Origin of the sequence: Amycolatopsis jejuensis (assembly GCF_000717335.1) — a bacterium.
GTDB lineage: Bacteria > Actinomycetota > Actinomycetes > Mycobacteriales > Pseudonocardiaceae > Amycolatopsis > Amycolatopsis jejuensis.
In genome coordinates this window covers 115,344-171,111 of sequence record NZ_JNYZ01000009.1, presented here as the reverse complement: position 1 = coordinate 171,111, position 55,768 = coordinate 115,344, and the positions used below count along the sequence as shown (strand labels likewise).

Annotated in this window: 53 protein-coding genes and 1 pseudogene (2 of these 54 only partly in view); 27 read left to right on the top strand and 27 right to left on the bottom strand. The window is 68.8% G+C overall.

Features of this window, described 5'->3' with window-relative positions; genetic code table 11:
* Both OO71_RS13330 and OO71_RS13325 read right to left on the bottom strand, forming a co-directional pair.
* On the bottom strand, positions 1–602 hold the 5' portion of the coding sequence (locus OO71_RS13330; protein WP_033290062.1) for a hypothetical protein. Its footprint begins 88 nt before the window's first position; only the first 602 of its 690 coding nucleotides appear in the window; the start codon lies at positions 600–602; its stop codon lies off the left edge, out of view.
* Positions 595–1,104, bottom strand: coding sequence for a SigE family RNA polymerase sigma factor (locus OO71_RS13325; protein ID WP_033290061.1), 510 nt, complete (start codon positions 1,102–1,104; stop codon positions 595–597). Before OO71_RS13325 ends, OO71_RS13330 begins: the two co-directional genes overlap by 8 nt.
* Before the next feature lie 128 nt (positions 1,105–1,232).
* Between OO71_RS13325 and OO71_RS13320 the strand changes: the two genes are divergently transcribed.
* Together OO71_RS13320 and OO71_RS13315 are read left to right on the top strand one after the other, a co-directional pair.
* Complete coding sequence (locus OO71_RS13320; protein ID WP_033290060.1) at positions 1,233–2,255, top strand: threonine aldolase family protein; 1,023 nt, start codon at positions 1,233–1,235, stop codon at positions 2,253–2,255.
* 70 nt (positions 2,256–2,325) lie between these two features.
* The gene (locus OO71_RS13315) at positions 2,326–2,853 is read left to right on the top strand and encodes an HAD family hydrolase (protein ID WP_425388673.1); all 528 of its coding nucleotides are present in this window, start codon (positions 2,326–2,328) and stop codon (positions 2,851–2,853) included.
* 125 nt (positions 2,854–2,978) lie between these two features.
* Here OO71_RS13315 and OO71_RS13310 read toward each other — a convergent pair whose 3' ends face one another.
* The 10 genes from OO71_RS13310 to purD all read right to left on the bottom strand — a co-directional run bounded on the left by OO71_RS13310 (position 2,979) and on the right by purD (position 12,485).
* On the bottom strand, positions 2,979–3,317 hold the full coding sequence (locus tag OO71_RS13310; protein WP_033290058.1) for a beta/gamma crystallin domain-containing protein: 339 nt from the start codon (positions 3,315–3,317) through the stop codon (positions 2,979–2,981).
* A 606-nt stretch (positions 3,318–3,923) separates the two neighbouring features.
* Positions 3,924–4,109 (bottom strand): hypothetical protein, encoded by a 186-nt coding sequence (locus tag OO71_RS13300; protein ID WP_033290056.1) that lies wholly within the window; start codon positions 4,107–4,109, stop codon positions 3,924–3,926.
* Between the two features lie 124 nt (positions 4,110–4,233).
* Positions 4,234–5,400, bottom strand: coding sequence for a pyridoxal phosphate-dependent aminotransferase (locus OO71_RS13295; protein WP_033290055.1), 1,167 nt, complete (start codon positions 5,398–5,400; stop codon positions 4,234–4,236).
* 692 nt (positions 5,401–6,092) lie between these two features.
* On the bottom strand, positions 6,093–7,205 hold the full coding sequence (locus tag OO71_RS13290) for a transglycosylase SLT domain-containing protein (protein ID WP_033290054.1): 1,113 nt from the start codon (positions 7,203–7,205) through the stop codon (positions 6,093–6,095).
* A 28-nt stretch (positions 7,206–7,233) separates the two neighbouring features.
* Positions 7,234–7,545 (bottom strand): hypothetical protein, encoded by a 312-nt coding sequence (locus OO71_RS13285; RefSeq protein WP_033290053.1) that lies wholly within the window; start codon positions 7,543–7,545, stop codon positions 7,234–7,236.
* A gap of 158 nt (positions 7,546–7,703) precedes the next feature.
* The gene (locus OO71_RS13280) at positions 7,704–8,462 is read right to left on the bottom strand and encodes an ESX secretion-associated protein EspG (RefSeq protein ID WP_033290052.1); all 759 of its coding nucleotides are present in this window, start codon (positions 8,460–8,462) and stop codon (positions 7,704–7,706) included.
* A complete protein-coding gene (locus OO71_RS52925) occupies positions 8,459–10,162 on the bottom strand; it encodes a RodZ family helix-turn-helix domain-containing protein (protein WP_033290051.1) in 1,704 nt (567 codons plus the stop codon). The genes OO71_RS13280 and OO71_RS52925 overlap by 4 nt, the downstream gene beginning before the upstream one ends.
* Before the next feature lie 9 nt (positions 10,163–10,171).
* A complete protein-coding gene (locus OO71_RS13270; RefSeq protein WP_033290131.1) occupies positions 10,172–10,735 on the bottom strand; it encodes a DUF3558 family protein in 564 nt (187 codons plus the stop codon).
* A gap of 19 nt (positions 10,736–10,754) precedes the next feature.
* Positions 10,755–11,144, bottom strand: coding sequence for a PE domain-containing protein (locus OO71_RS13265; RefSeq protein WP_033290050.1), 390 nt, complete (start codon positions 11,142–11,144; stop codon positions 10,755–10,757).
* A gap of 87 nt (positions 11,145–11,231) precedes the next feature.
* On the bottom strand, positions 11,232–12,485 hold the full coding sequence (purD, locus tag OO71_RS13260; RefSeq protein ID WP_033290130.1) for a phosphoribosylamine--glycine ligase: 1,254 nt from the start codon (positions 12,483–12,485) through the stop codon (positions 11,232–11,234).
* Positions 12,486–12,692: 207 nt separating this feature from the next.
* On the opposite strand from purD, the gene OO71_RS13255 reads away from it, so the two are divergent.
* The 4 genes from OO71_RS13255 (at position 12,693) to OO71_RS13240 (ending at position 18,826) form a co-directional block, all read left to right on the top strand.
* Entirely contained in the window at positions 12,693–13,820 is a 1,128-nt protein-coding gene (locus OO71_RS13255; protein WP_033290049.1) for a glycerophosphodiester phosphodiesterase, read from the top strand.
* A gap of 95 nt (positions 13,821–13,915) precedes the next feature.
* Complete coding sequence (locus OO71_RS13250; protein ID WP_033290048.1) at positions 13,916–14,899, top strand: serine hydrolase domain-containing protein; 984 nt, start codon at positions 13,916–13,918, stop codon at positions 14,897–14,899.
* Positions 14,900–14,974: 75 nt separating this feature from the next.
* On the top strand, positions 14,975–16,519 hold the full coding sequence (locus OO71_RS13245; protein ID WP_033290047.1) for an amino acid permease: 1,545 nt from the start codon (positions 14,975–14,977) through the stop codon (positions 16,517–16,519).
* A gap of 669 nt (positions 16,520–17,188) precedes the next feature.
* Positions 17,189–18,826, top strand: coding sequence for a Na+/H+ antiporter (locus tag OO71_RS13240; RefSeq protein ID WP_033290046.1), 1,638 nt, complete (start codon positions 17,189–17,191; stop codon positions 18,824–18,826).
* A gap of 467 nt (positions 18,827–19,293) precedes the next feature.
* On the opposite strand, the gene OO71_RS13235 is transcribed toward OO71_RS13240, so the two are convergent.
* Positions 19,294–20,196: a TIGR03564 family F420-dependent LLM class oxidoreductase gene (locus OO71_RS13235; RefSeq protein WP_033290045.1), complete on the bottom strand. Its 903-nt coding sequence runs from the start codon at positions 20,194–20,196 to the stop codon at positions 19,294–19,296.
* A 139-nt stretch (positions 20,197–20,335) separates the two neighbouring features.
* Here OO71_RS13235 and OO71_RS13230 point away from each other — a divergent pair, with 139 nt between their 5' ends.
* Positions 20,336–20,833 (top strand): OsmC family protein, encoded by a 498-nt coding sequence (locus OO71_RS13230; RefSeq protein ID WP_033290044.1) that lies wholly within the window; start codon positions 20,336–20,338, stop codon positions 20,831–20,833.
* Positions 20,834–20,873: 40 nt separating this feature from the next.
* Here the strand turns inward: OO71_RS13230 and OO71_RS13225 are convergent, their stop codons facing one another.
* Complete coding sequence (locus tag OO71_RS13225; protein ID WP_033290043.1) at positions 20,874–22,160, bottom strand: adenylosuccinate synthase; 1,287 nt, start codon at positions 22,158–22,160, stop codon at positions 20,874–20,876.
* A gap of 76 nt (positions 22,161–22,236) precedes the next feature.
* On the opposite strand from OO71_RS13225, the gene OO71_RS13220 reads away from it, so the two are divergent.
* From OO71_RS13220 to OO71_RS13210, 3 genes are all read left to right on the top strand, one after another.
* Positions 22,237–22,908, top strand: a complete 672-nt coding sequence (locus OO71_RS13220; protein ID WP_245633655.1) for a hypothetical protein — start codon at positions 22,237–22,239, stop codon at positions 22,906–22,908.
* A 141-nt stretch (positions 22,909–23,049) separates the two neighbouring features.
* Positions 23,050–23,688, top strand: a complete 639-nt coding sequence (locus OO71_RS13215; protein WP_033290041.1) for an HNH endonuclease family protein — start codon at positions 23,050–23,052, stop codon at positions 23,686–23,688.
* A gap of 49 nt (positions 23,689–23,737) precedes the next feature.
* Positions 23,738–24,631 (top strand): glycosyl hydrolase family 18 protein, encoded by an 894-nt coding sequence (locus tag OO71_RS13210; RefSeq protein ID WP_033290040.1) that lies wholly within the window; start codon positions 23,738–23,740, stop codon positions 24,629–24,631.
* Here OO71_RS13210 and OO71_RS13205 read toward each other — a convergent pair.
* Positions 24,621–26,498 carry an FAD/NAD(P)-binding protein gene (locus OO71_RS13205; RefSeq protein ID WP_033290039.1) on the bottom strand — a complete coding sequence of 626 codons (1,878 nt, stop codon included), beginning with the start codon at positions 26,496–26,498 and terminating at the stop codon, positions 24,621–24,623. The two genes, OO71_RS13210 and OO71_RS13205, sit on opposite strands and share 11 nt — an antisense overlap.
* A 317-nt stretch (positions 26,499–26,815) precedes the next feature.
* Between OO71_RS13205 and OO71_RS13200 the strand changes: the two genes are divergently transcribed.
* Together OO71_RS13200 and OO71_RS13195 are read left to right on the top strand one after the other, a co-directional pair.
* On the top strand, positions 26,816–28,066 hold the full coding sequence (locus OO71_RS13200; protein ID WP_033290038.1) for an MFS transporter: 1,251 nt from the start codon (positions 26,816–26,818) through the stop codon (positions 28,064–28,066).
* Positions 28,067–28,379: 313 nt separating this feature from the next.
* Entirely contained in the window at positions 28,380–29,561 is a 1,182-nt protein-coding gene (locus OO71_RS13195; RefSeq protein WP_033290037.1) for a GGDEF domain-containing protein, read from the top strand.
* Positions 29,562–29,815: 254 nt separating this feature from the next.
* On the opposite strand, the gene OO71_RS13190 is transcribed toward OO71_RS13195, so the two are convergent.
* Both OO71_RS13190 and OO71_RS13185 read right to left on the bottom strand, forming a co-directional pair.
* On the bottom strand, positions 29,816–30,700 hold the full coding sequence (locus OO71_RS13190) for a Scr1 family TA system antitoxin-like transcriptional regulator (protein WP_033290036.1): 885 nt from the start codon (positions 30,698–30,700) through the stop codon (positions 29,816–29,818).
* Between the two features lie 124 nt (positions 30,701–30,824).
* Positions 30,825–31,235 (bottom strand): DUF3151 domain-containing protein, encoded by a 411-nt coding sequence (locus tag OO71_RS13185; protein WP_033290035.1) that lies wholly within the window; start codon positions 31,233–31,235, stop codon positions 30,825–30,827.
* Between the two features lie 233 nt (positions 31,236–31,468).
* On the opposite strand from OO71_RS13185, the gene OO71_RS13180 reads away from it, so the two are divergent.
* The 3 genes from OO71_RS13180 to OO71_RS13170 are packed head-to-tail and all read left to right on the top strand — an operon-like array spanning position 31,469 to position 33,253.
* Entirely contained in the window at positions 31,469–32,623 is a 1,155-nt protein-coding gene (locus OO71_RS13180; RefSeq protein ID WP_425388670.1) for a hypothetical protein, read from the top strand.
* Entirely contained in the window at positions 32,566–32,868 is a 303-nt protein-coding gene (locus OO71_RS13175; protein ID WP_281178410.1) for a type II toxin-antitoxin system Phd/YefM family antitoxin, read from the top strand. The genes OO71_RS13180 and OO71_RS13175 overlap by 58 nt, the downstream gene beginning before the upstream one ends.
* Positions 32,861–33,253 carry a type II toxin-antitoxin system VapC family toxin gene (locus OO71_RS13170; protein ID WP_033290033.1) on the top strand — a complete coding sequence of 131 codons (393 nt, stop codon included), beginning with the start codon at positions 32,861–32,863 and terminating at the stop codon, positions 33,251–33,253. Before OO71_RS13175 ends, OO71_RS13170 begins: the two co-directional genes overlap by 8 nt.
* Here the strand turns inward: OO71_RS13170 and OO71_RS51600 are convergent.
* The 3 genes from OO71_RS51600 to OO71_RS13160 form a co-directional block, all read right to left on the bottom strand.
* Positions 33,213–33,437 (bottom strand): DUF4143 domain-containing protein, encoded by a 225-nt coding sequence (locus tag OO71_RS51600; RefSeq protein WP_425388672.1) that lies wholly within the window; start codon positions 33,435–33,437, stop codon positions 33,213–33,215. The genes OO71_RS13170 and OO71_RS51600 overlap by 41 nt on opposite strands.
* Positions 33,438–33,751: 314 nt before the next feature.
* Positions 33,752–34,783, bottom strand: coding sequence for a class II fructose-bisphosphate aldolase (gene fbaA, locus OO71_RS13165; RefSeq protein ID WP_033290032.1), 1,032 nt, complete (start codon positions 34,781–34,783; stop codon positions 33,752–33,754).
* 102 nt (positions 34,784–34,885) lie between these two features.
* Positions 34,886–35,707, bottom strand: a complete 822-nt coding sequence (locus tag OO71_RS13160) for an LLM class F420-dependent oxidoreductase (protein WP_033290031.1) — start codon at positions 35,705–35,707, stop codon at positions 34,886–34,888.
* Between the two features lie 63 nt (positions 35,708–35,770).
* Here OO71_RS13160 and OO71_RS13155 point away from each other — a divergent pair, with 63 nt between their 5' ends.
* The 3 genes from OO71_RS13155 (at position 35,771) to OO71_RS13145 (ending at position 38,125) form a co-directional block, all read left to right on the top strand.
* Positions 35,771–36,691, top strand: a complete 921-nt coding sequence (locus tag OO71_RS13155) for an aldo/keto reductase (RefSeq protein ID WP_033290030.1) — start codon at positions 35,771–35,773, stop codon at positions 36,689–36,691.
* A 63-nt stretch (positions 36,692–36,754) separates the two neighbouring features.
* Entirely contained in the window at positions 36,755–37,654 is a 900-nt protein-coding gene (locus tag OO71_RS13150; RefSeq protein WP_033290029.1) for an SDR family oxidoreductase, read from the top strand.
* A 9-nt stretch (positions 37,655–37,663) separates the two neighbouring features.
* Positions 37,664–38,125 carry a pyridoxamine 5'-phosphate oxidase family protein gene (locus OO71_RS13145; RefSeq protein ID WP_033290028.1) on the top strand — a complete coding sequence of 154 codons (462 nt, stop codon included), beginning with the start codon at positions 37,664–37,666 and terminating at the stop codon, positions 38,123–38,125.
* Between the two features lie 93 nt (positions 38,126–38,218).
* On the opposite strand, the gene OO71_RS13140 is transcribed toward OO71_RS13145, so the two are convergent.
* Positions 38,219–39,457 (bottom strand): helix-turn-helix transcriptional regulator, encoded by a 1,239-nt coding sequence (locus tag OO71_RS13140; RefSeq protein WP_033290027.1) that lies wholly within the window; start codon positions 39,455–39,457, stop codon positions 38,219–38,221.
* Positions 39,458–39,542: 85 nt separating this feature from the next.
* On the opposite strand from OO71_RS13140, the gene OO71_RS13135 reads away from it, so the two are divergent.
* The 4 genes from OO71_RS13135 (at position 39,543) to OO71_RS13120 (ending at position 43,737) form a co-directional block, all read left to right on the top strand.
* Positions 39,543–40,343 (top strand): nuclear transport factor 2 family protein, encoded by an 801-nt coding sequence (locus OO71_RS13135; protein ID WP_051791512.1) that lies wholly within the window; start codon positions 39,543–39,545, stop codon positions 40,341–40,343.
* 81 nt (positions 40,344–40,424) lie between these two features.
* A complete protein-coding gene (locus tag OO71_RS13130; protein WP_033290026.1) occupies positions 40,425–41,894 on the top strand; it encodes a flavin-containing monooxygenase in 1,470 nt (489 codons plus the stop codon).
* Complete coding sequence (locus OO71_RS13125; protein ID WP_033290025.1) at positions 41,891–42,751, top strand: metal-dependent hydrolase; 861 nt, start codon at positions 41,891–41,893, stop codon at positions 42,749–42,751. The genes OO71_RS13130 and OO71_RS13125 overlap by 4 nt, the downstream gene beginning before the upstream one ends.
* Complete coding sequence (locus OO71_RS13120; RefSeq protein WP_033290024.1) at positions 42,748–43,737, top strand: PDR/VanB family oxidoreductase; 990 nt, start codon at positions 42,748–42,750, stop codon at positions 43,735–43,737. The genes OO71_RS13125 and OO71_RS13120 overlap by 4 nt, the downstream gene beginning before the upstream one ends.
* Positions 43,738–43,740: 3 nt before the next feature.
* Here the strand turns inward: OO71_RS13120 and OO71_RS13115 are convergent, their stop codons facing one another.
* Positions 43,741–44,016, bottom strand: coding sequence for a YciI family protein (locus tag OO71_RS13115; protein WP_033290023.1), 276 nt, complete (start codon positions 44,014–44,016; stop codon positions 43,741–43,743).
* Between the two features lie 197 nt (positions 44,017–44,213).
* Here OO71_RS13115 and OO71_RS13110 point away from each other — a divergent pair, with 197 nt between their 5' ends.
* The 4 genes and pseudogenes from OO71_RS13110 (at position 44,214) to OO71_RS13095 (ending at position 48,444) form a co-directional block, all read left to right on the top strand.
* On the top strand, positions 44,214–44,789 hold the full coding sequence (locus OO71_RS13110; RefSeq protein WP_033290022.1) for a SigE family RNA polymerase sigma factor: 576 nt from the start codon (positions 44,214–44,216) through the stop codon (positions 44,787–44,789).
* 52 nt (positions 44,790–44,841) lie between these two features.
* Entirely contained in the window at positions 44,842–46,023 is a 1,182-nt protein-coding gene (gene nagA / locus OO71_RS13105; protein ID WP_033290021.1) for an N-acetylglucosamine-6-phosphate deacetylase, read from the top strand.
* A gap of 910 nt (positions 46,024–46,933) precedes the next feature.
* Positions 46,934–47,194, top strand: a pseudogene (locus OO71_RS50050) (hypothetical protein); the annotation flags it as partial.
* Positions 47,195–47,745: 551 nt separating this feature from the next.
* The gene (locus OO71_RS13095) at positions 47,746–48,444 is read left to right on the top strand and encodes a DedA family protein (protein ID WP_033290020.1); all 699 of its coding nucleotides are present in this window, start codon (positions 47,746–47,748) and stop codon (positions 48,442–48,444) included.
* A 38-nt stretch (positions 48,445–48,482) separates the two neighbouring features.
* Here OO71_RS13095 and OO71_RS13090 read toward each other — a convergent pair whose 3' ends face one another.
* From OO71_RS13090 to OO71_RS13075, 4 genes are all read right to left on the bottom strand, one after another.
* Positions 48,483–49,877: an FAD-binding oxidoreductase gene (locus OO71_RS13090; RefSeq protein ID WP_033290019.1), complete on the bottom strand. Its 1,395-nt coding sequence runs from the start codon at positions 49,875–49,877 to the stop codon at positions 48,483–48,485.
* Between the two features lie 37 nt (positions 49,878–49,914).
* On the bottom strand, positions 49,915–50,544 hold the full coding sequence (locus OO71_RS13085) for a class I SAM-dependent methyltransferase (RefSeq protein WP_033290018.1): 630 nt from the start codon (positions 50,542–50,544) through the stop codon (positions 49,915–49,917).
* 16 nt (positions 50,545–50,560) lie between these two features.
* Positions 50,561–51,508, bottom strand: a complete 948-nt coding sequence (locus OO71_RS13080; protein ID WP_211260510.1) for an NAD(P)/FAD-dependent oxidoreductase — start codon at positions 51,506–51,508, stop codon at positions 50,561–50,563.
* Positions 51,509–52,439: 931 nt separating this feature from the next.
* Positions 52,440–53,951, bottom strand: a complete 1,512-nt coding sequence (locus tag OO71_RS13075; protein WP_033290016.1) for an MFS transporter — start codon at positions 53,949–53,951, stop codon at positions 52,440–52,442.
* 89 nt (positions 53,952–54,040) lie between these two features.
* Between OO71_RS13075 and OO71_RS13070 the strand changes: the two genes are divergently transcribed.
* Complete coding sequence (locus tag OO71_RS13070; protein WP_051791511.1) at positions 54,041–54,619, top strand: TetR/AcrR family transcriptional regulator; 579 nt, start codon at positions 54,041–54,043, stop codon at positions 54,617–54,619.
* A 757-nt stretch (positions 54,620–55,376) separates the two neighbouring features.
* Here the strand turns inward: OO71_RS13070 and OO71_RS13065 are convergent.
* Positions 55,377–55,768, bottom strand: partial view of a PPOX class F420-dependent oxidoreductase gene (locus OO71_RS13065; RefSeq protein ID WP_033290015.1) — the 3' portion only. Its footprint extends 31 nt past the window's final position; only the last 392 of its 423 coding nucleotides appear in the window; its start codon lies off the right edge, out of view — the gene reads right to left on this strand; the stop codon is at positions 55,377–55,379.

Here is a 55,768-nt window from a genome sequence, read left to right as displayed (position 1 = left end):
AGTACGAGAGTCCCCCCGGTACCGGTTTCGCGACGCACCGTGACTGCCCCGGCGGGCTGGGCGGGAACGGCGACGGCACCCCGCGGGAACACGGCCGCGCCGATCATGCCGTCCGGAAGCGGGAACCCGGCGCCGCGCGCCCCTGGCGCGCAAACGCTGCCCGGGGACGCCTGCGCCGCGGTCAAGTGGCCTGGGAGCTCGCCAGCGAGGGCGGTGGCGAGCTCCCAGTCCACCTGTCCGCACCCGGAGGTGCCTTCGGCCCGGGGGCCGGTCCTCCCGTCCCCGCTGTCTCCCTGCCGAGACGGCTGAGCCGGGAAGTTCTCCCCATCAGTACCCAGAGGACGTCCGGCTGATGCACCGGGTTGCGCGGGTGCCGCGGCGGAATTCGCCATGGAATCGGACTTTTCCCCCGAGAGGCCCACAATCCCCCAGACGCCGAACCCGGCCAGCACGAGCACCGCCGCGGCGCCCGCGGTGACCCGGTTGCGCCGCCGCAGCGTCTCGCGCTTCGAGCGGCGGACGACGTCGTCCACCGAGAAGGTCGCGGGCGGCACCTCGCCGGGCGCGCCGGAGAACAACGTCTCGGCCTCGCGCTCATCCATTGGTCTCCACCTCCCGGTTCAGCACCTGACGCAGGTTCGCGAGCCCGCGCGCCGTCTGGCTCTTCACGTTCCCCTCGCTGCAGTTCAGCACCTGCGCCGCGGCGCCGACGTCCAGCCCGTCGAAGAACCGCAGCACCAGCACCGCCCGCTGCTTGGGCGGTACCTCCTTCAACGCCGCGAGCAGGTCTTCGCGGGTCGCGACGCGGTCGGCGAGCCCGGGTCCGTCGGCTACGGGTTCCGGCAGCACCTCGGTCTGCCGCTCGCGCCGCCACGGCCGGCGGGACTCGTCGATCACCGCACGCACCAGCGTCTTGCGCACGTACGCGTCGGTCGCCGCGCGGTCTCTGATCTTCTTCCACCTCCGGTGCAGTGCGACGAACGCCGTCTGGGCCAGGTCGTCGGCCTTGTGCCAATCGCCGCAGAGGAGGTACGCAGTCCGGCGCACGGCGTCCCGCTTCGCGGCGAAGTACTCCGCGAACTCCTGTTCGTCGCGCTGGTCCACACAGCTCCGCTCTGGCCATGTCCGCTCGGGGGACGGATCCGGGGGCGTCCACGGTTGCACGAGTCCCCGGATCCGTTCCACCCCCCGCCGCATTGATGCGGCGGGTACCAGTGTGATGTGATCGGACCGTGACCAGGACTGGACCGCAGATCGACTTCCGCTCCGACACCGTCACCCGTCCGGACGCGGTCATGCGGCGGGCCATGGCCGAGGCCGAGGTCGACGACAACGTCATCGGCACCGACCCCACGATCGCCGAGCTGGAACGCCGGGCCGCGCAGGTACTGGGCATGCCGGCCGCGCTGTGGACGCCGAGCGGCACGATGGCGAACCTGATCGCGCTCAGCGTGCACCTGCAGCGCGGCGACCGCTTCCTCGCCATGCGCGGTGCCCACGTGCTCAACAACGAGCTCGGTTCGGCCGCGTGGCTGGCCGGCGGGATGCCGGACATCCTCGACCACGACGCAGGTCCAGGGCGCTGCACGCCGGAAACGCTGGCCGCCGCAACCGGCACCAGCGGCCCGTACTACTCGCTGCGCACCACGTTGTTGTGCCTGGAGAACACGCACAATGCGGCGGGCGGAGCAGTCACGCCGCCCGACGAGCACGCGCAGCTGCTGTCGGTCGCGAAGCAGGCCGGGCTCACCGTGCACCTCGACGGCGCGCGGATCTGGCACGCGGCGGTCGCACTGCAGGTACCGCCCGCCGCGCTCACGGTCGGCGTCGATAGCGTGTCGGCGTGCTTCAGCAAAGGCCTCGGCGCGCCGGTCGGCTCGGTCGTCGCGGGCAGTGTGGAGTTCGTCGAGCGGGCTCGCCGGATGCGGCAGATGCTCGGCGGCGGGGTGCGGCAGGGCGGCGTGCTCGCGGCCGCCTGCCTCGTCGCGCTCGGCCGCGTGGACGAGCTCGCCGAATCGCACGAGTTCGCGAAACGCCTGGCCGGCGGGCTCGCCGAGCACGGCTGGGACGTCTCGGCGCCGGACACCAACATCGTGCTCGCCGGCGTCCCGGACATCCCGACCGCCCTGCACTGGCTGGGCTCACTCGGCATCCTGGCCGTGCCGATGGCGGGCAAGGTCCGGTTCGTCACCCACCGAGACCTGTCGTCCGCCGACATCGACGAAGCACTGCGCCGGATCAAGACCGGCGCCTGATTTGGGGGAAATGCTCGTGACCAACTGGATCGTGTTCGACTACGGCGAGGTGCTCAGCACCCGCAGCTCCATGACGCCGAAGCTGGCCGCCACCATGGGCGTCGAGCCGGAGACGTTCGAACCCGTGTACTGGGCCTTGCGGGACGCGTACGACCGCGGCGGCACCGACCTCGAGTACTGGACGTCGATCGGCGATCGGGTGGGCGCGGAGGTCGACGAGGCGATGTCGGCAGAGCTGACCGCGCTCGACGTCGCCGGCTGGAGCCAGCTCGCCCCCGGGTCGCTCGACCTGCTGGAATCGCTGGCCGAAGCCGGGGTAGCGCTCGCGCTGCTGTCGAACGCACCCGCAGCGTTCGGCGCCTGGGTACGCGAGCAGGAGTGGGCGAAGCTGTTCCGCCACACGCTGTTCTCCGGTGACCTGAAGGTCGCAAAGCCGGACGCGACGATCTACCAGCTGCTGTTGAAGACCCTCAGCGCGGAACCGGGCGACTGCCTGTTCTTCGACGACCGCGAGTCCAATGTGGTGGCTGCGCGAGCAGCCGGGATCCGCGCGCACGTATGGGATGGCACCGAAGCTGCCCGAGCCGCGTTGGGCTGACCGGGGCAGCAGGCTCTTCCTGCTGCCCCGGCGCCTTCGGGTGCGCAAACCTGACCGGATCGTGGTTCACGATGCCGAGCAGAACCCGGCTCTCCCGCGTGGATTTCCGCCTGGCGAGCCCCGGGTCAAACGATCTCGATCCAGTCCATGTTCACGGTTTTAGGAAACTTCTTGTCCGTCCATTTCGGATAAGTGATCAAGGCACCGTTGTGGTCTCGGTACCTGATGTTGTTGTTTCCGGTGTGAATTTCCTTTACCCACCTGTTGATATTGGTCCGTCCACCGTTCGCATAGCACGCCCAGCTGGCGCCCTTACCACTGTCATACTCGTACACCAGGTGGAGGTACTCCTTGCTATTGCACTGCACCCAATCAATAGCGGAGGCGTTCCCCATCGGAACGGCGAGGGTGAAAGCCAGCGCCGCCCCCGTTGCCGCTGCGAGTGTCTTGCCCTTCGAAAACATCGATCTCCCCGGTGAGTTCCCCACGAAATGGTGCGTGGTCGGATTCTTGCCAACTGCCAGTCGACACTACTACTCCGATCCCGCCCAGCCATAGGGCACTTGAGTGCAGCAACTCAGGGTACTCAGGTGCAAAACATCCTTCCCCGAAAAGCCTTTCGGGTAATTGTTCGGTGCTTGTGGCCGTGCTGTCAGCGCAAGATTCAACCCGAAAGTTTTTCTCATTTCGACCCGGGAAACCTTTCCGGGCTGAGCTCATTCGGTGTCGCGATGCTCACGAAATGGTGGCGAGTCCGTACTCCGGTGAAGTCTTCTCGCATTGTCGCCGGTTTGCACATCGCAGAAACCAGCGAAGCACCCGAGCAGATCCGGGCCGACGTTCGGGTTGACCGTCGTTCGTCCGGCGGCGTGGACGCCGCTTTCGGACGCGTCGGATTCAACGGCTTCCGGTAACAGCGCCGGAATGCTGCTGCCTTCTAGACCCGGTGGGACATGCCGATTCGCCGTGCGCGCCCGTTGGGACAGCCGACCTGATCCGAGTGCGCCGTGGCGCTGAGCTGCGACGGCTCCTGGGTTGCAGGAGCCGTCGCCAGGTCGTCCCCAGCTGCGTCAGCGGGAAATCCGCTTGGACGCCTTCTTCCCGGTGATCGCGCCGTACGCCGCCGTGCCGAGGAACAGCACGCCGCCGATGATGCCGATCCACAGCACGGCCTTGAACACGAAGCCGATCACCGAGCCGAGCACCATGAAGGCGATCCAGGCCACGATGAGCGCTCCGACGATCTTCCAGAACATGGCTCCTCCGATGCCGTTCCCGCGCCACGTCGGCCCGGTGCCCTCCAGCGTGCCATCCGCGGCGCGGAAACTCTCTCCATCCGGCCAACGTTCAGGGGTATCTCCGGGTTCCCCTGACCGGCTTTCACCCGAGCCAGGCCCCCAATCGGCGGACGCCCTCGGTCACGTCCTCGGTGGCACCGGCGAAGGAAAACCGCACGTAGCGGCCACCGTCGACCGGGTCGAAGTCGATGCCGGGGGTGATTGCGAGGCCGGTGTCGGCGAGGAGGCGCTGGCACCAGCCGAGGCTGTCGGTGGTGTGGTCGGAGACGTCGGCGTAGGCGTAGAAGGCGCCGTCGGCGGGGGCGAGCTTGTCGAGGCCGATGTCGCGCAGGCCGGTGAACAGCAGGTCACGGTTGCGCCGGTAGTGCTCGACGTGCGCGTCGGCCTCGGCGTACGACTCCGGCGTGAACGCCGCGACCGCCGCGTACTGCGACAACGCGGGCGGGCAGATGGTGAAGTTGCCGGTGAGGACGTCGACGGAGCGATGCAGCCGCTGCGGGACGATCATCCAGCCGAGCCGCCAGCCGGTCATCGCGAAGTATTTGGAGAACGACCCGAGCACGAGCGCCTCGCGGCTGTATTGCCACGCACACTCGAGGGGTTTGCCGTAGGAGATGCCGTGGTAGATCTCGTCGCTGATGAGCTGCACCCCGCGCGACGCACACCAGCCGGCGATCGCCGCCAGCTCACCCGGCGGCAGCACGGTCCCGGTGGGGTTGGACGGGCTCGCGACGATGAGCCCGTCGAGCGGCCCGAGCCGGTCGAGCTGGTCGACGGTCGGCTGGAAATTGGTCTCGACGGTGGTGGCGAACTCGACGACCTCGCAGCCGAGCACCTTCAGCAGGTTCCGGTACGCGGGATAGCCCGGCCGGGCCATCGCAACGCGCGCCCCGGGGTCGAACGCGCTGAGAAAGGACAGCAGAAAGCCCCCGGAAGACCCAGTGGTGAGCACAACGTCCTGCGCAGCGACCTCAAGGCCATAGGTACGCAGATAATGCCCGGCGACGGCCTCCCGCAGCTCAGGAATGCCGAGCTGCTCGGTGTAACCGAGGGTATGCCGGTCGACCGCCTCGCGCGCCGCACGGAGAACAGCCTTGGGCGCCCCCGCCGACGGCTGCCCAGCAGCAAGCGACACAAGGTCCCCATGACTACGCTGCCGAGCCTGCGCGGCAGACAACACGTCCATCACGTGAAAAGGAGGCACGCCGGCCCGCAGAGCAGGCCCGCCGAAAGCACCGATGTCGACCATGCGGCCAGGCTAACGGGCACCCCCGCCACCTGGCGGACGTCTGTGGCCCGCACTACGTCCGGCGATCATGACATCACAGCCCGCGGTCCCACTCCACGGTCGACCCACCGCGCCGCGGCGCCGGGCCGTTCCCCGGCCGGGCCGCTCCCCTTGCCGGGCCGTTCCCCGGCCGGGCCGTTCCCCGGCCGGGCCGCTCTCCGGCCGGGCCGCTCTCCGGCCGGGCCGCTCTCCGGCCAGGCCGCTCTCCGGCCAGGCCGCTCTCCGGCCAGGCCGCTCCCTTGCCGGGCATGGCCGGTACCTCGCCGCTCGCAGGCCGGGCCACTCCCGACCTCGCCGGTACCTCGCCGCTCCCTGCCGGGTCGCTCGTGGCCTCGCTGATCCCCTCCGGGCCGCTCGCTGGTCTAGCCGGTACCTACAATCCCGCGCCCGCGCATGACCCGCGCTGTCGTCGGCGCCACCGTCCGCGACCTCACGCGCTCGTCACACCCTTCGATCCGCGCCGCCTTCGGCCGCCACCACCCTCAGCCGCCCTGCGACTCCGCAATCCCGGCCCACACCGGACCCCAGCGACCCACCACGCGAGCACCCAGGTCCGGCACCGCCCTCGACCACCGCGGTCCACGCCCCGCCAACCCCGGCCCGCCTCGACCCCGTGATCCCGGCCCGCCAATCGCCAGCCTCCGCCGCATCAATCAATACCCGCGATAAGCGCCCCCATGGGCCATCGCCTGAATCCCCGGCACATTCCCGACCGAACCGTACCGATCGATCGAATACTGAACCCCGGCGATGATGTTGTCCACCGGGTTGTAGATGTTGTCGTGGCCAGGCAGCTTGTGCGCCTGGAACGTGGAGTCAATACACTGCATCAACCCCTTGGACGGATGCCCGGCAGCAGCATTCGAATCCCAGTTATTTATCGCATTCGGGTTCCCACCGGACTCATGCTGGATGATTGCCCAGATGTTCTGGATGTCCGCTTCCGTGACGTTGACCCCGGCGGCCTGCAGTGCCTTGATCGCTTCCTGGATCCACTGCTGCACATTCCCCGGGGGAGGCGACGACGGCGGCCCACCGCTCGGGCCCAACCCGCCCCCTCCTCCTCCGCCACCGCCGCCACCGCCGTGGCTCGTGTGCACCCCGCCCGTGCTGTGGGGCACCTTGCCGTTGCTGCCCGGCAGGGGGACCTTGTCGTAGCCGCCGTCGATTTGCTGTTTCATCAGCGTCTGCGACTGCGAGATCATCCCGTTTGCCTGGTCGAGCAGGGTCTGCACCTGGCCGTCCCACTCGGTGGTGATGCCGTTGATGTCTTCCTTGGCTTTCGCCTTGATCTGGTCGGCATTCGGGTTCGGGCCGGGTTTTTTCTGCTCCGCGGCGGTTTTCGCCGCGGCATTGGCCTGGTCCATTGCCGTTTGCGCGTCCTGGTTGCGCTTGTTGACCGCGCCCTCGGCACCGGTGAGCTTGTCGTGGACCTTCGTCTTGACCTCGCTCAGGTTCTTCGCCAGCGTGCTCAGATCGTTGGCGACGTCGCCGAGGTGCGCCTCCACCTTCGCCCCGGCACTGCGTACCGAACGCACGTAATCGAAGAACGAATCGGCCGCCGGACCTGACCACACGCTGCTGTCGAGCGCCTTGGTGGTGTTGTCGAGCGCCTGCGAATGGTCACCGGCATCCGTTGCGGCGCCGCGGAATTGGTCGGCTGCCTTCGTGATGGCGTCGACGTTCAGCTTCGCGACCTTGTCGACCTTGTCCGTGAACGCCTTCCAGTTGTCCGGCGTTCCGGCACCGTTCGCGGTCAGTGCCACGTGCTCGCTCCCCCTGTCGTCCCGCCGGTCACTTGTCCTCGTGGACCGTGATGTCGCTCTTCGCGACCTGGTCCATTTCCGTCATCAGGCCCGCCGCCCGGCGCATGGCGACGGCGAGCGCGTCCATGTGCTGCCCGGCGGCGTCGAACTGGCTGTGCACGCCTTTCTTGAACTCGCCGACCGCACTGTGCGCGTCCTCGGCGCCGTCCATTCCGCCGAACGGGCTCTCGCGCTCGTGGTCCATACCGGTGAGCTTGTCCTTCGACTTCCGGAACTCGTCTTTCAGCTTCTCCACCTGACGCGCCGCAATGGCCATCGAATCAGCGTCGTAGACAGGCACCGTCGGTCATCCCCTTCACGAAAAGTATCGTCCCGGCAAGTCAGACGCCGCCGCGAGCCCGCCGGTTCCCGTGATCACTGTAAAGCCCCGATCGGGGGACAGCGGAAAGTTCCACCCGGGCGCGAAGCGAAATGCCGAAAAGTCCGAAAAGCGCATTTTCACAGCGTCGACTGGAGTTCCCGTACCCGTTCCGCGAGCACCGCATTGTCCGCCGGGCTCACCGTCGCCCAGGTGCGGCCGTCGGAATCGTCGGTGAGCTGGAAGAGGTACCGGCCCGAATCGGTGTCGTAGAAAGCCGCGACATGCGGCGATCGGCGGACCGTCCCGTCCCGCAGCACGCGCTCCGCGCAGAACTGGCCGCGCGCCTCCTGCCCCACCAGCATGCCCGCCAGTTCCTGCGCCTCCCACAGGTCCAGCCCACGGTCTTCCAACGCGGTGACCAGCGCTTTCGGCTCGCCGTGAGCGACGGAATCGGCCGCGACGAGACTGTCGTGCGGCACCGAGATCGACTGTCCGACCCCCGCCCCGAGCACCCCCGCCACCGGCACCACGGCGTCCGCCAGGGCACCCGAATCAGCGGGGATCAACCACACCTCACCCCGGTCGATCACCCCGAGCACAGCCTGGCTGCCCCGGCTCACCGCTCGGCCGTGGATCTCCCGGTCAGCCCACACCCACACGTCCACCGCCTCGCTCGGACGCGCCAGCAAATGCAGCTGGTCCAGCAGAACACCGGACGGCCGCCGACCCCGCGCCAGCCGACGCGCAGCCAGCGACTCCCACGCCGTCTCGATCAGCTCCGCCCGTTCGGAATGCGTTCTCCCTGGCGACGGAACCGCAAGCGCAGACGGACGACGGCCCAGCTCCAGCGATTCCCACAGCACGTCGAATTCGAGCGCACTCAGTACCAGGTTCACGGCCGGCGCACGTCTCCGTCGCCGATCACGTCGCGCGAAACCATGCGCTCGTCGGTGAACAGGTCCTTGTCGTCGACGCCGAAGCGGCGTACGTGCTCCTCGTCCTCCTGCTCCTGCGTCGCGGCCGGGCTGAGGAATTTCGCGTCATCCTCGGCTGGTTTCGGCGCGATCTGCTCGGTCTTGCGCAGCGCGATCGCCTCCTCCTCGGGCAAGTCTTCGACCGGCAACGGCCGCGCTGGACCCTTCGTCGGGGGACCGCCGAACCCGCGCCCCTGCCGATCTCGGTCACCGGCCAGCGTTCCACCTGCAGCTGCACCGAGCGCGGCGGCACCGGCCCCGATCTCGCCCGGCGATGCCCCGGCGCTTCGCGGTACCGCAGCGCCACCGGGTTCCGCAACGGGGATCGGCGGGGATTGTGGTGCACTGCCGACCAATCGGCCACGCTGCAACGCCGGATCCCCGCTGCCGGCAGGGTTCCCTACCGAACCTCCGCTTCCGGCGTAGCTACCGCTTCCCGGACCACTGCCGACCCCGGAACGCCCGGAACCGCTTGCGCCACCAAGACTTTCGGCGCGACCGAGCCCACCGTCGGCCCCGGTCCCCCGCGGACCGCCCGGAAGGAAACTGCCGGTCTCCCCGCCCCGCCATCCCGCACCACCAGGCACCCGCGAACTCCCGTGCCCACCGGAACTTCCCGAACCACCGGAATTCCCGGTCCCACCAACACTTCCCGGCCCACCAACACCCCCAGGCCCACCAGCACTCCCAGGCCGACCAGCATTCCCAGGCCGACCAGCATTCCCCGGCCCACCAACACTTCCGGGCACCCCAGAGCCCCCAGGCACCCCAGCCCGTCCCGCCCCGCCAGCACCCGGAACCCCACTGGAACCACGAGTCACCCCAGCCCCGTCCGCCCGCGGCACCGGCGCCGAATACCCAGCCGTCACCACCGGATTGGGCCGCGGCGTCCCGTGCGCAGGCGTCGGCGGATCGGCCACCCGGCTCACCGGCTGCGGGTCTACGTACTGCGACTGCACCGAAGCCACCGCAGGCCGGACCTGACCATCCGGCGTCACATCGACCGCGGAAGCCGCCCGATCGACCGGACTCGGCCCGTCACCAGGTTGCGTCATGGTGAGCGCATGCGGCTGGCTCAACGTCTCCGTGGACAGCAGGTTTTCGCCGCTCTGCTGGGCATACCCGTTCAACGCCTCGAGCGCCTGCCCACGCGCGTTCTCCGCAGCGTGCACCTGCGCCGCGTGATCGGTTTCGAAGCCGACGAAGCTGAGTAGAGTGTCGCCGAGCGTGAGGCCACCCGCGCCCTTGCGCACGGCGGCCGCGTCGGGCAGCTTGAACTTGGTCCGGTTGAACGCTTCCCCTTGCGCGAACAGCATTTCCGCGGTGTGCGCGACCTTCCGCATCGCGTCGTGCGAGAACCCCGCCTGGTCGGAGAACACCTGCCCGGCCTGGCCGCCCGCCTCGCTCCGCCATTCGACGCCGAGCTTCGACAGCTGTTCGCGCAGCGTGTGATCAGTACCGGCGAGCGCGGTCGCGACGGCCTTCAACGCCTCGACCGCGGTACCGATGCTGCCGATTCCGTCGCCGGTGCCGAACTTCTCGATCTCGTCGGCGATGGCGGTGTCGGTCCAGCCGTCGAAACGGTGGTCGCGGATCCTGCCCGCGAGGTCGGAGATCTCCACGCGCCCTCCCTAGGTCCGGTTCTTCAGGCCCTGCACGGCCAGGCTCGCGGCCTGGGTGGCGAACCCGCACAACTGCGGCTGGCTGAACGCTCCGGCCGTGACCGCAAACGCTTGCGCCGCCATGGTCTGTCCTGGTGCGACACCGACGAGCACCTCACAGTCGGCGGGGGTGCCTGCCGCGCGGTAGTTCGTGAGCGCCGGGTAGCCCTCGACGCTCACGGGCGCCGTGGTCATGCTGTTCTTGCGCCGCTTGCCGGTGAGCCACTCCTGCACGTCCGCGCCGACGACGCGCAGGTGCAGCGCGTGGAACGGCTCGGCGCGGTTGGAGTCGAACACACAGGTGGGCCCGTCCTGCGGATCCGCGGCCGGGCGCGGCACGCTCGTGATCTTCAGCTGGTCGAGCTGCGCTTGGCCCAGCAACGTGCACGGGTCGGTACCGGCGATCGGCAGGTCCGAAGGCCGAGGCGGCAATGCAGCCGCTTTCGCCTGCTGCGACAGGGAACTCACCGCGGTCTGTACGGGGTACGCGGTGCCTGGGTCGCCCGAAGAGCAGCCTGCGACCCCTAGCGCCACCGCGAGCGCGAGGACCGGCTTAGCGGACGCCGTGCGCACCGCGGTCCCCGAACGCAGCAGCCTTATCCGCGTCGCTGGCTTGATAGGTCTTCGCAGCTTCGCGCAGCTGTGCGACAAGCTTGTGCAAGTTGGCCACGTACGCACGCACCTGCGCGACGTACGACTGATCACCCTCGGCGACAACCGTGTTCCACGCGGCCACCGCATTCACGCTCACAGTGTCGGCCGACGGTGCATCGATGCGCAGCTCGCCCAGCCGCGTCAGCAGCTTGTCCTCGAGTGCACTGACCTGCTCCTCGACGACCCGCGCGACGTCCAGCAGCTTCGCCGGTTCGACGACCAGGTCCGCCACCCCGGGCGCCGCCGGTATCGACGAGGCCAGGTCGGTGAGCGGAGTGCTTCCCGGCATGCGCTGCCCCTCCCGTGATACGGACGGTGACCGTACGGACCCGCTACGAGGCTACCAACGGATGCGTGAGCCTGAGGCGAACTTCGCTCAGACGCTGACCTCACCGTTGGCCGCACGTAGCGCGATGTCCGTGCGATGGTGCGAGCCAGCGAGGTGCACGCGGTCGACAGTCTCGTACGCGTGCTTACGCGCCGCCTTGAGCGTCTTACCCGTGCCGACCACCGACAGCACCCGCCCACCGGCAGAGATCACAGCGCCGTCGTCACGCCGCCGCGTGCCGGCGTGCAGCACGCCCTCGATCTCGCCACCAGTGATGACGTCGCCCGTGCGCGGCTTACCGGGGTACCCGTCAGCGGCGATCACAACGGTGACCGCGGCCCCGCCGGACCACTCCAGCGGCGGCAGCTCGGCCAGCGTCCCGGTGGCTGTCGCGCGCAGAACCGCAGCCAGCGACGTACGCAGCAACGCGAGCACTACCTGCGTCTCCGGGTCGCCGAAGCGGCAGTTGAACTCGATGACCTGCGGACCGTCCGAGGTGAGCGCGAGACCCGCGTACAGCAGGCCGGAGAACGGGCTGCCCCGCTCGGCCAGCTCGTCGACCACAGGCTGCACAACCCGCGCGACTACGTCGTCGACCAGGTTCTCCGACGCCCACGGCAGTGGCGCGTACGCCCCCATGCCGCCGGTGTTCGGGCCCTTGTCGCCGTCGCCGACACGCTTGAAGTCCTGCGCGGGCAGCATCGGCACCACGGTGCGGCCGTCGACGAAGCAGAACAGCGACGCCTCCGGTCCGTCCAAAAAGGACTCCAGGAGGACCGGGTGACCGCCGTCGAGCAGCATCAACGCATGTTTCCGGGCGACCTCGATGTCCTCAGTCACCACCACGCCCTTACCGGCGGCGAGACCGTCGTCCTTCACGACCCAGGTGGGGCCGAAGCGCTGTAACGCGGCGTCAAGGCGCGCGGGTGTGTCGACGATCTCACTATGCGCCGTCGGCACCTTCGCGGCCGCCATGACGTCCTTCGCGAACGCCTTCGACCCTTCAATGCGCGCAGCTGCCGCAGACGGCCCGAAGCAGGCGATACCCGCTTCGCGCACAGCGTCGGCGACACCGGCGACCAGCGGAACCTCCGGCCCGATCACGACCAGGTCGGCCTTCCACTCCTTCGCCAGGGCCGCGACAGCCTCCGGCTGGGCCGGTTCGACCCCGAGCTGCTCCGCGACCGCAGCCGTGCCGGCGTTGCCGGGGGCGCAGGCCAGCGCCGTGACCGCGGGGTCGCCGGACACCGCGAGGACGAGTGCATGCTCCCGGGCGCCGGAGCCGATTACCAGTACGCGCACGCCGGACAGACTAACGGTGGGTGCTCCGACCGGGCCGATCGCCGTCCGCCAGCACTGCCCGGAATCGGAATCCACGCACCGTTTACCCGGTTGTCAGCCGTCCGCCCCGCTGGTGCCCGACGTCCGACGCTTGCGGCGGTGAGGGTGACGCGGTAGTCGTGGCGGACCGCCGGGAAGGGCGGTCGGCCCGGGAGAGAAAGGTCCTCCATGAAGCGCAAACGTCTCGGCATGCTCGCCCTGTCCGGACTGGCCCTGCTCGGTGTCGCCGGCCTCGCGGTCGGTCCGGCATCGGCCGATGACCAGGTGGCGGCCGCGCACGGGCCCCGGCACGATGACCCGGTGATCGTCGGCCACCGGGGCGCGCCCGGCTACCGTCCGGAGCACACGCTCGCGTCGTACGAGCTGGCCTACCGGATGGGCGTGGACTACGTCGACGTCGACCTCGTGCCGACCAAGGACGGGCAGCTGGTCGCGCGGCACGAGCCGGAGATCGGCGGTACCACCGACGTCGCGGACCACCCGGAGTTCACCGGGCGCAAGACCACGAAGACGATCGACGGCACCACGATGACCGGCTGGTTCACCGAGGACTTCACCCTCGCCGAGCTCAAGACGCTGCGGGCCGAGGAGCGCATCCCGGAGAACCGGCCGAACAACAAGCTGTACGACGGGCGCTACCGGATCGCGACGTATCAGGAGGTGCTCGACCTCACCCGGCAGCTCGGCCGCGAACTGCACCGCACGCTGGGTACGTACCCCGAGGTCAAGCACTCCACGTACTTCGTCTCGATCGGGAACCCCACCGAGCCGAAGCTGGTGTCGATCCTGAACCGCAACGGGCTGAACCGGCCGAATGCGCCGGTGATCATCCAGTCGTTCGAGGTGTCGAACCTGCAGGAGCTGCACAAGCAGGTGCGGGTGCCGTTGCTGCAGCTGACCTCGGCGAGCGGGGCTCCGGCGGACTTCGTGGCGAAGGGCGACAAGCGCACGTACGCGGATCTGGTCACCCTCGCCGGGCTGCGTGACGTCGCGAAGTACGCGGCTTACCTCGGTCCGGAGAAGTCGCAGATCATCCCGCGGGATGCCGCTGGCAATCTGGGGCGGCCGACTTCGCTCGTCGCCGATGCGCACCGCGCCTCGCTGAAGGTGCAGCCCTATACATTCCGCAACGAAAACCCGTTCCTGCCGACGAATCTGCGGTCTTCGGCCAGCCCGAGTGCGTTTGGCAACGTGTTCGCCGAGGAGGCGGCGTTCCTCAAGGCGGGCGTCGACGGGTTCTTCGCCGACCAGCCGGACACCGCGCTCGAATCACTGCACGACTTCCTCGGTCGCTGATTTTTCCCTTTGTTTTCCCTGTTTTCGGCCTGCCGGCGACCACCGCGTCGTCGGCAGGCCGTTTTTTGTCGGTGGTGATCGCTAGGGTCTTGGGCATGGATCTTGAAGAGAAGATCGGCCGGCTGGCGGCGCGCACCGGATTTTCCGGCGCACTGCTGGTCCGCCGAGGAGACGAGACGGTGCTCTCGCGTGCGTACGGCTTGGCGCACCGGGGGTACGGCGTTCCGAACACAGTGGACACTCGGTTCGGGATTGCCAGTGGTACCAAGGGGTTCACCGCGCTCGTGGTGGTGAGCCTGATCGTCGACGGGTTGCTGGCGCTCGGCACTCGCGTCCGCGAGCTGCTGGGTTCAGACCTGCCGTTGATCCACGACGGGGTCACGGTCGAACACCTGCTCGCGCACCGGTCGGGAATCGGCGACTACTTCGACGAGAACGCGGAACCACCGCCGCGGCCACAGGAATTCACGTCCGCGGCGGCGTATTTGACCGCGCTCGGCGGGCACCCCCAACGTGACCCGCCGGGCGAGCAGTTCACGTACAACAACGGCGGGTTCGCGGTGCTGGCGATCGTCGCCGAACGGGCGGCCGGACGTCCGTTCGCCGACCTGGTCCGCGAACGGGTCACCGAGCCTGCCGGAATGGCGGACACGGAGTTCCTGCGGTCCGATGCGCTACCCGGGCGCACCGCGGCCGGGTATCTGGAGGACGGCCGTACCAACGTGTTCAGCCTGCCGGTGGTCGGCAGCGGCGACGGTGGCTGCTACTCCACGGCGCCGGATTTCGCGGCGTTCTGGCAGGCTCTGTCCGCGGGCCGGATCGTGCCGCGGGAGTGGGTCGAGCGGATGACCGCCGTGCACAGCCCGGTCACCGGGACACGCGAGAAATTCCGCTACGGGCTCGGGTTCTGGCTGCCGGTGCAAGAAGGAGTGGTGTTGCTGGAGGGCTACGACTACGGCGTTTCGTTCCGCAGCGAGTGGCAACCGTCGCGGGAGCTGAGCATTACCGTCCTGTCGAATACGGCCGACGGAGCGTGGCCGGTGGTGCGCCGTTTGGAGGAGCTGCTGACGAAACCTTGACACCCGCGAACGGGGAGGGCTAACTTCTGCGGAATTCTCAATGGTCTGTCCGCATACCTTTCAGGTGGGTGCCCGATGGATGTCTCCGACCAGCAGACCGACCGGCCCGGCCAGCCCGACGAGGACAGCGCTCGCCTGCACGCGCTCGGCTACGCGCAGGAGCTCAAGCGCACGATGTCGGCGTTCTCGAACTTCGCCGTGTCGTTCACGATCATCTCGATCCTGTCCGGCTGCCTCACGCTGTACGGCTTCGGGATGAAGACCGGCGGGCCCGCCGCGATGATCTGGGGCTGGCCGCTGGTGGGGCTGTTCGTGGTGCTGGTCGGGCTGGGAATGGCGGAGGTGTGCTCGAGCTACCCGACGGCCGGCGGGCTGTACTACTGGGCGGCGAAGCTGGCGACGCGCAACGGTCCGGCGTGGTCGTGGTTCACCGGCTGGTTCAACCTGATCGGGCAGATCGCGGTCACCGCAGGCATCGACTTCGGTGCGGCGCTGTTCCTCAACGCGTTTCTCGACCTGCAGTGGGGATTCAGCGCAACGCCGGGGCACACCATCCTGCTGCTGGCGATCATCCTCGTGCTGCACGGGGTGCTGAACACCTTCGGCGTGCGCGTCGTGGCGGTGCTCAACAGCGTCAGCGTGTGGTGGCACCTGCTGGGCGTGCTCGTGATCGTGGGCGTGCTGCTGTTCGTGCCCGCGAAGCACCAGGATGCGTCGTTCGTGTTCGGCAGTTTCGTGAACCAGACGGGCTGGGGCTCGCCGGTGTACGTGTTCCTGCTCGGCTTGCTGCTGGCGCAGTACACGCTCACCGGGTACGACGCGTCCGCGCACATGACGGAGGAGACGAAGAACGCCGCAAAGGCCGGTCCACGCGGGATCATCAACTCGATCCTCGTGTCATTGGTCGCGGGCTGGATCCTGCTGATCGGCCTGACGTTCGCAATCCAGGACTACGACGGCGCCGTCGGCTCGAACACCGGCGTACCACCGGCACAGATCTTCATCGACGCCACCGGCGCGGTAACGGGTAAATTCCTCCTGCTGATCTGCATCGGCGCCCAGTTGTTCTGCGGCATGGCCTCAGTGACAGCAAACTCCCGCATGATCTACGCCTTCGCCCGCGACGGCGCAATCCCAGGCTCGAAGTTCTGGCACAACATCAACAAACGCACCCAAACCCCGACCAACGCGGTATGGCTCGCCGCCGGCGGTGCACTGATCCTGGCCCTCCCCTACCTATGGAGCGCGACGGCCTACGCCGCAGTCACCTCGATCGCCACAGTGGGCCTTTACGTGGCCTACGTAATCCCCGTTTTCCTCCGCGTCCGCCGCGGCGACAGCTTCGAGAAAGGCCCCTGGCACCTCGGCCGCTGGGGCAAACCAATAGGCATCGTAGCGACGGCGTGGGTCGTGGTGATCTTCGTGCTCTTCATGCTCCCCCAGTCAAGCCCGATCACGGTCGACACGTTCAACTACACGCCGATCGCGTTCCTGGTAGTGCTGGGCGGAGCAGCCCTGTGGTGGGCGGTGTCGGCGAGAAAGTGGTTCACCGGCCCGAAAGTCCAAGGCTCGGCAGAAGAACTCGCCGCAGTTGAGCGAGAACTGAAAGAACTCGGCTGACCCACGCCTGGGGTGCTGCCCTAGGTCCGGCTTGACCCGGGTCCCACCCCACGGATCCTCGCCCGGCTTGGCAGACCAACGCCATCGTGCTGCCCACGCCATTTAGCTAACCCATGCCCGGCTTGACGGGCTCCGCCTGGCCCACCCACCCCCGGATTGACCCGGCTGCACCCACCCAGCCGACCTACCCCCGCGGTCGTGGCACCACACGCAGCTTGGCGGACTCAGCCCACCCCACCGACTCGCATCCGCCATCGCCCACCACACCCAGCTTGGCCGACTCAGCCCACCCCACCGACTCGCATCCGTCGTCGCCCATCACGCTCAGTTCGGCTCAGCCACACCACTACCCCATACCCATCGTGGCCAACCCACGCCCGGTTTGACCGGCTAAGCCCACCCCTGCCAACGCACACCCGTAGCGGCGACCCACCACCCGGCATGGCCGACCAAAGCCATCCTCCTGGCCTGACCCGACCCGGCCGCCTCACCGCCAACCCACCTCGGCCCCCGACCACCACGTCAACCCGCACCCCCAAACCCGCACCCGCACCCGCACCCGTACGCCCAAACCCGCACCCGCACAACCCGCACCACCAACCCAACCCCACCCGACACGGCGCCCCGCCAAACCCGCCCCATCACCCTCGATACGTCAAGATGCGATCCATGGAGACCTTGACGTTGGTCGCGGTGCTTGCCGGGTCGCTGGGGCTCACTGCGGTCGCCCGGCGGTTCAACCTTTCTGCGCCCCTGCTGATCGTGGTGGTCGCGCTCGGGGTGGCCTTGATTCCCGGGGTGCCGCGGATCGAGCTCGAACCTGAGCTGATTCTCACCGTCGTGCTGCCGCCGTTGTTGTACTCGACGTCGCTGGAGAGTTCGCTTTCCCACTTTCGTGCGAATTTGCGGCCGATCATCTCGCTTGGGGTGCTGCTCGTGGTCGGCACTGCGTTCATGGTCGCCTTCGTGGTGCACCTGCTGCTGCCCGACCTGCCGTGGGCGTCGGCGCTGGTGCTCGGGGCCGTCGTCTCGCCGCCGGATGCCGTTACTGCCGTCGCGATCGGGCGGCGGCTCGGGTTGCCTCGCGGGGTGATGACGGTCCTGACCGGCGAGAGTCTCGTCAACGACGCCGCCGCGCTCACGCTCTACAAGGTCGCGCTCGCGGCCGTCGCAGGGACGGCTGGGTCGCTCGGGCACGGGTTTGCTGTTTTCGCCGTCGCGACCGTGGTCGGGATTCTGGTCGGGCTGGTTGCCGGCGGGATCGTCGAGGTGATCCGGACCCGGCTTGACGACCCGTTGCTCGAGTCGGCGTTCGGCATCGTGGTCCCCTTCGCTGCGTACGTGACCGCCGAGCATCTGCATCCCTTCGGCGCGGAGTTCAGCGGGTCGGGCGTGCTGGCCGTGGTCACCGCGGGGCTGTTCCTCGGGCATCGGTCGCTGCGTGCGTCTCCGGCGACGCGGGTGCAGGACCGGTCGGTGTGGGCCTCGATCGACGTGATGCTCGAAGGGCTCGTCTTTGCGTTGATGGCGTTGCAACTGCCGTTCGTCCTCGACGGTGCGGAGCACGCTGCCCGGGACAACGGGACCCTGGTGCTCTGCGCCGTCATCGTGCTGTTCGTGACGATGCTGATCCGCATTCCTGCGGTGTTCCTGTCCAGCTACCTGCCCAGGTCGCTGCAGCTCCTCAGACGCACCAAGAAAGATCCACCGCCGTGGCGCTCGCTGGCCGTCGTGTCGTGGACCGGCATGCGTGGTGTGGTGACGATCGCCGCGGCGTCTGGCGTTCCGGCCGACACGCCCGGACGGGCCGAGATCCAGCTGTTCGCCTTTTCCGTCGCGGTGGGCACCGTGCTGATCCAGGGACTCACGCTGCCCCCGCTGATCCGGCTGCTCAAGGTGCAGAACCCGGACGAGGCCGCCCGCGATCAAGAGGAGGAACTCGCCGCCCGCCGGGTCGCACAGAAGGCCGCGCACGAACGGTTCCGTGAACTCGGCCGCGATCAACTGTCCAAAATGGACATAAAGCCGGAGCAGCTGAAAGCGTTGGAACAGCGGATGGAACGCATGCTCGACACCCGTTACCGGTTCGCGGAGGCCGCGATCACGTTGTCCGGCGAGGAACAGCGAGCCAGTCCGCAAGCCAAGTTCGCGAAGGCACGGCGAGAACTGCTGGTGACCCAACGCGCGGCGTTGATCGAGGAGAACCGCGCCGGTCGGCTCGACGACGACGTCCTGCAGAAGGTCCTCCGCGAGCTTGACCTGGAGGAAATGTCGGTGTCAGCGGCGCTCACGACCCGGCTGAGTTGAGCCCGCCAGCCACGAACCCGACTCGGAAGAACCGCCAGCACCAACAGCACTCACAACCCGGCCGAGTTGAGCACACCGGTCACCACCCTGACTCGCAAGAACCGCCAACGTCAACGGCACTCACGAACCCGGCCGAGTTGAGCCCGCCAGCCACGAACCCGACTCGGAAGAACCGCCAGCACCAACAGCACTCACAACCCGGCCGAGTTGAGCACACCAGTCACCACCCTGACTCGCAAGAACCGCCAACGTCAACGGCACTCACCAACCCGACCGAATTGAGCACACCAGCCACCAACCCGACCCAGAAGAAACACCAGCACCAAACAGCATTCACAACCCGACTCAGCTGAACACACCAACCCGACCCAGAAGAGATGTCAGTGTCAACAGCACTCACAACCCGACCGAGCCGAACACACCACCACCAACCCAACCCCAGAACAAACGCCAGCACCAACCAGCACTCACAACCCAGCCGAGTTGAGCGCCCCAGCGAGCCGCCACGTGCGGCGCCGGTCCTCGTCGGTGTGCAGGGACGTCTGGGTGAGCAGCACGTCGGTCGCTCCGGCGGCCAGATATCGGCGCACTCCGGCGGCGACCGTCTCCTCGTCGCCGATCAGGGCCAGCTCCACTGGATGCTCGACGCCTTCCGCGTCGAGCACGTTCCGGTATGACGGGATCGAGTTGTAGAACGCCAATTCCCGCGCGGCCGCCGCACGTACCGTGTCCACGGCCTTGGTTACCACGGCAGGAACCGCCGCGATCACGCGTTTTCCCGGACCGAGCACGGGCGCGATCCGCTCCTCGACCACGCGCGGACCGGCCAGGTACGGCAGCGTCCCGTCGGCGAGTTCCCCGGTGACCCGCAATGCCTGCGGCCCCATCGCGGCGACGACCACCGACACCGGAGCCTTCCGCGCGGGCTCGGGCAGATGGACCCGCAGGGTCTCACCGGCGAAATCCACCTGCTCGCCGTCGAACAGGGCCCGCAGCACCGTGAGGTATTCCCGCAGATGCCGTACCGGCGGCGCGTACGGAACGCCGTAGATCGGCTCCAGAAACGGTTGCGAGCCAAGGCCTACGCCGAGCGTGAAGCGTCCGCCGGACGCCTCGCTCGCCGTGCGCGCGGCAGCCGCCAACGCCAGCGGATGCCGTGGGTAGATCGGCACCACGGACGTGCCGATCTCGATCCGCTCGGTGACCTGGCCGGCGAGCGCGGACACGACGAGTGCGTCAAGACCCAATGGCAGCTGGGAAAACCAGATCGACGCGGCACCGGCCTCCTCGGCCTCGCGCGCGTTTGCCAGCAGGTGGGCCACTGTCGCGTCCGGAGAAGGCACGGCAGGCAACGTCAATCCGATGCTCATGCCCCCACGTTATCGGCGGGCACCGACAATTCCCGGCCGTCGGGAACTTTGTACCACCCGGCCGCCCAGCCGCTGGGAGCCGCTGCGGGACCGGGTCCGCGCCCCGCACCCTGGGCACCCGACCACTTCAGGAGGATCGATGTCCCTGACCGACGTCATCGACGGCACCCGCGAGGCCGTGCAAGCGGATCCGCACAACGCGGCGGTGTCGTTCAGCGTGGACCACGAACTGGCCGCTGGCACCGCAACCGTGGTGGACGTGCGAGTACGCGACCACGCCTTCACCGTCGACGAGCCGCCGGCCCTCGGCGGCACCGACAAGGCCGCCAACCCCGTCGAGTACGCGCTCGCCGCACTCGGGTCCTGCCAGGTGATCACGTACCAGTTCTGGGCGGCCCGCCTGGGCATCCAGCTGGACGCAGTCCGCGTGAAGGTGGACGGCGACCTGGATTTGCACGGCTTCTTCGGCTTCAACGAAGCGACCCGGCCGGGTTTCAGCAAGGTGCGCGTGTCGGTGGAACTCGAGGGCCCGGCCGGAGCGGACCGTTACGAGGAACTGCGCCGCGCGGTGGACGAGCACTGCCCGGTGCTGGATCTGTTCCGCAACGAAACCCCGGTCACGACAACGATCAGCTGAACAGCTCGGCGGTAAAGCCGAGCCGATCAACCGGCGAGGCTCAGGCGAACTCGTGCCGCACGATCGTCTGTTCCCGTCCCGGTCCCACGCCGATTGCGGACACCCGGGCGCCCGACAGTTCCTCGATCCGCTCCACATAAGCGCGCGCGTTGGCCGGCAGCTCCGCGTACGTACGGCAGCTCGAGATGTCCTCGAACCAGCCCGGCAGCTCTTCGTAGATCGGCACCGCGTGGTGGACGTCCGTCTGGGTCATCGGCATGTCCGAGGTCCGGAAGCCGTCCACCTCGTACCCCACGCACACCGGGACCTTCTCCAGGCCCGACAGCACGTCCAGCTTGGTCAGGAAGTAGTCGGTGATTCCGTTGACCCGCACGGCATAGCGCGCGATCACCGCGTCGAACCAGCCGGTGCGGCGGGAGCGGCCGGTGGTCACGCCGAACTCGCCGCCCTGTTTGCGCAGGTACTCGCCGGACTCGTCGTTCAGCTCGGTCGGGAACGGGCCCGAGCCGACGCGCGTCGTGTACGCCTTCAGGATGCCCAGGACCGTGGTGATGCGGCCCGGGCCGATGCCGGACCCGGCGCTCGCCCCACCGGACGTCGGGTTCGACGACGTCACGAACGGGTAAGTGCCGTGGTCCACGTCGAGCAGCGTGCCCTGCGAACCCTCCAGCAGCACGGTTTCCCCGCGCTCCAGCGCCTGGTTCAGCTGCAGCCGCGTGTCGGCGATGCGGTGCGCGAAGTTCTCGCCCGCGGCGAGCACCTCGTCGGCTACCTGGTCGGCGTCGAGTCCCTTGCGGTTGTACACCTTCACCAGCACCTGGTTCTTGAACTCCAGTGCCGCCTCGACCTTCTGGCGGAAGATCTTCTCGTCCAGCAGGTCCTGCACGCGCACGCCGACGCGGGCGATCTTGTCCTGGTAGCACGGTCCGATGCCGCGGCCGGTGGTGCCGATCTTGCGGCTGCCCAGGTAGCGCTCGGTGACCTTGTCGATCGCGACGTGATAAGGCATGATCAAGTGCGCGTCGGCGGAGATCAGCAGCTTGCTCGTGTCCACGTCGCGCGCTTCCAGGCCCGCCAGCTCGTCCAGCAGCACACCCGGGTCGATCACCACCCCGTTGCCGATGACGTTCGTCACGCCCGGCGTCAGGATGCCCGACGGGATGAGGTGCAGCGCGAAGTTCTCGCCGTTCGGCAGCACCACGGTGTGCCCGGCGTTGTTGCCGCCCTGGTAGCGGACGACCCACTGGACACGGTCACCGAGCAGGTCGGTCGCCTTGCCCTTGCCCTCGTCCCCCCACTGGGCACCGATCAGCACGATGGCCGGCATGTGACACTCCAGGTGTTCGGCAACAGGAATAGCGGCCCCGGCTGGGGCCACGGGTGGCGCTGGGAAATGCCGGTGCATGACTGTAACGGAGGACGCCGGGGTGCGCGGAATCGTGGTGGCTTGTGCGGCGGCGGCGGATCTGCCCGCGCGGCTCGGCGACGTCCCGCTCGTGCATGCCGGAGCCCGTCCCGGCAAGGCGGAAATCGACCTCTTGCTGGGGGAATACGACCGGCTGGTCGTCTTGGGCACGGACGGTGACCTCGCCGCCGTGGTGGTACGTCTCATGCGCCGTGAGGCGCTCCCGGGCGTGTCGGTCGGCTTCGTACCCACCGAGCCCGGGTCGCGCGTCGGACCGGCCTGGCGGCTGCCTGCGGACCCGGATGAGGCCTTCGCGCTCGCCTGGAAGGGGGACGACGTCGCGGTCCCCCTCGTGCGCGACGACAGCGGCGGCGTCCTCCTCGCGCACGCGCGCCTGCGCGATGTCAAGGGCCAAGCGTATTGCGACGAACAGGTGGCATTCGACGGCTCGGTGACCGGCGTCGAGGTCACCCCGGACGACACCGGGGTCGCCGCCCGGGTCACGCGTGGCCGGTTCCTCAAGCGGTCCTCGACGTATCGCGGACGCGCCTTCCAGATCGGCTGCGTACCGACGTCTTCGCTGGTCATCGACGGGGTACCGCATCCGCGGCCGGTCACGAGGTGGACCTGGTACCGGCATCTCACCGACCTCCGGGCGGTGCGCGGCTGACCCGGACTCGCCCGTCCACGTTCGGGTCAAGGTGACTTTCCGTTCACAGAAGGTCTGTTTCATGTCACCTGACGGTGTTGCGCGCGCCACTTTCGTGGTCAATGGTGAATCAGTCCCGCACCTGACCAGGGAGGCAGCAAAATGCCGACCATTCGCATTGTTCGCAATTCCTTGACCGTACTGGCCGGCGTCGCGCTGATCGGCTCGGTCACGGTCGGCGTCGCCGACGCCACCCCGCCCGGCATCCCGTCGGCGGACACCGCGAAAAGCCAGCTCGCCACGCTCACCGTGAAGCCCGACGGTTCGCTCACCGGGTACAGCCGCGACAAGTTCCCGCACTGGATCGACCAGGGCAACAGCTGCAACACGCGCGAGGTCGTACTGAAGCGCGACGGCACGAATGTCCAGGTCGGCGCCGACTGCTACCCGACGTCGGGCAAGTGGACCTCGCCGTACGACGGCGCCACCTGGAGCTCACCGTCCGATGTGGACATCGACCACGTGGTACCGCTCGCGGACGCATGGCGCACCGGCGCGTCGACGTGGACCCAGGCCAAGCGGCAGGCCTACGCCAACGACCTGACCGACCCCCAGCTGATCGCCGTCACCGACAACGTGAACCAGGAAAAGGGAGACAAATCCCCGGACAAGTGGAAGCCGCCGTCCACCGGGTACTGGTGCACGTACGCCAAGATGTGGGTGACGGTCAAGCACAAGTTCTCGCTCACCGTGAACTCGGCGGAAAAGTCTGCGCTCACGGACATGCTCGGCCGCTGCTGACCTGGACGGGGGCTACCGCAGGCACCGTCGCCGTCCTATGGTCTGAACCATGCGGAAGATCACGGCGGCGGTGCTGGCGGTGTTCCTGGTGCTGTGCGGAACGGCCCCGGCAATGGCGGCGACCGGGCGCAGAGTGGTCGTCTACTACCAGACGATTCACCACAACGGGTCCTATGTGTCTCCGCTTCGGCTCGCCGACGCCGGGGTCACCGACGTGATCGTCGGCGCCGTGCACCTCAACGACGGCGCCAAAATGACCCTCAACGACGATCCGCCGTCCGCGGACAAGTTCACGCAGATGTGGCGTGACCTCGCCACCATGCAGGGCAAAGGCGTCCACGTGCTGGCCTTCGTCGGCGGCGCGGCAAAGGGCAGCTTCCAACGCCTGGAGAACGACTTCGACACCTACTACCCGTTGCTGCGCCAGCTGATCCGCGACCACTCGCTGTCCGGGATCGACCTCGACGTCGAGGAGAAGATGTCGAACGACGCGCTCAACCGGCTCATCGACGCCCTGCGCACGGACTTCGGACAGGACTTCCTGATCACCCTCGCGCCGGTCGCCACCGAGCTCACCGGGGGCGGCGGCCTGTCCGGCCTCGACTACGACCGGCTCTACCGCGACCGCGGCGACCGCATTTCCTGGTTCAACACGCAGTTCTACTGCGGCTGGGGTTCACTGTCGGACACCTCGGGGTACGACCGGATCATCGGACATGGCGTGGTCCCGGCGAGCAAGGTCGTCGCGGGCACCGTCACGAATCCGGCCAACTGCAGCGGTTACGTCGAGATGCCGGCACTGAAGTCGACGGTCGGCAGTCTCGTCCGGAAGTACGCCGATTTCGGCGGCATCGACGGCTGGGAGTACTTCAATTCCCTACCCGGTGACACGGCCGCGCCGTGGCAATGGGCGGAGCAGATCGCACCCGTGGTCAAGGGTTAGCCAGCCGGAGGATTTCCCGTGCCAGCGCGTCGTTCTGGCGGAACGACACGGCGTTCGTACGGGGGCGGGTGAAGGCACCGGCCGAGCGGACGCTCGTGTGCGGGCCCACCGCGAACCGGCGCGGGTGCGGGGTTCCCGCGGCGGTGAGCAGGCGAAAGTCCGTGATCGTGGTGGCAATGCGGCCCGAATTCAGCGGGACCCCGCCGACGTCCGGCACGGCTTCCTCCGCTAGCGCGCCCGCGTCACGCAGCCTGCGCAGCAGCGGGTCCGACACCCGCGACACGCTCGCGCTCGGCAGTCGCGCCTCGATCAGCGTGCGGGCCGAGACTGTATCCGGATGACTGGCGCTTGATGCCACGAACTCGCCGGATGCCGGGTCGGCCGCGATGTCGACGTCTGCGCCAAGGAACGACACAACGCCCGCTTCGGCGAGCGCCAGCAGCTCTTCCAATCGGCGCGGCGGCGGACCGCTTGCGTAGTAAGAGAAAAATCCGTGAAACCAACCGTCCATGTCGGACACTTGGGACGTCGCCGTGAGCCGTCCGGTCGCGAGCAGCACGGGCAGCTGGCCGATCACCGACAGCAATGCCATGAAGGCGCCGAGGTCCGCGCTGTGGTGGGGATCCGCGCGCCGCGCGAGGTCGGCTTCGACGTATTTCCGCACCGCTTTCCCGAATTCCTCCCCGGAGTCGAACCGGCGACCGGCGAACGGGCGGTCCAGCTTCTCCAGGTCGAGCCGGTCTTCCGCAGCGGGAACCGACCCGGCGATCAGTGCGTCCATTTCGGCCGTTCCCCACGCGAGGTCGGCGAACTTGTCGGCGAACACCGCGAAATCCATCCGCACGCGGCCGGGATGCGCGGTGAACAGCTCGGTGTAGTACGCCCAGGCGAGCTCCTTCGCAATCAGCGGCCAGACGTCCGCGCGGAAGTCGAGCGGACCGGGTAGCGCCTTGATCGCGTGCTGGTCGAAGAATCTGGGCAGCTGCAACGGTTTCCCGCGCAGCCGGTAGCCGGTCTTCGCGTGATACGGCACCCCGCGGCGCGATCCGACGTGCAGCACCGGCTCCGCGCCGCTCGGGTGGTACCGCAGGCCGCCGCACGCGAGCTCCTCGAACCGGCCGCCGCGACCCTCCGTGAGCAGCAGCATCAGATCCACGAACGCGAGCCCGAAACCCCTTACCAGCACCGGTTCCCCGGCGGGGACGGCGGAATAGTCGACGTCCGCCGTGTACCCGGCCGGGTAGTACGCGAGCGCGTGCTGCTGCGCGAAGTGCTCCAGCACGCGCTCGCCGGGGTCGGGCAGCGCGTCGAGGTGCCCGATGGTCAGCACCACCGCGTCGGCGGACACAGTCGTGCCGTCGGAGAGCCGCACGGTTTCGTCGTCGTCGATGCTTTCCGCCGCGGCGAGGTGCGCCACCACCTCGATGCCGGACGGCAGCTCGGCGAGCACCTTGCGGTAGAACCACTCGAGGTACCGGCTCTGCAGCCGCCGCGTCGGGAAGTCCGTAGCGGCGAGGGTTTCGAGCTCTGCCCGCAGGCCGTCGGGCACCGGATGGGCGAGCGTGCCCGTCCGGACCTGGCGCGTCCACTCGATCAGCGACGGCCCCGGCCGGATCGGGCCGTCGATGCGGACGGTGTCGTCGGTGAAGACGGTGACGTCCTCGGGCATCGAGTTCATCCGCAGCAGCGGGGACTGCTCGTACCGCCACACGCGGCCGGGGCCGGGCGGGAACGGATCGATCAGGTGCACTGCGATCCGCCGGTCGCCGAGCAGGTCCGCGGCATTCGCGGACAGCCGTTCGAGGACGCCGACCCCGCGAGGTCCGGCGCCCACGATGGCGAGCGTGAACGTCGGCAGATCGGTCACCTGCGCGAAGCTACGCGGCTCCCGTCACCAGCGGCGGCCGTTCCACACTGCGGACGACCAGGCCGGACGGTGTGGCACAAACCACAGGAACCTGAACGCGCGATGCCGGGGAGTGCGGAGCGCTATCGTCTGGACACGCGGCGAACTGACCGTGACCTGTTGGATACCGGCTAAAGAACCTAGAGAATCACCAACAGTCACGAGACACTGAGCGGGACAACTCACTTCGTGTGATCAGCTCGTGACCGGCAGGTCCTAGGGTCACCTCTCGGTCACCAGTGCGGCACGGCCTGCACACTTCAGCGGGGAGAACACGCATGACGGCAGCACCGGAACGGGTCACGTTCCGCGAGGTGTTCGGGGTGGCCGAGTTCCGCGCCATGTGGTTCGGCGAACTGCTGTCGATCGCCGGTGACCAGCTCGCCCGGGTCGCCCTGTCCGTGCTCGTCTACGCCAACACCGGCTCCGCCACCCTGACCGGGCTCACCTACGCCCTCACCTTCTTCCCCTCCCTGCTCGGCGGCATTTTCCTCACCGGATTCGCGGACCGCTTCCCGCGGCGCACGGTGATGGTCGCGGTCGACCTGATGCGCGCGGCGCTGATCCTGCTGGTGGCCATCCCCGGGCTGCCGTTCTGGGCGTTGTGCCTGCTCGTGGGCAGCGTTTCGCTGCTGAACCCACCGTTCAAGGCGTCTCAGCTGGCGTTGCTGCCGCAGGTACTGGAAGGCGACCGTTTCGTCGTCGGCATGGGCATCCGGAGCATGACGGTGCAGTCCGCGCAACTGCTCGGCTTCGCCGGTGGCGGCGCGCTGTTGCTCGCGATGGACGCGCGCCTCGCCCTCGTGCTCGACGCAGGCACCTTCGTACTGTCGGCGCTCTTCGTGCGCTTCGGGTTGAAGGCGCGTCCTGCAGCGGCCAGCGGTGAGAAGCGCAAGGCGTTCTTCGCTTCGCTGGGCGCGGGGAGCAAGGTCGCCTTCGCGACGACTGCACTGCGTTCGCTGATGCTGTTTACCTGGCTGGCGGGTCTGATGCCGGTGTACGAGGGCATAGCTGCGCCGTACGTCGCTTCGTCCGGCGGTGGGCCACAGGTGATCGGCCTGTTGCTGGCGGCCGATCCGGTGGGCAGCGTGATCTTCACCTTCATCTACACGCGCTGGGTACCGGCCGCCATCCGGCCGAAGCTCATCGGACCGCTCACCGCACTCGCCGCAATCCCGTTGCTGATCTGTTTCCTCCAGCCCGGACCGGTGGCTTCGGTGATTCTTTTCGTGATTTCCGGCGGGTTCGGAACTATTGCACTGCTGCAGGCGACGGCGTCGCTGACGGTCGCGGTGCCGGACGAGCGCCGCGCGCAGACGATGGGGCTGTCGAACACCGGCCTGACCACGACGATGGGTGTGACACCCTTGCTCGGCGGGGTGATCGCGGACCACGTGAGCGCGCAGACGACCGTCGGAATCTTCGGTTTGGCCGGGTTGTTGATCACAATTCCGCTGGCAATTGCGTGGCAGCGAGCGCTTCCGGGAGAGCGCATGACGGGTGAAGCCGCACGCGCCGAGCATGCCTGACATGCCCCGCGCGTGGGCCCCTACCTGCGCGACCTAACGGTGCTTCTGGTCGGTCACTGGTCCTTAACGCGCATCGCTGGTCACCCTTCATCCGGCGTGTTCGGGAAAAATGTACACACCGAAGGCCCTTGTGGACAGGCGGCAAACGGGCTGAAACTGTCCGTGAGGAGATTGTCACCGGACATTCGCACAAGGCTTTGGGGGAGAAATGGTCACATCGGGGGAACGTGCATTACTGCGCGACAGTCTTTATCCCACCCACTGGGCATTGTGGCAACGCCCGCCGCGGTGGATCGCAGTCACGCTGGTCGCGATGGGGATCGCGGCAGGCTGGGCCGGGTACGCCACGCTGACGCAGCCCACGACCGCGTGGCACCTGCGGATCTTCGCCCTGATCACGGCGGTGGCGATCGCGCAGACGGAGATCAGCCGCCGTCTCGAGCGGCAGCGGCGCAGCCTCGCCGACGGTCCGCACGTGAACATGGTGTCGGTGTGGCTGCTGCCCGCGGGGGTGCTGCTGCCGGCGCAGCTGGTGGCCTTGCTGAGCGTGACGCTGTACGTCTACCTCGCGTTCCGCAGCTGGTCCGGCACCCGGCCGGGGGAAGCGCACCGGGTGGCCGCGAACATCACCACGGCGACGCTGTCGGGCTGCGCCGCGGGTCTCGTCGTGGTCGCTTCACCGGGGCTCACGGTGGTTACCGTCGGCGCCGCGGCGCTCGTGCACTTCACGGTGAACACCCTGCTCACCGGCCTCGGGCTGTACCTGGCGAACCCGGCGAAGGCGTCCGTGGAGTCGTGCCTCGGCGGCATGGACGACAACCTGCTGGAGCTGGCGACCCTGTGCGTCGGCGGGCTGCTGGTGATGGTGCTGACGCAGGAGCCGCTGCTGGCGGTGCTGGTGATTCTGCCGCTGTACGTGCTTCAGCGGTCGGTGCTGATCAAACGGCTCGAAGAGCTCGCCACCACGGACCAGAAAACGCAGCTGCTCAACGCGACGACGTGGCAGGAAGGCGCACAGCGCGAGATTTCCCGCGCCGAGCGCGAAACCGGCAGCTTCGGCACGCTGATGATCGACCTGGACCACTTCAAGCACATCAACGACACGTACGGCCACCTCGCGGGCGACGACGTACTGAAGGCCGTCGCTGCGGTGGTCAAACAGGAAACACGCGCCCACGATCTCGTCGGCCGCTTCGGTGGTGAGGAGTTCGTGGCGCTACTGCCGTCGACGTCCAAGGAAGACGCAATCGTGACGGCAGAACGGATTCGGCAGCGGATCAGTGAACTGGTGGTGCCGACGCTGACGAATGAAGGCAAGTCAGTGACGATCGAAAGGCGCACAGCGTCGATCGGCGTGGCGGCGTTCCCTCTCGACGGCGTGAGTATCGAGGAAGTGATGGCCGCCGCCGACGCCGCGGTGTACGCCGCCAAGGACGGCGGGCGGAACCGGGTAGTGGGGTCGGTGCCGGTCCCGGCGCTGGCGGCAGTCGCCTGACGACCTCGGACCCGGCTGGCTCCCTCCCCCGGCCGGCCGGGTCCGTTCCCCCGTTCTTTCGAGGTACCTGCCTTGCCGACCGGCGACGTGTGGGCACAAGACGAAATCGCGCGAAGGAACGTGAAGTCGAGGCTGAACGCCAGAATGGCGAATGCGCGGCGCCTGTATGTGATCCGAATACGCAACGGCGGACTCGGCGGGCAGCTGATCGAAACGACTCTGCGATTGACCGGAAGTGACGAAGGAACGCGGCGCTAGTCCGGCCCCGGTCTAGCGCCGTCGGTGGTTTCCTGGGCGATGGTGCGGAAGTGGTCGGCGCTGCGTTGCAGGAAGGCCGCCGACGCGCGGTCGTCCATGGCGGTTTCGCGGATGCGGTCTGCTGCTGCGTGGTAGGTGCCCGCGTCGAGGACGAAGGCGCCTGAGCTGAAGTGCTCGAAGTAGACGATCGGGATGGACGCCTGCATGTCGTACACGCAAAAGCGGCCCGCCAAGCCCGAATGTCCGCCCGTGTTGGCCGGGACGATGCGCAGCTTCAGCTTCGCCGACGTGGCCGCCAGGTCGGCGAGGAATCGCAGCTGCCGCGCCATGGTGGCGGCGCCGCCGACCGGGTTGCGGACTGCCGCCTCGCCGAGCAGGACCTCGAACGGCACCGCGCCGGGGCCGACCACCAGCGGGCGGCGCACCATGCGTACTTCCGCCTGGCGTTCCGCCTCCTCCGGCGACGCGCCGTCGGCCAGGAACAGCGCCCGCGCGTAGTCCGGGATCTGCAGCAGCCCGGGTACCAGCAGCGGCTGCCATTCGACCACCGACGTCGCGACCCGTTCGCACGCGAGCAGGCCGGACAGGTGGTCGGGTTCGGACGGCCCGCCGAGCGTGATCCAGCCCGGTTCCGCGGACCCGCGGGCCAGCTGCAGGATCCGTTGTTTGTCCTCACCCACGACACCGAGCGCGCCGAGGATGCCCGCGACGTCCTCGATGCTGGGTACTCGTTGACCGAGTTCCCAGTTCGACAGCAGTGCCGGGTTGAACCCGACCCGGCGGGCGAGTTCGCGTAGTCCGAAGTGGGCGTCGATCCGGGCCTCGCGCAGTGCGGTGCCGAGGGTGCGGATCCGGGGAGTCAGCATGGCCGTGCCTCGCATGGCCAGAGATATAGGTGTCACCAAATGGCAACACCCCAGGCTGTCACCCAATGGTGGATCATGTGGAGAGCCGCACTCCCGAAATGTCTGAAATGCGGCTATCCCCAGGGCTACCTCGAGCCGGTCACTTCAAGCCGGTCGCCTCGGCCGCGGCGGGGTCGGAATCGGCGAGGAACGTCTTGCACCGCTCGTACTCCTCGGTCTCGCCGATGCGGCCGGCAGCCGTGCCGAGCACGGCGAGTGCGCGAAGGAAGCCTTGGTTGGGGCGGTGCGACCACGGCACCGGGCCGAAGCCCTTCCAACCGGCGCGGCGAAGCTGGTCGAGGCCGCGGTGGTAGCCGGTGCGCGCGTACGCGTACGCGGCGACTGTCTCGCCGTCGGCGAGCGCGCGTTCCGCGAGCGTGGCCCAGGCCTCGCTGAAGTCGGGGTGTTCGGCGGCCACGGCGGACGGATCCGAACCGGCGTCGAGCGCGGCCTGCGCGGCAGTGTGCTCGGGCAGAAGCGTGGGGTCGGGGCCCAGCAGGTTGTGCGTCATGCTGCCATTCTGCCCACGGCGTCCTCCGTCAGAGGAAGAGGCTGGTGAGCACGCCTCCACCGGCCAGGACGAGGGCAGCGATGAGCACGGCCGCGACGGCCCGTTTCGGCATCATGGCGCGACACTTTGCCGTGCCCGGCGGCGCCGGGGCAAGCCCGCCACCCGTAGGGGTGAACCCTGATTTTCGGCCCTGAGGCAACGTTGCGGTCCGGCCGCAGGGAATGATGACGCCCATGACGGTTGACGAGGTCGCCGTGGTTCCCCGCGGACCCGTTGGCAAGACCAGGCTCTTCTTCGCAACACACTGGCACCGCGGCGCGCCGGGTCAGCCGACGGCGGCGTGGGTGCTGCGGTTCTGCTACGGCATGTGGGTGACCGCGTTCGCGTTCAAGCTGGTCGGGTCGTCATGGGACATGTCGTGGCACTTCCGCTGGCTGCGGGACGACCTCGCGCCGCCGCACCTGATCAACACCGTCGGCACGGTGATCATCGTGGTGCTGGTGGCGATCCACAGCTACACCGGCCTCGGCTGCGACCGCCGTTCGCTGCGGCTCATGCAGGCCGGGCTGATCGTGTTCCTGGTCGCGGCGCCACTGGACGTGATCAACCACCGGGTCAACGGCCTCGACCTGACCGCGTGGAGCCCGTCGCACATGATGCTGTACCTCGGCACGGGCATCATGCAGGCAGGCGTCCTGCTTGGCTGGCTGCGGCTCGCGCCGCCGGGCCGCTTCCGCACCGGCGTGCTGCTGGCGCTGTGGGCGTTCTTCCTGGAGAACACGTTCTTCCCGAACGGCCAGCAGGAGTACGGAATCCTCGGCCTGCGCGCATGGGAACGCGGTACGCCGGAAGCCGAACCGACGCTGCTTTCGTTTGCCGCCAACCAGATCGGCCACCCGATCGACCGCGCGGCGGTGCTGCACTTCACGATGCCGATCCCGGAGTGGGTGTACCCGCTGTGGGGCATCGGAGTCTCGGCGCTGATTCTGGTACTGGCCCGGCGGACCGTCGGCCTGCGCTGGACGGGCCTTTTCGTGGCGGGCGCGTATGTGGCGTACCGGTGCGTGATGTGGCCGTTGCTGCTGGGGCTGGGCTTTCCGGTGTCGACGGTGCCGTTCTACCTGCTGGCGGTTGGCCTGGCAGTGGATGTGGCCTTCCTGCTTCCGCGACCGGCGCTGGCGGGTGCGGTTTTGGTGACCGGGCTGGGGTATGGCGCGTTTTGGGTGCAGTCGCAGTTGCGGCCGTGGATTTTGGGGGAGGTTTTGACGGAGTCCGCGCCGCCGGTGTCGTATTGGACGGCTGGGGTGGCGGTGGTGGGGGTGTTTGTGCTGTGGGCCGCGGCGGATCCGGTACGACGTTGGTGGGCCGGGCGAACATCAGCGGGGTAGTTGAGCGGGAGTTCCGGAACAACTCCGCTGCCGTCATGGACGCAGTCGAGGCGGGGGAGACCTACCACGTCACCCGCAACGGGGTGGAGGTCGCCGAGTTGCGGCCGGTTTCCCGGCGGCGGCGGCCGACTGCGGAGGAGCTCGTCCGGCGGCACCGGCTGCTGCCCCGGGTCGACGCGGCCCGGATGCGGGAGGATGCGGACGAGTTCTTCGGCACCGAAGACCGCGTGGACGAGCATGGCTGAGCAGCACGAGTCCGGAGTGCTCGACACCTGCGTCTACCTCGACCTTGGAGTTCTCGAACCATCCGCGCTGCCTCGGATGCCGGAGCTGACCGCGATCACCATGGCGGAACTGCACCAAGGCGTCGCAATGGCCAAGGACGCTGCGGTGCGCGCGGCACGAACCGAGCAACTCGGAGCCGCGATCGCCGACTTCGAGCCGCTGCCGTTCGACGAGGAAGCCGCTGCCCGGTACGGAACGCTCGTAGCCCTTGCGGCGAAACGAAATCCGCGCCGGATGGATCTGATGATTGCGGCCATCGCGTCCGCGCGCGGGTTGCCGTTGTATACCCGCGACCAGGACGACTTCACGGGGTTGGACAGCGTGGTCGAGATCGTCGCGGTTTGAGCGGCGCCGGGGTCAGGGTGCGAGGCCTGTCGACTTCCTGTTTGTCCTTGGTGCGGTAGTGAAACAGCCGTCCGCGTCCTTCCGACCAGGTGAGTTGACGGGCGAGTTCCATCACGACGAGGTTCTCCATCATGGCTCCCGCGGCGCTGGTCGGCTCGCCCAGCCTCGCCGGGTCCTGGCCGATGAGATGACCGGCGATTCACGTGTCCACGAGAGCCACTTTTGAGGTCCCGGTACCGAATCCAGGTCCACGGACACCTTGATCGGTTGAAGAAGCTCGGGGGCCAACTGCACCTCATCGATGACCATGATCCTTTCGTGCTCCACGAAGGCAGCGGGGTCTTCCTTGGCCGCGCGCAACGTCGCTGGGTCGTCGAGCAGCCGGAGCACTGGCTGCCGATTGTTGGTCATGATCAACGGTCATCTGGACACAGAAAAGCGGCCCCTCCCCGGACCCGAAAACACGTCCGAGGAGAGGCCGCCACAAAGAGAAAACCCTCAGCCCAGCTTCTTACCCGCCGACCCGAGCGCCTTCGTCGCTTCCACTACCCGGGCCGCCATGCCGGTCTCCGCGGCCTTCAGGTAGCTGCGCGGGTCGTACGCCTTCTTGTTGCCCACCTCGCCGTCCACCTTCAGTACTCCGTCGTAGTTCTTGAAGAAGTGGTCCGCGATCGGGCGGCTGAAGGCGTACTGCGTGTCGGTGTCCACGTTCATCTTCACCACGCCGTACGACACCGCCTCGCGGATTTCCTCCGGGAGCGAACCCGAGCCGCCGTGGAAGACGAGTTCGAACGGCTTCGAGCCGGCTGCCAGGCCGAGCTTCTCGGACACGACTTCCTGGCCTCGCTTGAGCACGTCCGGGCGCAGCTGCACGTTGCCCGGCTTGTACACGCCGTGCACGTTGCCGAAGGTCGCCGCCAGCAGGTAGCGGCCGCGGTCGCCGGAGCCGAGTGCGTCGACCGTCTTCACGAAGTCGCCCTCGGCGGTGTACAGCTTCTCGTTGATGTCGTGCGCGACGCCGTCCTCCTCGCCGCCCACCACGCCGATCTCGACTTCCAGGATGATCTTCGCCGCCGCTGCCTTCGCCAGCAGGTCCTGCGCGATCTCCAGGTTCTCGTCGAGGTCGATGGCCGACCCGTCCCACATGTGGGACTGGAAGAGCGGCAGCCCGCCACCGCGGACGCGCTCCGCCGAGATCTCGATCAGCGGCCGGACGAAGCCGTCGAGCTTGTCCTTCGGGCAGTGGTCGGTGTGCAGCGCGACGTTGACGTCGTACTTCGCCGCCACCACCTGGGCGAACTCGGCCAGCGCGGACGCGCCGGTGACCATGTCCTTCACCTTCTGCCCGGACGCGAACTCCGCGCCGCCGGTGGAGAACTGGATGATCCCGTCGCTTTCCGCCTCGGCGAACCCGCGGATCGCGGCGTTCACGGTTTCCGACGAGGTCACGTTGATGGCCGGGTAGGCGAACTCGTTCGCCTTCGCCCGGTCGAGCATCTCCGCGTACACCTCGGGGGTGGCGATGGGCATCGGTTCCTCCTCGAGACGACTGGCTTCTACAGCGGCATCGTACGAGGTGGACCGGCAGCCCGGACCGGTCCTACCTCACAAGGCCACAAGCGGTGGACCGATTCAGATCAGCTCGGCCGCCAGCGCCCGGTATGCCGGGAACGGATCCTCGTTCAGCACCTGCACGCTCACGTGGTCCGCGCCCGCTTCGAGATGCGCCCGAAGACCCGCCGCCACTGACGGAGCGTCGCCGTGCAGGGCGAGCGTGTCGACCAGCCGATCGCTGCCTTCACCGGTCACGTCCTCGTCCGTGAAACCGAGTTTCCGCAGGTTGGCGACGTAGTTGGACAGCCGGAGGTACCGCTGTACCCCGCTCCGGCCGAGCGCTCGCCCGCGGTCGGCATCCGGATCGACGACTACCTTGTGTTCCGGTGCGAGCAGCGGCCCGGCGCCGAGGAGTTCGCGAGCGGCACGCGTGTGCTCCGGGGTGACGAGGTACGGGTGCGCACCCGCAGCGCGCTCCGCTGAGAGTTTCAACACTTTCGGCCCGAGCGCGGCGAGCAGCCGGGAGTACTGCGGCACCCCGGCCGCGTCGAGTCCGTCGAAATAGTCGACGAGCGCGCCGTACGGCTTCGCGTACCGCTGCGTGGCCTCCCGGTGCCCGGCGCCGACCCCGAGCAGGAAGCGGCCCGGGTACTTGCGCTCGATGCGGTGGTACGCCCGCGCGATCGACTCGGGCGGGTCCGCCCAGATGTTGACGATGCCGGTGGCGACGACGATCCGGCCGGTGGCGGCCAGTAGCTCGTCGACGATCCCCAGGTCGCCGCCCGGCGAGCTGCCCAGCCAGATGGTGCCGTACCCGAGCTTCTCCACCTCCGCCGCGAACTCGCCGTCGACCTGCGACCCGGGACGCCAGATGCCGATGCTGCCCAATTCGATGCCCATGCCCGTGCCCAACGTGTGATACAGCGGTTTTCGTTCCGCCGCGGCCGGATTAGGTTCGAAAGCATGACGAAGCTGGGCACCACGGAACTGGACATCTTCGGCCTCGACCTCGGCTGCAACGTCTTCGGGTACACCGCCGACGAACCCACGTCATTCGCCGTGCTCGACGCGTACACCGGCGCCGGCGGCAACTTCCTCGACACGGCGAACACCTACGGCGGGGGCGGCGGTTCGGAGACGATCATCGGCAAGTGGCTCGCCGCGCGTGGCCGCCGGGACGACGTGGTGATCGCGACGAAGGTCGGCATGGGTGACCAGCGGCCGGGCCTGTCGGCGGCGAACATCGCCAGGTCCGTCGAGGAATCCCTGCGCCGTCTGCAAACCGACCACATCGACCTTTACTACGCACACAAGGACGATCCCGGCACGCCGCAGGAGGAGACCCTCGCCGCGTTCGACGGGCTCGTCCGCGCGGGCAAGGTCCGCCACATTGCGGCGTCGAACTTCACCGCCGACCGGCTCGCCTCCGCACTGTCCATTTCGGACCGTCAGGGACTCGCCCGATACGTTGCCCTGCAACCGCATTACAACCTCGTGGAACGCGACTACGAGAAGGAACTCGCCCCGCTGGTCGCTCGCGAGAACCTCACCACCCTGCCGTATTTCGGGCTGGCCAAGGGATTCCTCACCGGCAAGTACCGCTCGAAGGACCAGCCGGGCGACTCACCGCGCGCCCCGCGAGCGCTCGAATACCTCGACGCACGCGGCGAGCGAGTGCTGGCCGTGCTCGACGAGGTAGCAGCTGCGCACGGCGTTTCGGTGACGAGCGTTTCCCTCGCCTGGCTCCGCGTGCAGCCAACGGTCGCCGCGCCGATCGCGAGCGCGCGGACCCCGGAACAGCTCACCGATCTGCTCGCCTCGGTGTCGCTCGAACTGACCGGCGACGAGCTCGCGGCGCTGGGCGGCGCATCTACCGTGCAGTAGCCTACTCCGGGTAAGTTGCGGTACGGTGCCCTCCAACAGCGGAAACCGGCTCAGGAGGGCACCGTGGCAGCGCAGCAGAAGCACCAGGTCGACGGCAAGGTCGTGCTCATCACCGGCGCCGCCCGCGGGATCGGCGCCGGACTGGCCGAACGGCTCGCGGCTCGCGGCGCCAAGGTCGCGCTCGTCGGTCTCGAGGCCGCAGAGCAGGAGAAGGTCGCCAAGCAGATCGGGCCGAACGCGCGGTCCTGGGAGGCCGACGTCACCAGCTGGGACGACCTCGAACGCGCCACTGCCGGGGTCGTCGAGCACTTCGGCGGGATCGACATCGTCGTCGCCAACGCCGGGATCGCCACCGCCGGATTCGTACGTTCGGTGGACCGCGCCGCATTCGAGAAGGTGATCGAGGTCGACCTGCTTGGCGTTTGGCGCACGTTCCGCGTCACGCTTCCGCACGTCATCGAGCGCCGCGGGTACCTGCTCGGCATCTCCTCGCTCGCGGCGATCACGCACGCGCCCGGCATGGCGAACTACGCCGCGGCGAAGGCGGGCGTCGAGGCGTTCTGCAACAGCCTGCGGGCGGAGGTCGCGCACCTCGGGGTGAAGGTCGGGGTCGCGCATCCGACCTGGATCCGCACGGACCTGGTCGAAAGCGCCGACGCACATCCGGTGTTCGGCAAGCTGCGCTCGTCGATGCCAGGGCTGATCGGGAAGACGTACCCGCTGGACGTCGCCCTCGACGACCTCGAAGCCGGGATCCTGCGCCGCGCCCGTACGGTCCACGTGCCACGCTGGGTCGGCGGGCTGAAGCTGCTGCGCGCGTTCCTGCCGCCGATCATCGAATTCGGCTCGCGGGCCCGGGTGCCGGCAGCGGACCGGGCCGCGCTGAAGGACATCGAGGAGCGCGGCGCGTTCGAGTCGTCGGTGACCGGCTACGGCGGACGCGCTGCCACGAAACGCAGCTGAGGAGCGTCCATGTCGCGTCGCGACCAGATCCGGATGACACCGGACGAGGTACAGGCATTTCTGGCTGAGCAGAAGGTCATCAACGTGGCCTCGATCAGCCCGAACGGCCGCCCGCACCTCACCGCGCTCTGGTATTTCCCGCACGAGAGCGGCGGGGTCGCGACGTGGACGTACGGCAGCTCGCAGAAGGGCAAGAACCTGCGCCGCCTGCCGCAGGCGACCGTGCTCGTGGAAAGCGGTGAGTCGTACGAGGAGCTGCGCGGGGTTTCGTTCGAGGCGGACGTCGAGATCGTCGACGACACCGCCGCGGTCACGGAGATGGGGCTCGCGCTGATGATGCGGTACTCCGGCGGCGGACAAAGCGAGCTCCGCCCGTTCATCGAGCAGCAGGCACCGAAGCGGATCGGCCTGATCCTGCGCCCGACGAAGATCGCGAGCTGGGACCATCGGAAGCTGGGCGGCGGGTACTAGCCACCGTCGGCGCGGCCCCAAGTCCGTGAAGGGAACCATCAGGGAATCAGATTCCGTGATGGTTCCCTTCACGGAACGTCGGCCGGGCCGGAACTAACTCCCGGAGGAGTGGAACACCGCGGCCGCCTCGGTACGGGAGCCGACGCCCAGCTTGGCCAGGATGTTGGCCACGTGGAACTTCACCGTGGACTCGCTCAGGTGCAGGTCCGCGGCGATCTCGCGGTTGCGCTGCCCGAGCGCGATCCGCTGCAGTACCTCGGTTTCCCGCGGACCCAGTTCGGCCAGCGGATGCCGGGGCGCCCGCGGGTCGAGCGGCAGGGTGGCGCGGATCGTGAGGCCCCAGCCCGGGGTGGCGTCGACCTCGAACTGACCACGCTGGGTGCGGACGCGTTCGGCGAGCTGGCCAAGGTCGACCCCGCCGCTGACCTCGCCCGGGCCGTCGTCGCGGACCAGCACGAGCAGATCGTGCCCGCGCAGCTGCCAGCCGACCCGGACCCGCCGGACGGCGTCCTGCTGCAGCACCGCCAGCACGACCGCACGCGTGGTGATCCGGGCGGCATGCGCGACGTCGGACGGGACGAACTCGCTCTCGGCAGGCGGGTCCAGCTCCAGCTCGACGGGGCCGTGCCGCAGCAGCGGCCGCAGCGATTCGGCCAGCCGCTGGAAGGCGCGACCCACCGGTTCCTCGCCGCCGGGAGTCTTCCGGCGTTCGGCCTCGGCGCGCAGGTCTTCCAGGGCGTTCAACGCGAGGTCGATGGCTGACGCGCGAGCGGTCGCGTCGTCGAGCTGCCTGCTGCGCAGCACGCCGAGCAGCCCGGCCATGGCCGCCGCGTGGGCCTCGCTCAGCTCGGCCACCGCGGTTTCGCGCGCCTGCGCAATGGCGCGCGACCGCGCGAGCACTTCCGGCTGAGCGGTGAGCGTGAGCTGGTACTGGAACGTCGTGACCAGGTCCCACAGCCCCTGGACCATGGCGACGGTTTCCTCCGGCAACGGCTCAGCGTCCGGCCGCACGAAGACCACCAGCGCCCCGCTCGGCGCGCGGTCGCTGGCCACCGCCAGCACGGGGAAGTTGCCACCCGCGATCGGAACCGTGCCCTGCCAAGGCTTTCCGGCCGTGACGTACGCGAGCAGCGCACCGAGCTCGACCCCGGTGACGGCCGCCGCGAGGTCCGGCTCGCCGACCGCGCGCACCGGCGTCGACGCGCAGTAGATCGCCAGGTGGGCGGCCACGCGGTGCGGAAGGTACTCCCCGACGACCTCGGACAGGCCGTCGAGCATCTCCGGCCCCGGCTGCTGCGCGATCCGTACCGCGAGGGCGAGCGCGTGCTCCATGGTCTCAGCGTACGTTCTTTCGGCCAGGCCGGAACTGGCCGGACGACCGGCGTACCGGCCCGCGCGCCCGCCCAGGATCGAAGGTATGCAGACACTGCTGACGGAGTTCTTCCGCGACAAAAGCAACCTCGACCTCGACCGGACGATGGACTACTTCTCCCGATCCGGCACCACCTACCTCGACGCCACGCTCGGCTGGGCCATGCGCTCCTGGCCGGAGGTGTACGACGCATTCGCGGCGAACATGCCCAGCTGGCCGCCGGTTTCGGCGTCGTACCCGACCCGCATCGTCGGCGACGAGCACAGCGCGGTCGTGTTCTTCACCGATGCCCCGGGGATGTTCGGGCCGAACGAAATCCGCCTCGCCGGTGCCGTCGACGTGCGGGACGGCAAGATCGTGCGCTGGGTGGACTACTGGGACGGGCGGCACTTCGGGGTCGACGGTTACCGGAAACTGCTGGTCCCGGACGCCCCCACCGACTTCGGCGAGACTCGCGCCGGGGAAGCCGCGTCCGAGGTCGCCCAGCGTGCGGTGGCGAACCTGACGGCGGCACTGCGGGCCGGAAATCCCCAGGTCGCGGTGGAGTGCTTCACCGTCGACGCGGTGTTCGAGGATCTACCGTCGCACCTGCAGGTGATCGGCCACCAGAGCATCGGCAGCTTCCTCGCGAAGGCCGCGAAGCTGCTGCCGTACGCCGGGCCGCACGTCGAGGTCCGGCACGTGCTGAGCGGCGGTTACGAGTGGACCGGTCCGGATGGCTTCGGCATCACCGGCCTGGAACTGGACGATGAGGGCCGGATCTCGCGGCTCACGGCGATGTGGAACGGCGCGCACGCCAGCCCGGAAACGCTGGTCGAGCTGGCCTCCGCCGCCGTTGAGTACTGACCAGTAGGGAGTACTTTCAGGTAACTGTTACTTGAGGTAACATCATCTGCGGCAGACCCCCAGCGCAGCGGAGGCCGACAGATGACCGAGCGGTTCAAGGTCGTGATCGTGGGTACCGGATTTTCCGGGCTCGGCCAGGCGATCCAGCTCGAGAAGGCGGGCATCCGGGACTACGTGATCCTGGAGAAGGCCGACGAGGTGGGCGGGACCTGGCGGGACAACTCGTACCCGGGTTGCGCCTGTGACGTGCAGTCCCACATGTACTCGTTCTCCTACGCGCAGAACCCGGACTGGAGCCGCTCGTTCTCGCCGCAACCGGAGATCTTCGGCTACCTCAAGGGCGTCGCCGACGAGTACCGGCTGCGCGGGAAGATCCGGTTCGGCGTCGAGATCACCGGCGCGCACTGGGACGAGCGCGAGCGGCGCTGGACCGTGGAAACCAAGGGCGGCACGGAGTTTTCCGCACAGTTCCTCGTCGCCGGCGTCGGCGGGCTGCACATTCCGCAGATCCCGCAGCTGCCGGGCATCGGGAAGTTCAAGGGTCAGACGTGGCATTCGGCACAGTGGAACCACGAGTTCGACCTCACCGGCAAGCGGGTCGCGGTGGTCGGCACCGGGGCGAGCGCCGTCCAGTTCGTCCCGCAGATCGCACCGCAGGTGGCCGGGCTGAAGCTGTTCCAGCGGACGCCGCCGTGGATCATGCCGAAGCCAGACCACGCAATGCCGGGCTGGGCGAAACAGCTGTTCAAGCGGGTGCCGGGCACCCAACGGCTGTACCGCAACGCGCTGTACTGGATGCTCGAAGCCCGCGCCATCGGGTTCAACGGGCACCCGAAGCTCATGCACGCCGCCGAGACCATTGCGCGCCGGCACATCGCGAAGGGCATCAAAAACCCCGTACTGCGCCGGAAAGTGACGCCCGATTACACGATGGGCTGCAAACGCGTCCTGCTTTCGAATGACTATTACCCGGCGCTGGACCGGCCGAACGTCGACGTGGTCACCGACGGGGTAGCCGAGGTCCGCGCACACAGCATTGTGGACAGTGCCGGGGTCGAGCATGAGGTCGACGCGATCATCTACGGCACCGGGTTCAAGGTCACCGACGCGCTGGAGTACCTCGACATCACCGGTGTCGACGGCCGTGATCTCGCGAAATCCTGGGCCACCGAAGGAATCCAGACACACAAGGGAATTACCGTGTCCGGGTTCCCGAACCTGTTCTTCCTGCTCGGCCCCAACACCGCGCTCGGCCACAACTCCGTGGTGTTCATGATCGAATCGCAGTCGCGGTATGTCGTCGATGCGATCCGGCTGGCCGATTCCCACGGCGCCGAAGCACTCGACGTACGCCCGTCAGTACAGGACGAATTCCAGGAGCAGATCCAGGAAAAGCTCGTCAAGGGCGTGTGGACGCAGGGCGGCTGCAAGAGCTGGTACCTCGACTCGAAGGGCGTCAACCGCACGATCTGGCCGGGCTTCACGTGGAAGTACTGGCTCGAGACGCGCCGCGTCGACCCGAGCGATTACGAGCTGAGCGGCCGGTCATGACCGCCGAGCACGAGCAGATCGTGCTCCACGCGCGCGACGTGGAGTTCGACTGGTCGCGCCTGCCGATGCACTGGATTCCCGGCGAACCGCAGGCGACCCACAGCATCAACGTGCTGCACATCGCGCTGCCCGAAGGGGAACGCTGGTTCGTCGAGGTGTTCAAGGAGGCCGTACCGCTGATCCGCGACGAGCGGCTCAAGGAGGACGTCCTCGGGTTCATCGGCCAGGAGGCCATGCACGCCGTGGCGCACGACGGCGCGGCCGCGCACCTGGAGGTCGCCGGGCTGTCGGTGCGACCGTACGTCGCGCAGATGGAGTGGATTTTCCGGCGGCTGCTGGGAACCCGGCCCGGCTCGGGGCACGAGTGGCTGATCGAACGGCTCGCGCTGGTCGCGGCCATCGAGCATTACACGGCGTTCCTGGGCCAGTGGATCCTCGACGCGTCCGCGCTGGACGCTTCGGGCGCGGACGAAACCATGCTCGATCTCCTTCGCTGGCACGGAGCCGAGGAGGTGGAACACCGTTCGGTCGCGTTCGATTTGTTCTGCCACCTCGACGGCCGCTACCTCCGGCGGGTGCGCAGCATGATCGTGGTGACGCCGGTGCTGGCGTGGATTTTCCTTCGGGGTACCCGATTCCTGATGCGAGGCGATCCCGAGCGACCGGGGCGCGCGACCTGGCGGGCGTACCGGCGGGCGTACCGGCGCGGGCTCCTGCCGGGGCCGCGTGAACTGCTGCGGGAGATCCGGCCGTACTTCCGGAAGTCCTATCACCCCACGGAAACCGGGAACACCGACCAGGCCGTGGCGTACCTGGCGAGCTCACCCGCGGCCCAGGCGGCCGACGCGCCACGATGACCGCGCCGCAGTTCCCGCCGCGCCTCGACGGCAGTGGACGACGCGACCGGCTGATGTCCACTTTGGTCGCCGTGAGCGCGGCTTACCGGCGGCTGGCGGAGTTTTCCGCACGGCGCCGACCTCCCGTGCAAGCCGTTGACCGGCGGCTTTCGCTGATCGTCGACGCGGTTCGCGCGGAAGCTTCCGACGTGATGAGCCTGCGACTCGTACGCCCTGACGGCTCGTTACCCGCTTGGCGTCCCGGCGCGCACCTCGACTTGCTCCTGCCTTCCGGTGCGGTCCGCCAGTATTCGCTGTGCAGTTCGCCGGAAGACCTTTCGCATTACCGGATCGCAGTGCGGCGGATCGGTCCCGCGTCACGTGAAGTGCACGCCTTGACGGCCGGTACGCGCGTGACGGTGCGCGGGCCGCGTAACGCCTTCCCATTCGTGGCCGCACCGGCGTACCACTTCGTGGCGGGCGGCATCGGGATCACGCCGATCCTGCCGATGGTGCATCGCGCGGCCACCCTCGGCGCGGACTGGCGGCTGGTCTACACCGGCCGCGACCTGGCGTCGATGCCATTCCTGGACGAGCTGCCCGCCGATCGCGTCTGGGTCCGGCCGGACAGCGAGTTCGGCATTCCGGCGTCCGGCGCGGAGCTGTTGAAAGACCTTCGCGCCGACGCTGCGGTGTACTGCTGCGGCCCGGCCCCGATGATCACCAGCGTCCGGATGGATTTGCCGCGGACGAACGCGGTGTACTTCGAACGGTTCTCGCCGCCGCCGATCGTGGACGGCAAGCCGTACCGCGTGGAGCTGCGCCGCAGCGGGCACACGCTCGACGTGCCCGCCGACCGGTCCACGCTCGACCTCGTCCGCGAAGTGCTGCCGGACGTGCCGTACTCGTGCCGGCAGGGTTTCTGCGGCACCTGCGAGGTGGCGTCCGCGGACGGCGGGCGCGTGCGGATCTGCGTGGACCGCGGTCCCGCCGTCCTGGAGCTTTAGCGCTTACGAGACCCAGGCGCCCAGCGTTGGCCGGAATTCGCGCACGCTGCGCTCGGCGACGACACCTTCGAGGTAATACGGGTCGTTGTCGATCAGCTTCGTGAGCGCGGCCTCGTCGTCGGCCTGCCACAGGACCAGACCGCCGGTGTCGTCGGCGAGCGGACCGGCGACGGCGACATTGCCCTGCGCGGCGTGGTCGCTGATGTACGCACGGTGGCGTGGCCGGACGTCGGCGAGCTTCTCCTGGACGTAGCGGATTTCGACGAGGTACCAGGCCATGCGGTTCTCCCGGGGTCGAGGCGGCGGTGACATCCGCGACGCTACCTGTCACCTGCAGCGTGGTCCCACCATGCGAGCGATGGCGGGGCGGAGCCAACCCGATAGGCTAGGCGTGCGTCAGAACCTGTGTGAACGCTGTGACTCTCGCACCCTCCACAGGCCTGCTGACCGGACACGTCGAGGACGGGCGGGGATTCATGCTGGAGGGGAACGCGGAACGCAGTGTCGAGGCGACCCTCGGCCATTTGCGGACCATGGACGGGCCGGCCCCGGTGCAAGCGCCGGCCACGCCACTCACCCTGGAGGACCTCTACCGCCAGCACCGGATGCGGCTCGTGCGGCTCGCCATCCTGCTGGTCGACGAACCGGCCACGGCCGAGGACGTCGTACAGGAGGCGTTCACCGGGCTGCACCGCAACTGGAGCCGATTGCGCGACGCCGCGGCTGCGGTGGGTTACCTGCGCACCGCAGTGGTCAACGGGTCACGCAGTGTGCTGCGTCGGCGCAAGACCGCGCGCGAGTACGTGCCGCCGCATGCGGTGAACGCGCGGTCCGCGGAAAGCCTGGCGATGCTGTCGAGCGAGCACCAGGCCGTGGTCAACGCGCTGTCGAAGCTTCCACCGCGGCAGCGCGAGGTGCTCGTGCTGCGGTACTACGGCGGCTTGAGCGAGGCGGAGATCTCGGAGGCGGCGGGGATTTCGAAGGGCACGGTGAAGTCGACAGCCAGCCGCGCGCTGGAGGCATTGCAGAAGGCAATGCAGTCGCCACAGTGACCCGGCCGGACGAATCCGGCTCAGCTCGACCCTCTCTGGTCCAGACCAATATATGCTGGGCCCTGTGAAGCACGCCGGAGACTTCGTCATCACGGGCGGCCGCGTCGTGGCCCCGGACCGCGTACTCGACGACGGCTGGCTCGCCGTGTCGGCCGGGCGGATCGCCGCGGTGGGCACGGGTACGCCGCCCGCCGCGCAGTCCGTCGACGTCAGCGGCGCCCTGGTCGTGCCCGGTTTCGTCGACATGCACTGCCACGGCGGCGGCGGCGGTTCGTTCTCCACGCTCGACCCGGACGAGATCCTCACCGCGGTCCGCGCGCACCGCAGGCACGGCACCACCACCACGCTCGCGAGCCTGGTCTCCGACCCGATCGACCTGCTCACCGAGCAGATCGCCGCCCTGCGCGAGCTGGTACAGCAGGGCGAGCTGGCCGGGATCCACCTGGAGGGGCCGTTCATCTCCCGCGCCCGCTGCGGCGCGCACGACCCGGACACTCTGCGCGAACCGGACACCGGAACGATCGATAAGCTGCTGCGCGCGGGCCACGGCGCGATCCGGATGGTCACGCTGGCGCCGGAGCTGCCCGGGGGCGTCAAGGCGGTCCGGCAGCTGGCCGAATCGGGCGTGATCGCAGCCATCGGGCACACCGACGGGGTAGCCGAACAGCTGGTCCCGGCCATCGACGCCGGCGCGACGGTGGCAACGCACCTCTTCAACGGCATGCGCCCGCTGCACCACCGAGAGCCGGGCCCGGTAGGCGTCCTGCTCGACGACGAACGCGTGACGGTCGAGCTGATCTGCGATTTGGTCCACCTGCACCCGACGGTCGTCCGCCTGGCCGCGCGACACGCCGGTCAGGGCCGCACGGTGCTGATCACGGACGCCATGTCGGCCACCGACGCCGCCGACGGCCGCTACACGCTGGGCCGCCTGGAGGTCGACGTGCACGATGGGGTGGCCACCCTGGACAACGGTTCACTGGCGGGCAGCACGCTCACCATGGACAACGCCTTCCGCAACCTGGTGAATGGTGCAAAACTCGGCATCCTGGACGCAGTCCGAGCCACCTCGGGCCGCCCGGCGGAACTGCTGGGCATCGCCGACCGCACCGGCGCCCTGCGCCCCGGCCTGTCCGCCGACGTGGTCATCCTGGACCCCGACCTGCGCCCCACGAAGGTCCTCCACCGGGGCGAATGGGTAGCCGAGGCGGGGCGAGCTACCTTGAGCACGTAACCCACGACCTCGGACGGAGCGGATGAGCGAGCCGAAGGACCCGGAACGGCTACTGGCAGACGCATTGCGCGCCCAGGCCGTGTTCGCTCCGCACGCCATCCCGCGACCGGCGGAGGAATCCGCGCCGGACGAGCCTGGTCCGGACGCGGCCGATTCCAGCGGTGCGGCCACTCCGGGCCCCGACGGAACCGCTCCCGAGAACCCCGGCCGCCCCGACGGCGAAGCCCCCCTCCCGACCGGCATCCTCCCCACGCCCCAGCCCGGCCCGGCTCCCGGAACCGGCGCCTACCCAGCTGCTGACCAGCCCGCTTCCGGCAGCGGCTCGTCCGGTAGTGGCTCGTCCGGTAGTGGCTCGCCCGGCAGTGGCTCGCCCGGCAGTGGCTCGTCCGGCAGCGGCTCCTTCGGAGCTCAAGCTCCCGACCCGGCCACACCAGGCCCTGCCACCGGCACCGGCTCCTTCGCGACCCCACCACCTGGCGGCCCCGGCACCCCGGCATCCGCTGCGTCGGGCCCAGCCAACTCCGGCACCGGCACCCCAGCACCCGGCTCAGCCACGGGCACCGGCGCCTTCGGCGTCCCAGGCAGCCCTACCGCCTCCGGTACCGGCGCTTTCCCCGCCTCACCCGGATTGCGTGCCGCCGGTAGCGGCACCTTCCCGGCCCAACCCGGATCGCCCACTTCGGGTAGCGGCTCCTACCCCGCCTCACCCGGCCCAACCGACTCGGCTTCCGGCTCCTCCCCCGGATCGCCCGCCGCCGGTAGCGGCTCCTACCCCGCCTCACCTGGCCCGACCGCCTCGGGTACCGGCTCCTTCCCGGCCTCGGCCGCGTCCGGAAGCGGAGTCTTCACCGGGGCCGCGGAGGCGTCCGCGGCAAGGCCCGATGCGTTGTCGGCCACCGGTCCGACCACCGAGCTCCCACCCCGCTACGGCCTCCTCTCCGGCGCAGGCGCGGACTCCCTCGCCCGCGAACGCGCCGCCCTCGACGCGGCCGACGTCACCGCTCCCGGCACCACCGGCTCGATCCCCCCGGTGGGCGCGGGCGACGAGACCTTCCGCGGCCAGGTCCACCCCACCCCGAGCAGCCCCCTGCCCGCGCACTGGGTCCTCCTGCTGGCGATCCTCCTCGGCCTTGCCGCTGGATCGGTGATCGGCCTGCTCACCCTCGTGTGATCCGCCCCAGCCACTCACACCCAGCGGGCACCCACCGCACCCCACCGCACCACCGCGCCCCGCCGAGCCGCACGCCGTTCCGCCGAGCCGCACGCCGCCAAGCCAGCCTGCCGCGCCCGCCGAGCCACTCCACCGAGCCAAGCTGCCGCGCCCGCTGAGCCAACCTGCCGAGCCAAGCCGAGCCGCACGCCGCCACTCCACCGAGCCAGGCTTCCCCACCCACCGAGCCAAGCTGCCGAGCCAGGCTGCCCCACCCACCGAGCCAAGCTGCCGAGCCAAGCTGCCGCGCCCACCAGGCGAAGCTGCCGCGGCCACCGAGCCACTCCGCCGCACCGCCGAGCCACCCGGCCAAATCACCCGGGCCCCCGGCCCACACCGCCCGCTCGGCCAAGCCGGGCCTGCCCGGACCGCCGCTCGGCCGAACCCGGCCTGCCCGGACCGGCACCCCGCCCTGCCCTCCGGGCCCGAGTTTCTTCACCCCGATCCCACACGATGACCTGCGATTCCTTGCCCGATGAACCCTCCCCGGCGCACCCTGTACCGTTTTCGGTGTGATTCTCGCCCAGAACACAGTGACCACCATGTCCCTGCTGCCGTCGTGGCTGGACCCGCAGCACCTGCTGACCGGGCTGACGGTGCCCGTGATCGCCGTGCTCTGCCTGATCATCTTCATCGAGAGCAGCATCTTCCCGGTGCTGCCCGGTGACTCGCTGCTGTTCACCGCGGGCCTGTTCATCGCGAACGGCACGCTCGACGCGCCGCTGTGGCTGGTGTGCGTGCTGGTGACCGTCGCGGCTCTGGTGGGGAACGTCGCCGGGTACTACCTCGGCTACTTCGCCGGCCCGAAGCTGTTCAACCGGCCGGATTCGAAGATCTTCAAGCGCGAGTACGTGGACAAAACGCACGGCTTCCTCGAGAAGCACGGTCCGAAGGCCGTCGTGCTGGCGCGGTTCGTGCCGTTCGTCCGTACTTTCATCACCTGGATCGCCGGCATCGGCCGGATGGACCAGAAACGCTACTTCACCTACACGGTGATCGGCGGCATCCTCTGGGCCGCGGGCATCACGGTGCTGGGGTCGCTGCTGGGCAACATCACCTTCATCAAGAACAACGTCGACGCGATCTTCATCCTGATCGTGCTCGTGTCCGTGGTGCCGATCCTGATCGAGTACCTCCGCAGCCGTCGCGAGAAGAAGACCGCCGAGGACCCGGGCGAGGTCACCCAGCAAATCCCGCGCGTACGCGACTGAAAACGGCGCCCGGGTAGATCCGGGCGCCGCTTCGCTGTTCAGTCGGTCATCGAGAACATCGAACCCGGGTTGAAGAGGTTCTCCGGGTCGAGCGCCTGCTTGATCTGCCGGTGCACGCGAATCCCGACCGGCCCGATCTCGCGGGCGAGCCATTCGCGCTTGATCTTGCCGACGCCGTGCTCGCCGGTCACCGTGCCGCCGAGAGACAGCCCGACCTCGAGGATCTCGTCGAACGCCTGCTGCGCCCGCGCGAACTCGTCTTCGGAATCGGGTGCGTACACGATGGTCGGGTGCATGTTTCCGTCACCGGCGTGCCCGACCACGGCGATTTTCAGCCCAACCTTCTCGCTGATCCGCTCACAGCCACGGATCAGTTCGGCGATGCGGGTGCGGGGGACGCTGACGTCGTCGGTGAGCCAGACGCCGTAGGTCTCCAGCGCGGTCAACACCACACGGCGAGCCTGGAGCAGCATCTTGCCCTCTTCGAGGTCGTCGGTGGCGTAGACGAGGTCGGCGCCGCAGTCGCTGCAGATCTGTTCCAGCTGCGCCAGTTCGCGACGCGCGACCTCGCCACCCGCGTCGGACTGACCGAGCAGCAGCGCCTGACAGTCCGACCCCGCGCCAAGATCGGTCTTGAGGTAGGTCTCCGACGCCTTGATCGACGCCGCGTCCATGATCTCCAGCAGCGACGGCACCAGCCCCTCCCGCACTGCCCGCGCAACCGCCTCTCCCGCGGCCTCGGTGGTGCTGAAGCCCGCGACCAACGTCGCCGGTGCCTGCGGAAGCGGCCGCAGCGAGACGGTCGCCTGGGTGATCACGCCGAGCGTCCCCTCGCTGCCGACGAACAGCTTCGTGAGGTCATACCCCGCAACCCCCTTGACAGTGCGGCGTCCGGTCTTCAGCAATGACCCATCGGCGAGCACGACCTCCAGCCCGAGCACGGAATCCGTGGTCACGCCGTATTTCACGCAGCACAATCCGCCGGCGTTGGTGGAGAGGTTGCCGCCGATGGTGCACCAGTCGTAGCTGGACGGGTCGGGTGGGTAGAACAGGCCGTGTTTCTCGACGGCAGACCGGAAATCGAGGTTGACGACGCCCGGCTGCACGACGGCGAGCCGGTTGCCCGGGTCGACCTCGACGATCTCGTTCAGCTTCATCAGGCTCAAGATGACGCAGCCGTCGATCGCATTGGCCGCGCCGGACAGCCCACTGCCCGCCCCGCGCGGCACGATGGGGACTTTCGCGTCAGCGCAGGCGCGGACCGTCGCCTGCACCCCCGCGGTGTCCGCCGGAAGCACCACCGCGAGCGGCTTGCCCACGGGCGCGAGCGGCATCATGTCGCGCGCGTACGTGCTGGTCACGTCGGTGTCGGTGAGCACAGCGGCGGGGCCGAGGTCGTCCCGGAGCCGCTGAAGGAGGGCGTCGTTGCTCATACCGGCATCGTAGACGGGGAATCCGCAGTGCGGAATATTACTTCCGATTATGCCCAACCTTTCGCGCACGCAACACGGTGTCGCGCGTGTGCGCGGTGCCAGGCGGCGCCGGTGCGACCCGCGGTCGGCTTTCGTTGACGAGCACGGTCCAGCCGTCGCCAAGCAGCGGCGCGATGTCGGCGGGTTGGTAGTAGTCGCCGACGTGGTGCTCGGCGGACAGGTCGCCCGGGTCGTGGCTGACGAAGAGGAGCGTGCCACCCGGCGCGACCGCGTCGAGCACCTGTTTCACCGGACCGTCGCCAGATTGCCTGCGCAGCGGGAAGTACTGGACGGAGATGAGGTCGAACGCCTCGACCGGCAGCGGGCTGACCGCCAGGTCGGCGCACACCCACGCGATCCTTTCGGCCGCCGCTGCTTCTTCCGTCGCGGGATCCGCCGAGCGCGCCGCAGCGGCTGCACGGTGCAGGGCGGTCCGCGAGATGTCGACAGCCGTGACGTGCCAGCCGTGGCTGGCCAGCCACCGGGCGTCGGCACCTTCGCCACAGCCGACGTCGAGCGCTTGGCCGGGCGGCAGTCCGTCGATCTCGGTGACGAGCACCCCGTTGGGCGAGCCGCTGAAGAGCTGGTCGCGGCTGCGGTAGCGGTCTTCCCAGAATTTCGCGTCCATTTTTCCTTCCCCCGGTTCAGAATCCATGTACGGCTTCGCGGGTTTCCTCGGCGATGAGGTCGGCGTTGATCGCGCCCGCCGCTTTGGCCCCGGAGGCCGCCGAGAGAAGCACATTCGCCGACGGATCACTGACGTTGCCCGCGACCCACACCCCCGGCACCACCGTGAGCCCAGTCGCATCGGCAGCAATGAAGGCCCCACCCGGATGCGGCGACGGCTCCAGCCCGAGCCCGGCCAGCAACGCCGCCCGCGGCACGGCCCGCGGCGCAATTGCCAAGGCGCGCAAGGGAATCAGGTCACCACTGTCCAGCCGAACCCCAGCCAGCCGATCGTCGACGACCTCCAGCTCGGTCACTTTCCCTTCGACCACCGCAATCCCACGCGCGGCCAGCTGCACGAATTCGTCGTCGGCCGGCTGGGGACCGGTGTGGCGAAGGAACGTGAGCCGGTCGGTCCACTGCCGGAAGAGCAGTGCTTGGTGCACGCTCAACGGGCCGGTGGCGAGGACGCCGATGGGCTCGTCGCGGACCTCCCAGCCGTCGCAGTACGGGCAGTGCACGACGTCGCGGCCCCATCGGGCGGCCAGGCCGGGGATGTCGGGTAGTTCGTCGGTGATGCCGGTGGTGACCAGCAACCGCCGCGCTCGGGCGGTACGCCCTTCTTCGAGCTCGACCGTGAAGTCCCGCTCCTCTTGGACGACGGTCCGGACCCGCCCGGCCAGGACCTCACCGTCGTACGCCGCGATCTCCTTCCGCCCCATCGCAAGCAACTCCCCCGGCGGCTGACCGTCCCGGGAGAGAAAGCCATGCATGTGCGCAGCGGGCGCATTGCGCGGCTCCCCGCTGTCGACCACGAGGACGGACCGCCGAGCCCGCCCGAGCATCAACGCCGCACTCAAACCGGCCGCCCCACCACCGACGATCACGACGTCGTAGCGACCTGCGGACTCCACGTTTCGGGCCATGTTGGTGACCACCTCCTGCATCCACGATCCGAAGGTGGGGTGAAGATGACAAAGTTCTTTGCCGAAACTGCAAAATCCGGTTGGGTGCGGTTTTGACGACGGTGCACTGAGGGAACCCGGCATCCTCCGGCCACTGCGGCCAACGCAAGCGCCCGCTTGCCGCCCGCCAGTTCCCGCCAGTTCCCGCCACGGCGCCTTGCCAGGTGCACGGATCGGTCGGCCAGCGGCCCAGTCACGCTGCGGCGCACCGGTCTGACAACGCACTCGACCCAGTCCGTAACTCAACGCCGACTCGCTGTCCGGCCGCTCTCCAGCCGAACAGCGCACCCGGCCAGAACCCGACGCAGCCACGGCCCGGCCCGACCAGGCACCGCCGCACGGGCCGGACACTCGGCCCGGCCACACAGGCCCAACCGCACGCTTGCCCAGCCACGCACTCGACCCGGCCACACCGGCCCAACCGCACGCTTGCCCAGCCACGCACTCGACCCGGCCACACCGGCCCGACCGCACGCTCCACCCAGTCACACACTCACCCGGCCACACGAGCCCGGACCGCACGCGTCGCCCAGCCAGACACTCGACCCGGCCACAGGGGCCGGACCGCGCTGCACCCAGCAGACACGCACCCCCGCAACTCTGGCCCGACCGCGCACTGCGCCCGGTCGCCCTCCGAACCGGCCGAGCCGCTCGGAGCTGAGTCTTGCCCGCACCCGGCCCAATTCGGCCACCCGGAGCGGCAACCCAGCCCGGCAACCCGGCGCAGCCCACCGGCCGAGCCGCTCGGAGCTGAGCCTCGGCCCGCACCCGGCCCAATCCGGCCACCCGAAGCGGCAACCCAGCCCGGCAACCCAGCGCAGCCCACCTGCCCAGCCCGCCGGAACGGGACCGAGGGGAGCAGCAGCGACCGCGGCCCACGTCGTCAGCGGGATCACGCCTGCATTGCGGCCTCCTCGGTTCGAGGCGTCTGCGGGTGATTTCCTTGGCGGCGCAAGAGGAAATACGCCTGCAGTGCCGTGTACACCAGGATCGCCGCGCCTACCCACGCGCTCGTGTGCAGGGCCGTCACGAAGGATTCGCGGGCCGTGCTCAGTAGGGCTGCGGCTTCGGGGGCCGGTAGGGCGTTGGCGGTGGCTACAGCACCGCCCAGGGTGTCGTGGGCTGCGGTGGGGGTGGTGGCGGGCAGGCCGGACTGGTAGACCGCCGTTGCGAGGCTGCCCAGCAGGGCGGTGCCCAGGGCGCCGCCCAGTTCGTAGCCGGTTTCCGAGATTGCGGACGCGGCTCCGGCGCGGTGGACGGGGGCGGCGGAGATCACGAGGTCGTTGGTGAGGGTTTCGGACAACGCCACCCCGCCGCTGACCAGCACGAACGCCACTACGACCGCGGCCAGCCCGGCGGTTGCGCCGATGGCCGTGAGGACCAGGAAACCCGCCGCGCCGAGCAGCAGGCCCAGGCTGATCAGGATCGGGATCCGGACCCGCTGCGCGAGCCGGGCGGCGGCGAGCGAGCCGAGGACGCCGGCGACGGTCGCGGGCAGCATCCACAGCGCGGCCACGAGCGGGCTCAGCCCGAGCACCAGCTGCAGGTACTGCGGCAGCAGGAACAGCAGCCCGACCAGCGCGAACACACCCAGCAGGTTCGTGATCACCGACCCGCTGAACGTGCGGTTGGCGAACAGGCCCAGGTCGAGCATCGGCTGGTCGAGACGCCGTTGACGGCGCACGAACACCACGCCCAGCGCGAGTCCGGCGACCATCGCACCGATGGCCGTCCAGGAAAGCCCCGACGTGGCCGCGACCTTCACGCCGTAGACGACCGGCAGCATCGTGCCCAGCGACAGCAGCGCCGACCATGGGTCGAAGCGACCGGGCTTCGGGTCACGGAATTCCGGCAGCAGCCACGGACCTGCCGCGAGCAACAGCACCATCACCGGCACGTTGATCAGGAAGACCGAACCCCACCAGAAGTGCTCGAGCAGCCAGCCGCCGACGACCGGGCCCAGCGCCATCCCGCCGGAGAACGCCGCGCTCCAGACGGCGACTGCGGTACGTCGAGCGCGGTCTTCGGTGAAGATGCTGCGGATCAACGAGAGCGTGGACGGCATCAGCGTCGCGCCGCCGAGGCCGAGCAATGCCCGGGCGATGATGAGCATCAGCGCCGACGTGGAGAACGCCGCCAGCACGGACGCCGCACCGAAGGCGGCGCCGCCGATAAGCAGCAGCCGCCGCCGCCCGATCCGGTCACCCAGTGTGCCCATGAAGACCAGCAGGCCCGCGAGGACGAACGAGTAGACGTCGACGATCCACAGCTGTTCCGCGCCCGAAGGCGCGAGGTCCTCGCTGAGGTAGGGCAGGGCGAAGCCCAGCACCGTCATATCCACGCTGATCAGCAGGACCGGCAGTACCAGAACCGCCAACGCCCACCACTGGCCGCGCCGCACCATGGCGCACTCTCCCTTTCTTGCACCGTCCGGACGGTACAGTTTGATCCTGGGGTAGAAACTAGACCGTCTGGACGGTACAGTCAAGGGTGATGCCCAAGCCTTCAGCTCGTGAACGCATACTCGGTTCGTACGAGGTCATCCTCGCCGACCACGGACCGGTCGAGATCACCCTCGACGCGGTGGCGGCGCATGCCGGCGTGTCCAAAGGTGGCCTGCTCTACCACTTCGGTTCGAAGGACGCGCTGCGCGACGGCCTGCTCGAACGCCTGGAACGGCTCACCGACGAGGATCTGGACCGCGCACGGGCGGCACCCGAAGGAGTGGTGCGGTACTACCTGCGCTCGGCGATCACCGACGTCACGAGTGATCTCGCGCTGCATCGGACGACGATGGCGACGATCCGGCTGGTGCTCAACGACCCGATCGTGGCGGAGGTGTCGCAGCGGTGCCTCGTGCGTACGCGCGCGATGTTGATGGAGCACCTCGATGATCCGCTGACGGCGGAGATGGTGATCCTGGTGGGGGAGGGTCTGTACATGCGAGCGGCACTCGGGGGAGACGCGACGACCAGCCTGCTCGACCGGATCGACGAGATCGCGGAGCGGCTCGAGGCCGGGGAACCCGTGGGGGTTGCGGATGTTGCGGGGAAGGTGACGGGGCGGGGTTGAGCATGGGCCGGATGCGGGGCGGGCCATGGCCGGGCACCTGACGCCGCGGGGCGGGGCGAGGTTCAGCTTGGGCCGGGTGGCTGTGGGGCGGGGCCACGGCCGGGCAAGTGCTGCGGCGGGGCGCGGTTCAGCTCATGCCGAGCTGGGCGCGGCGCAGGGTGGGCCACGGCGGGGCAAGTGGCGCGGCGGCGGCAAGGTTGAGCTGAGCGCGGTGCGGAGAAGGCCATCGCCGGGCAGGTGGTGCGGCAGGGCGAGGTTGAGCACGGGCCGAGCTGGGCGCGGGCCGGGGTGGGCCACGGCGGGGCAAGTGCTGCGTCGAGGGCGAGGTTGAACTCGGGCCGAGCTGAGCGCGGCGCAGGGTGGGCCACGGCGGGGCAAGTGGCGCGGCGGCGGCAAGGTTGAGCTGAGCGCGGTGCGGGGTGGGCCGTGGCCGGGCAGGTAATGCGGCAGGGATGACGTTGAACTTGCGCCGAGCTGGGCGCAACACGGTCCGGGCCACCGCCGGGCAGAGGGTGCGGAAGGGCAGTCGGCGAGGAGGAAGCCCGGCTGATCTGCAGCTCGGGTGGAGGTCCACGAGCCGGGCGGTGCGACACACAATCGGCAACAACGGCAATCGGCAACAACGGTGCGGACCGATCCGCGAGTAGGTCCAACCGGGCGGCGCGGCAACGGAGTCAGAACTTCAGGACCAGGCCCAGCGCAACCCCAACCAACCGCGAGCCCGAAGCCAACCAGTCACCCAAGCGAAACCCGAGACTCACCGGACCAACCCGTACACCCGATCAATCTCCACCGTCAGCAGCAACCTCCGGTCCTTCACCATGGCCTCGCGGAACTCCGTCCAATCCGGATGTTCCCCCGCGACCGTCCGGTACAGGTCCACCAGCGCCTCGACCGCCGCATCGTCCACCGACTCCGCTACCGGCGACAGCACGGCCCGGCCTTCCGCCACTGCGTACGACCAGCCGTTCGGCGACGCCACGTGGTAGCTCACCCTCGGATCCCGGCGCATGTTCTTCGTCTTCGCCCGGGTGTCTGTGATCGACACTCGCAGGCGGTCGGGGCGGTCCAGGTGGTGGGTCACCGTGGACAGCTGGGGGCGGCCGTCTCGTTTGAGTGTCGCCAGGACTCCTTGGCGGCCCGCTGCGA

What these genes read in the sequence shown, in the direction of transcription:
- OO71_RS13110 (WP_033290022.1), top strand. Translation starts at nt 44,214, where the DNA reads ATGCTGGAGGGGAACGCGGAACGCAGTGTCGAGGCGACCCTCGGCCAT.
- OO71_RS13315 (WP_425388673.1), top strand. Translation starts at nt 2,326, where the DNA reads ATGACGCCGAAGCTGGCCGCCACCATGGGCGTCGAGCCGGAGACGTTC.
- OO71_RS13080 (WP_211260510.1), bottom strand. Translation starts at nt 51,508, where the DNA reads ATGGCCCGAAACGTGGAGTCCGCAGGTCGCTACGACGTCGTGATCGTC.
- OO71_RS13250 (WP_033290048.1), top strand. Translation starts at nt 13,916, where the DNA reads ATGGATCTTGAAGAGAAGATCGGCCGGCTGGCGGCGCGCACCGGATTT.
- OO71_RS13195 (WP_033290037.1), top strand. Translation starts at nt 28,380, where the DNA reads ATGGGGATCGCGGCAGGCTGGGCCGGGTACGCCACGCTGACGCAGCCC.
- OO71_RS13265 (WP_033290050.1), bottom strand. Translation starts at nt 11,144, where the DNA reads ATGCCGGGAAGCACTCCGCTCACCGACCTGGCCTCGTCGATACCGGCG.
- OO71_RS13295 (WP_033290055.1), bottom strand. Translation starts at nt 5,400, where the DNA reads ATGGTCGACATCGGTGCTTTCGGCGGGCCTGCTCTGCGGGCCGGCGTG.
- OO71_RS13120 (WP_033290024.1), top strand. Translation starts at nt 42,748, where the DNA reads ATGACCGCGCCGCAGTTCCCGCCGCGCCTCGACGGCAGTGGACGACGC.
- OO71_RS13255 (WP_033290049.1), top strand. Translation starts at nt 12,693, where the DNA reads ATGAAGCGCAAACGTCTCGGCATGCTCGCCCTGTCCGGACTGGCCCTG.
- OO71_RS13130 (WP_033290026.1), top strand. Translation starts at nt 40,425, where the DNA reads ATGACCGAGCGGTTCAAGGTCGTGATCGTGGGTACCGGATTTTCCGGG.
- OO71_RS13190 (WP_033290036.1), bottom strand. Translation starts at nt 30,700, where the DNA reads ATGCGAGGCACGGCCATGCTGACTCCCCGGATCCGCACCCTCGGCACC.
- OO71_RS13215 (WP_033290041.1), top strand. Translation starts at nt 23,050, where the DNA reads ATGCCGACCATTCGCATTGTTCGCAATTCCTTGACCGTACTGGCCGGC.
- nagA (WP_033290021.1), top strand. Translation starts at nt 44,842, where the DNA reads ATGCTGGGCCCTGTGAAGCACGCCGGAGACTTCGTCATCACGGGCGGC.
- OO71_RS13145 (WP_033290028.1), top strand. Translation starts at nt 37,664, where the DNA reads ATGTCGCGTCGCGACCAGATCCGGATGACACCGGACGAGGTACAGGCA.
- OO71_RS13090 (WP_033290019.1), bottom strand. Translation starts at nt 49,877, where the DNA reads ATGAGCAACGACGCCCTCCTTCAGCGGCTCCGGGACGACCTCGGCCCC.
- OO71_RS13115 (WP_033290023.1), bottom strand. Translation starts at nt 44,016, where the DNA reads ATGGCCTGGTACCTCGTCGAAATCCGCTACGTCCAGGAGAAGCTCGCC.
- OO71_RS13140 (WP_033290027.1), bottom strand. Translation starts at nt 39,457, where the DNA reads ATGGAGCACGCGCTCGCCCTCGCGGTACGGATCGCGCAGCAGCCGGGG.
- OO71_RS13235 (WP_033290045.1), bottom strand. Translation starts at nt 20,196, where the DNA reads ATGAGCATCGGATTGACGTTGCCTGCCGTGCCTTCTCCGGACGCGACA.
- OO71_RS13135 (WP_051791512.1), top strand. Translation starts at nt 39,543, where the DNA reads ATGCAGACACTGCTGACGGAGTTCTTCCGCGACAAAAGCAACCTCGAC.
- OO71_RS13300 (WP_033290056.1), bottom strand. Translation starts at nt 4,109, where the DNA reads ATGTTCTGGAAGATCGTCGGAGCGCTCATCGTGGCCTGGATCGCCTTC.
- OO71_RS13210 (WP_033290040.1), top strand. Translation starts at nt 23,738, where the DNA reads ATGCGGAAGATCACGGCGGCGGTGCTGGCGGTGTTCCTGGTGCTGTGC.
- OO71_RS13070 (WP_051791511.1), top strand. Translation starts at nt 54,041, where the DNA reads ATGCCCAAGCCTTCAGCTCGTGAACGCATACTCGGTTCGTACGAGGTC.
- fbaA (WP_033290032.1), bottom strand. Translation starts at nt 34,783, where the DNA reads ATGCCCATCGCCACCCCCGAGGTGTACGCGGAGATGCTCGACCGGGCG.
- OO71_RS13230 (WP_033290044.1), top strand. Translation starts at nt 20,336, where the DNA reads ATGTCCCTGACCGACGTCATCGACGGCACCCGCGAGGCCGTGCAAGCG.
- OO71_RS13180 (WP_425388670.1), top strand. Translation starts at nt 31,469, where the DNA reads ATGACGGTTGACGAGGTCGCCGTGGTTCCCCGCGGACCCGTTGGCAAG.
- OO71_RS13240 (WP_033290046.1), top strand. Translation starts at nt 17,189, where the DNA reads ATGGAGACCTTGACGTTGGTCGCGGTGCTTGCCGGGTCGCTGGGGCTC.
- OO71_RS13220 (WP_245633655.1), top strand. Translation starts at nt 22,237, where the DNA reads ATGACTGTAACGGAGGACGCCGGGGTGCGCGGAATCGTGGTGGCTTGT.
- OO71_RS13185 (WP_033290035.1), bottom strand. Translation starts at nt 31,235, where the DNA reads ATGACGCACAACCTGCTGGGCCCCGACCCCACGCTTCTGCCCGAGCAC.
- OO71_RS13245 (WP_033290047.1), top strand. Translation starts at nt 14,975, where the DNA reads ATGGATGTCTCCGACCAGCAGACCGACCGGCCCGGCCAGCCCGACGAG.
- OO71_RS13075 (WP_033290016.1), bottom strand. Translation starts at nt 53,951, where the DNA reads ATGGTGCGGCGCGGCCAGTGGTGGGCGTTGGCGGTTCTGGTACTGCCG.
- OO71_RS13170 (WP_033290033.1), top strand. Translation starts at nt 32,861, where the DNA reads ATGGCTGAGCAGCACGAGTCCGGAGTGCTCGACACCTGCGTCTACCTC.
- OO71_RS13200 (WP_033290038.1), top strand. Translation starts at nt 26,816, where the DNA reads ATGACGGCAGCACCGGAACGGGTCACGTTCCGCGAGGTGTTCGGGGTG.
- OO71_RS13125 (WP_033290025.1), top strand. Translation starts at nt 41,891, where the DNA reads ATGACCGCCGAGCACGAGCAGATCGTGCTCCACGCGCGCGACGTGGAG.
- OO71_RS13225 (WP_033290043.1), bottom strand. Translation starts at nt 22,160, where the DNA reads ATGCCGGCCATCGTGCTGATCGGTGCCCAGTGGGGGGACGAGGGCAAG.
- OO71_RS13085 (WP_033290018.1), bottom strand. Translation starts at nt 50,544, where the DNA reads ATGGACGCGAAATTCTGGGAAGACCGCTACCGCAGCCGCGACCAGCTC.
- OO71_RS13310 (WP_033290058.1), bottom strand. Translation starts at nt 3,317, where the DNA reads ATGTTTTCGAAGGGCAAGACACTCGCAGCGGCAACGGGGGCGGCGCTG.
- OO71_RS13155 (WP_033290030.1), top strand. Translation starts at nt 35,771, where the DNA reads ATGACGAAGCTGGGCACCACGGAACTGGACATCTTCGGCCTCGACCTC.
- OO71_RS13160 (WP_033290031.1), bottom strand. Translation starts at nt 35,707, where the DNA reads ATGGGCATCGAATTGGGCAGCATCGGCATCTGGCGTCCCGGGTCGCAG.